Source organism: Micromonospora sp. AB353, from assembly GCF_049538395.1.
Classification (GTDB): domain Bacteria; phylum Actinomycetota; class Actinomycetes; order Mycobacteriales; family Micromonosporaceae; genus Micromonospora; species Micromonospora aurantiaca.
Window position 1 is genome coordinate 1 of record NZ_JBMVFV010000014.1, and the last position, 56911, is coordinate 56911.

At 74.2% G+C, this 56911-nt stretch carries 54 protein-coding genes (1 of these 54 cut by a window edge); 33 read left to right on the top strand and 21 right to left on the bottom strand.

What is annotated here, in order from left to right; genetic code table 11:
• Nucleotides 1-102: 102 nt before the first annotated feature.
• Both paaI and paaK read right to left on the bottom strand, forming a co-directional pair.
• Entirely contained in the window at nucleotides 103-543 is a 441-nt protein-coding gene (paaI, locus tag ACPCK6_RS09250) for a hydroxyphenylacetyl-CoA thioesterase PaaI (RefSeq protein ID WP_396882579.1), read from the bottom strand.
• Nucleotide 544: 1 nt separating this feature from the next.
• Nucleotides 545-1852 (bottom strand): phenylacetate--CoA ligase PaaK, encoded by a 1308-nt coding sequence (gene paaK / locus ACPCK6_RS09255; RefSeq protein WP_396882642.1) that lies wholly within the window; start codon nucleotides 1850-1852, stop codon nucleotides 545-547.
• A 209-nt stretch (nucleotides 1853-2061) separates the two neighbouring features.
• Between paaK and ACPCK6_RS09260 the strand changes: the two genes are divergently transcribed.
• Both ACPCK6_RS09260 and ACPCK6_RS09265 read left to right on the top strand, forming a co-directional pair.
• Nucleotides 2062-2544, top strand: coding sequence for a FluC/FEX family fluoride channel (locus ACPCK6_RS09260; RefSeq protein WP_396882578.1), 483 nt, complete (start codon nucleotides 2062-2064; stop codon nucleotides 2542-2544).
• Nucleotides 2541-2903, top strand: coding sequence for a fluoride efflux transporter FluC (locus ACPCK6_RS09265; protein WP_396882577.1), 363 nt, complete (start codon nucleotides 2541-2543; stop codon nucleotides 2901-2903). Before ACPCK6_RS09260 ends, ACPCK6_RS09265 begins: the two co-directional genes overlap by 4 nt.
• 17 nt (nucleotides 2904-2920) lie before the next feature.
• On the opposite strand, the gene ACPCK6_RS09270 is transcribed toward ACPCK6_RS09265, so the two are convergent.
• Entirely contained in the window at nucleotides 2921-3253 is a 333-nt protein-coding gene (locus ACPCK6_RS09270) for a hypothetical protein (RefSeq protein WP_120569611.1), read from the bottom strand.
• 88 nt (nucleotides 3254-3341) lie between these two features.
• Entirely contained in the window at nucleotides 3342-4601 is a 1260-nt protein-coding gene (locus ACPCK6_RS09275; RefSeq protein WP_396882575.1) for an MFS transporter, read from the bottom strand.
• Between the two features lie 118 nt (nucleotides 4602-4719).
• Here ACPCK6_RS09275 and ACPCK6_RS09280 point away from each other — a divergent pair, with 118 nt between their 5' ends.
• The 8 genes from ACPCK6_RS09280 (at nucleotide 4720) to ACPCK6_RS09315 (ending at nucleotide 11107) form a co-directional block, all read left to right on the top strand.
• Entirely contained in the window at nucleotides 4720-5709 is a 990-nt protein-coding gene (locus tag ACPCK6_RS09280; protein WP_396882574.1) for a LacI family DNA-binding transcriptional regulator, read from the top strand.
• A 421-nt stretch (nucleotides 5710-6130) separates the two neighbouring features.
• A complete protein-coding gene (locus tag ACPCK6_RS09285; RefSeq protein ID WP_423480858.1) occupies nucleotides 6131-6595 on the top strand; it encodes a nitroreductase family deazaflavin-dependent oxidoreductase in 465 nt (154 codons plus the stop codon).
• 145 nt (nucleotides 6596-6740) lie between these two features.
• On the top strand, nucleotides 6741-7568 hold the full coding sequence (locus tag ACPCK6_RS09290; RefSeq protein WP_423480859.1) for an LppM family (lipo)protein: 828 nt from the start codon (nucleotides 6741-6743) through the stop codon (nucleotides 7566-7568).
• Nucleotides 7569-7706: 138 nt separating this feature from the next.
• Nucleotides 7707-8051 carry a hypothetical protein gene (locus ACPCK6_RS09295; RefSeq protein ID WP_262011770.1) on the top strand — a complete coding sequence of 115 codons (345 nt, stop codon included), beginning with the start codon at nucleotides 7707-7709 and terminating at the stop codon, nucleotides 8049-8051.
• A 13-nt stretch (nucleotides 8052-8064) separates the two neighbouring features.
• Entirely contained in the window at nucleotides 8065-8673 is a 609-nt protein-coding gene (locus tag ACPCK6_RS09300; RefSeq protein WP_423480860.1) for a glycine zipper family protein, read from the top strand.
• Nucleotides 8670-9350 (top strand): carboxypeptidase-like regulatory domain-containing protein, encoded by a 681-nt coding sequence (locus ACPCK6_RS09305; protein WP_396882567.1) that lies wholly within the window; start codon nucleotides 8670-8672, stop codon nucleotides 9348-9350. Before ACPCK6_RS09300 ends, ACPCK6_RS09305 begins: the two co-directional genes overlap by 4 nt.
• Before the next feature lie 16 nt (nucleotides 9351-9366).
• A complete protein-coding gene (locus ACPCK6_RS09310) occupies nucleotides 9367-10623 on the top strand; it encodes a phage tail sheath family protein (protein ID WP_423480861.1) in 1257 nt (418 codons plus the stop codon).
• 1 nt (nucleotide 10624) lies between these two features.
• Nucleotides 10625-11107, top strand: coding sequence for a phage tail protein (locus ACPCK6_RS09315; protein WP_013286679.1), 483 nt, complete (start codon nucleotides 10625-10627; stop codon nucleotides 11105-11107).
• A 294-nt stretch (nucleotides 11108-11401) separates the two neighbouring features.
• On the opposite strand, the gene ACPCK6_RS09320 is transcribed toward ACPCK6_RS09315, so the two are convergent.
• Nucleotides 11402-11875 carry a hypothetical protein gene (locus ACPCK6_RS09320; protein WP_423480862.1) on the bottom strand — a complete coding sequence of 158 codons (474 nt, stop codon included), beginning with the start codon at nucleotides 11873-11875 and terminating at the stop codon, nucleotides 11402-11404.
• Nucleotides 11876-12562: 687 nt separating this feature from the next.
• On the opposite strand from ACPCK6_RS09320, the gene ACPCK6_RS09325 reads away from it, so the two are divergent.
• Genes ACPCK6_RS09325 through ACPCK6_RS09365 form a run of 9 tightly spaced genes read left to right on the top strand, consistent with a single transcriptional unit; the run spans nucleotide 12563 to nucleotide 21161 of the window.
• Complete coding sequence (locus tag ACPCK6_RS09325) at nucleotides 12563-13321, top strand: CIS tube protein (RefSeq protein ID WP_030499327.1); 759 nt, start codon at nucleotides 12563-12565, stop codon at nucleotides 13319-13321.
• On the top strand, nucleotides 13318-14889 hold the full coding sequence (locus ACPCK6_RS09330; protein ID WP_396882562.1) for a contractile injection system protein, VgrG/Pvc8 family: 1572 nt from the start codon (nucleotides 13318-13320) through the stop codon (nucleotides 14887-14889). The genes ACPCK6_RS09325 and ACPCK6_RS09330 overlap by 4 nt, the downstream gene beginning before the upstream one ends.
• Entirely contained in the window at nucleotides 14889-15227 is a 339-nt protein-coding gene (locus tag ACPCK6_RS09335; protein WP_396882561.1) for a hypothetical protein, read from the top strand. Before ACPCK6_RS09330 ends, ACPCK6_RS09335 begins: the two co-directional genes overlap by 1 nt.
• Nucleotides 15224-15688, top strand: a complete 465-nt coding sequence (locus ACPCK6_RS09340) for a GPW/gp25 family protein (RefSeq protein ID WP_423480863.1) — start codon at nucleotides 15224-15226, stop codon at nucleotides 15686-15688. Before ACPCK6_RS09335 ends, ACPCK6_RS09340 begins: the two co-directional genes overlap by 4 nt.
• On the top strand, nucleotides 15685-18309 hold the full coding sequence (locus ACPCK6_RS09345; RefSeq protein ID WP_423480864.1) for a putative baseplate assembly protein: 2625 nt from the start codon (nucleotides 15685-15687) through the stop codon (nucleotides 18307-18309). The genes ACPCK6_RS09340 and ACPCK6_RS09345 overlap by 4 nt, the downstream gene beginning before the upstream one ends.
• Entirely contained in the window at nucleotides 18302-18988 is a 687-nt protein-coding gene (locus ACPCK6_RS09350) for a phage tail protein (RefSeq protein ID WP_423480865.1), read from the top strand. Before ACPCK6_RS09345 ends, ACPCK6_RS09350 begins: the two co-directional genes overlap by 8 nt.
• Complete coding sequence (locus ACPCK6_RS09355; RefSeq protein ID WP_135240473.1) at nucleotides 18985-19905, top strand: carbohydrate-binding protein; 921 nt, start codon at nucleotides 18985-18987, stop codon at nucleotides 19903-19905. The genes ACPCK6_RS09350 and ACPCK6_RS09355 overlap by 4 nt, the downstream gene beginning before the upstream one ends.
• Complete coding sequence (locus ACPCK6_RS09360; protein ID WP_396882557.1) at nucleotides 19902-20378, top strand: hypothetical protein; 477 nt, start codon at nucleotides 19902-19904, stop codon at nucleotides 20376-20378. Before ACPCK6_RS09355 ends, ACPCK6_RS09360 begins: the two co-directional genes overlap by 4 nt.
• A gap of 18 nt (nucleotides 20379-20396) precedes the next feature.
• Complete coding sequence (locus ACPCK6_RS09365; protein WP_423480866.1) at nucleotides 20397-21161, top strand: hypothetical protein; 765 nt, start codon at nucleotides 20397-20399, stop codon at nucleotides 21159-21161.
• On the opposite strand, the gene ACPCK6_RS09370 is transcribed toward ACPCK6_RS09365, so the two are convergent.
• The 8 genes from ACPCK6_RS09370 to ACPCK6_RS09405 all read right to left on the bottom strand — a co-directional run bounded on the left by ACPCK6_RS09370 (nucleotide 21154) and on the right by ACPCK6_RS09405 (nucleotide 28589).
• Nucleotides 21154-21768, bottom strand: a complete 615-nt coding sequence (locus tag ACPCK6_RS09370; RefSeq protein ID WP_396882555.1) for a bifunctional 4-hydroxy-2-oxoglutarate aldolase/2-dehydro-3-deoxy-phosphogluconate aldolase — start codon at nucleotides 21766-21768, stop codon at nucleotides 21154-21156. The genes ACPCK6_RS09365 and ACPCK6_RS09370 overlap by 8 nt on opposite strands.
• Complete coding sequence (locus ACPCK6_RS09375; RefSeq protein WP_423480867.1) at nucleotides 21765-22727, bottom strand: sugar kinase; 963 nt, start codon at nucleotides 22725-22727, stop codon at nucleotides 21765-21767. Before ACPCK6_RS09375 ends, ACPCK6_RS09370 begins: the two co-directional genes overlap by 4 nt.
• 29 nt (nucleotides 22728-22756) lie before the next feature.
• Nucleotides 22757-23599, bottom strand: coding sequence for a DUF6807 domain-containing protein (locus ACPCK6_RS09380; protein WP_423480868.1), 843 nt, complete (start codon nucleotides 23597-23599; stop codon nucleotides 22757-22759).
• Nucleotides 23596-24228, bottom strand: a complete 633-nt coding sequence (locus ACPCK6_RS09385) for a hypothetical protein (RefSeq protein WP_423480869.1) — start codon at nucleotides 24226-24228, stop codon at nucleotides 23596-23598. Before ACPCK6_RS09385 ends, ACPCK6_RS09380 begins: the two co-directional genes overlap by 4 nt.
• A gap of 5 nt (nucleotides 24229-24233) precedes the next feature.
• Complete coding sequence (locus ACPCK6_RS09390; protein WP_423480870.1) at nucleotides 24234-25103, bottom strand: carbohydrate ABC transporter permease; 870 nt, start codon at nucleotides 25101-25103, stop codon at nucleotides 24234-24236.
• Nucleotides 25100-26080: a carbohydrate ABC transporter permease gene (locus ACPCK6_RS09395; RefSeq protein ID WP_423480871.1), complete on the bottom strand. Its 981-nt coding sequence runs from the start codon at nucleotides 26078-26080 to the stop codon at nucleotides 25100-25102. The genes ACPCK6_RS09390 and ACPCK6_RS09395 overlap by 4 nt, the downstream gene beginning before the upstream one ends.
• A gap of 21 nt (nucleotides 26081-26101) precedes the next feature.
• Nucleotides 26102-27445, bottom strand: coding sequence for an ABC transporter substrate-binding protein (locus tag ACPCK6_RS09400; RefSeq protein WP_396882547.1), 1344 nt, complete (start codon nucleotides 27443-27445; stop codon nucleotides 26102-26104).
• 97 nt (nucleotides 27446-27542) lie between these two features.
• Complete coding sequence (locus ACPCK6_RS09405; RefSeq protein ID WP_396882546.1) at nucleotides 27543-28589, bottom strand: LacI family DNA-binding transcriptional regulator; 1047 nt, start codon at nucleotides 28587-28589, stop codon at nucleotides 27543-27545.
• 241 nt (nucleotides 28590-28830) lie between these two features.
• On the opposite strand from ACPCK6_RS09405, the gene ACPCK6_RS09410 reads away from it, so the two are divergent.
• The 9 genes from ACPCK6_RS09410 to ACPCK6_RS09450 all read left to right on the top strand — a co-directional run bounded on the left by ACPCK6_RS09410 (nucleotide 28831) and on the right by ACPCK6_RS09450 (nucleotide 41834).
• Nucleotides 28831-30159, top strand: coding sequence for a Gfo/Idh/MocA family protein (locus ACPCK6_RS09410; RefSeq protein ID WP_396882545.1), 1329 nt, complete (start codon nucleotides 28831-28833; stop codon nucleotides 30157-30159).
• Between the two features lie 16 nt (nucleotides 30160-30175).
• On the top strand, nucleotides 30176-31609 hold the full coding sequence (gene uxaC, locus ACPCK6_RS09415) for a glucuronate isomerase (protein ID WP_423480872.1): 1434 nt from the start codon (nucleotides 30176-30178) through the stop codon (nucleotides 31607-31609).
• Complete coding sequence (locus ACPCK6_RS09420) at nucleotides 31606-32907, top strand: enolase C-terminal domain-like protein (protein ID WP_423480873.1); 1302 nt, start codon at nucleotides 31606-31608, stop codon at nucleotides 32905-32907. Before uxaC ends, ACPCK6_RS09420 begins: the two co-directional genes overlap by 4 nt.
• Nucleotides 32898-34382: a mannitol dehydrogenase family protein gene (locus ACPCK6_RS09425; protein WP_423480874.1), complete on the top strand. Its 1485-nt coding sequence runs from the start codon at nucleotides 32898-32900 to the stop codon at nucleotides 34380-34382. Before ACPCK6_RS09420 ends, ACPCK6_RS09425 begins: the two co-directional genes overlap by 10 nt.
• Before the next feature lie 52 nt (nucleotides 34383-34434).
• Entirely contained in the window at nucleotides 34435-35601 is a 1167-nt protein-coding gene (locus tag ACPCK6_RS09430) for a Gfo/Idh/MocA family protein (RefSeq protein ID WP_423480875.1), read from the top strand.
• A gap of 28 nt (nucleotides 35602-35629) precedes the next feature.
• Nucleotides 35630-36973: a pectate lyase family protein gene (locus ACPCK6_RS09435; protein ID WP_423480876.1), complete on the top strand. Its 1344-nt coding sequence runs from the start codon at nucleotides 35630-35632 to the stop codon at nucleotides 36971-36973.
• Between the two features lie 281 nt (nucleotides 36974-37254).
• Complete coding sequence (locus ACPCK6_RS09440) at nucleotides 37255-37674, top strand: ATP-binding protein (protein WP_396882538.1); 420 nt, start codon at nucleotides 37255-37257, stop codon at nucleotides 37672-37674.
• Between the two features lie 110 nt (nucleotides 37675-37784).
• Nucleotides 37785-41048 (top strand): NACHT domain-containing protein, encoded by a 3264-nt coding sequence (locus ACPCK6_RS09445; RefSeq protein WP_423480877.1) that lies wholly within the window; start codon nucleotides 37785-37787, stop codon nucleotides 41046-41048.
• A gap of 57 nt (nucleotides 41049-41105) precedes the next feature.
• Nucleotides 41106-41834, top strand: a complete 729-nt coding sequence (locus tag ACPCK6_RS09450; RefSeq protein ID WP_396882536.1) for an HD domain-containing protein — start codon at nucleotides 41106-41108, stop codon at nucleotides 41832-41834.
• A gap of 366 nt (nucleotides 41835-42200) precedes the next feature.
• Here ACPCK6_RS09450 and ACPCK6_RS09455 read toward each other — a convergent pair whose 3' ends face one another.
• From ACPCK6_RS09455 to ACPCK6_RS09475, 5 genes are all read right to left on the bottom strand, one after another.
• A complete protein-coding gene (locus tag ACPCK6_RS09455) occupies nucleotides 42201-42692 on the bottom strand; it encodes a barstar family protein (RefSeq protein WP_423480878.1) in 492 nt (163 codons plus the stop codon).
• A gap of 61 nt (nucleotides 42693-42753) precedes the next feature.
• On the bottom strand, nucleotides 42754-43194 hold the full coding sequence (locus tag ACPCK6_RS09460) for a ribonuclease domain-containing protein (protein WP_423480879.1): 441 nt from the start codon (nucleotides 43192-43194) through the stop codon (nucleotides 42754-42756).
• Nucleotides 43195-43380: 186 nt separating this feature from the next.
• Nucleotides 43381-46290, bottom strand: coding sequence for a M36 family metallopeptidase (locus tag ACPCK6_RS09465; RefSeq protein ID WP_423480880.1), 2910 nt, complete (start codon nucleotides 46288-46290; stop codon nucleotides 43381-43383).
• A 277-nt stretch (nucleotides 46291-46567) separates the two neighbouring features.
• Nucleotides 46568-47413 carry an alpha/beta fold hydrolase gene (locus ACPCK6_RS09470; RefSeq protein ID WP_423480881.1) on the bottom strand — a complete coding sequence of 282 codons (846 nt, stop codon included), beginning with the start codon at nucleotides 47411-47413 and terminating at the stop codon, nucleotides 46568-46570.
• A 121-nt stretch (nucleotides 47414-47534) separates the two neighbouring features.
• Nucleotides 47535-48080 (bottom strand): hypothetical protein, encoded by a 546-nt coding sequence (locus tag ACPCK6_RS09475; protein ID WP_423480882.1) that lies wholly within the window; start codon nucleotides 48078-48080, stop codon nucleotides 47535-47537.
• Between the two features lie 342 nt (nucleotides 48081-48422).
• On the opposite strand from ACPCK6_RS09475, the gene ACPCK6_RS09480 reads away from it, so the two are divergent.
• Nucleotides 48423-49325, top strand: a complete 903-nt coding sequence (locus ACPCK6_RS09480) for a hypothetical protein (protein WP_396882529.1) — start codon at nucleotides 48423-48425, stop codon at nucleotides 49323-49325.
• A 135-nt stretch (nucleotides 49326-49460) separates the two neighbouring features.
• Here ACPCK6_RS09480 and ACPCK6_RS09485 read toward each other — a convergent pair whose 3' ends face one another.
• Nucleotides 49461-51242, bottom strand: coding sequence for an ABC transporter ATP-binding protein (locus ACPCK6_RS09485; RefSeq protein ID WP_423480905.1), 1782 nt, complete (start codon nucleotides 51240-51242; stop codon nucleotides 49461-49463).
• Nucleotides 51243-51331: 89 nt separating this feature from the next.
• On the opposite strand from ACPCK6_RS09485, the gene ACPCK6_RS09490 reads away from it, so the two are divergent.
• The 4 genes from ACPCK6_RS09490 to ACPCK6_RS09505 all read left to right on the top strand — a co-directional run bounded on the left by ACPCK6_RS09490 (nucleotide 51332) and on the right by ACPCK6_RS09505 (nucleotide 54867).
• Nucleotides 51332-51748 carry a MarR family winged helix-turn-helix transcriptional regulator gene (locus ACPCK6_RS09490; protein WP_423480883.1) on the top strand — a complete coding sequence of 139 codons (417 nt, stop codon included), beginning with the start codon at nucleotides 51332-51334 and terminating at the stop codon, nucleotides 51746-51748.
• A gap of 72 nt (nucleotides 51749-51820) precedes the next feature.
• The gene (locus ACPCK6_RS09495) at nucleotides 51821-52189 is read left to right on the top strand and encodes an SCP2 sterol-binding domain-containing protein (protein WP_423480884.1); all 369 of its coding nucleotides are present in this window, start codon (nucleotides 51821-51823) and stop codon (nucleotides 52187-52189) included.
• On the top strand, nucleotides 52182-54269 hold the full coding sequence (locus ACPCK6_RS09500) for an amylo-alpha-1,6-glucosidase (RefSeq protein WP_423480885.1): 2088 nt from the start codon (nucleotides 52182-52184) through the stop codon (nucleotides 54267-54269). Before ACPCK6_RS09495 ends, ACPCK6_RS09500 begins: the two co-directional genes overlap by 8 nt.
• 10 nt (nucleotides 54270-54279) lie before the next feature.
• Complete coding sequence (locus tag ACPCK6_RS09505) at nucleotides 54280-54867, top strand: cysteine hydrolase family protein (protein ID WP_423480886.1); 588 nt, start codon at nucleotides 54280-54282, stop codon at nucleotides 54865-54867.
• 63 nt (nucleotides 54868-54930) lie between these two features.
• Here ACPCK6_RS09505 and ACPCK6_RS09510 read toward each other — a convergent pair whose 3' ends face one another.
• Entirely contained in the window at nucleotides 54931-55557 is a 627-nt protein-coding gene (locus tag ACPCK6_RS09510) for a TetR/AcrR family transcriptional regulator (protein WP_396882525.1), read from the bottom strand.
• A gap of 95 nt (nucleotides 55558-55652) precedes the next feature.
• Nucleotides 55653-56911: the 3' portion of an ABC transporter substrate-binding protein gene (locus ACPCK6_RS09515; protein ID WP_423480887.1), read on the bottom strand. The gene runs 13 nt beyond the window's last position; the window shows 1259 of its 1272 coding nt (coding positions 14-1272); the start codon falls outside the window, past its right edge; its stop codon occupies nucleotides 55653-55655.

Consider the following 56911-nt stretch of genomic DNA (forward strand, 5'->3'; position numbering starts at 1 on the left):
GGGCTGGCGGCATGACGTCCGGGTCGGAGCGGGCACGGGGCCACTCCGGCCCGGACGTCACCGCACGCGCGTGTCAGCGGCCCGGCCGGCTGGTCGCGCTCGTCAGCGGCCCGGCTCGCCGGCCTGCGTGCCCGGCTGGTCGCGGGCGATGGTGCGGCTGCGGCCCCGGAACTCGGCCACCACCTCGTCGCCGCGCCGCACCGTCACGTCGTAGATGCCGCTGCGGCCCTGCCGGACCCGTTCGGTGGCGTACGCCTCCAGCAGGTCGCCCTCGCGTACCGGGCGCAGGAAGCTGATCTCGCCGCCGGCCGCCACCGTCGCCGGGCCGTGGCTGTTGCACGCCAACGCGAACGCGGTGTCGGCGAGCAGGAACACGAAGCCGCCGTGCCCGATCGCGTGCCCGTTGAGCATCGACGGGGTGACCCGCATCCGGGCCACCGCCGCGCCGTCACCGGCCGACACCAGCTCGATGCCCAGCCCCTTGGACGCCACGTCGGCGTCGAACATGTCGTGCGCCGCGGTACGGCCGCCGTCACCGCTCATCTCAGGACTCCCGCCGCTGGTCGACGATGCGGCGCATCTTGCCCATCGAGCGTTCCACCCCGTCCGGCTCGATCACCCGTACCGCCACCGAGACGCCGATGGTGTTCTTGACCTGCTCGACCAGCGTGGCGCCGGCCCGCTCGGCCTCGTCGGCGGCGGCGCCCGCGCGCCGCTCCACGTGCACGGTGAGCGTGTCGAGCCGGCCCCGCCGGTCGAGCACGCACTGGAAGTGCGGCGACAGGGCCGGGGTACGCAGGATCAGCTCCTCGATCTGCGTCGGGAAGACGTTCACCCCCCGGACGATCATCATGTCGTCGGTCCGCCCGGTGATCTTCTCGATCCGCCGCATCGGGCGGGCGGTGCCGGGGAGCAGCCGGGTCAGGTCGCGGGTGCGGTAGCGGACCACCGGCATGGCCTCCTTGGTCAGCGAGGTCAGCACCAGCTCACCCCGCTCCCCGTCGGGCAGCACCTCCCCGGTGACCGGGTCGATGATCTCCGGGTAGAAGTGGTCCTCCCACAGGTGCAGGCCGTCCTTGGTCTCCACGCACTCGACCGCCACCCCCGGACCCATCACCTCGGACAGGCCGTAGATGTCCAGCGCGTGCATGTCGAGGCGCTGCTCCAGCTCGCGGCGCATGTCCTCGGTCCACGGCTCGGCGCCGAAGACGCCCACCCGCAGCGAGGTGGCACGCGGGTCGACGCCCTGGCGTTCCATCTCGTCCACGATGGCGAGCATGTAGCTCGGGGTCACCATGATGACCTCCGGTTCGAGGTCGCGGATCAGCATGACCTGGCGCTCGGTCATCCCGCCGGAGACCGGGACGACGGTGCAGCCCAGCTCCTCGGCGCCGTAGTGCGCGCCGAGCCCGCCGGTGAACAGCCCGTAGCCGTACGCGACGTGCACCCGGTCGCCGCGGCGGCCCCCGGCGGCGCGGATCGAGCGGGCCATGAGCGTCGCCCAGGTGTCCAGGTCGGCGCGGGTGTAGCCGACCACTGTGGGACGGCCGGTGGTGCCGGAGGAGGCGTGCAGCCGGGCGACCCGCTCGCGGGGCACCGCGAACATGCCGAACGGGTAGTTCTCCCGCAGCTCCGCCTTCGTGGTGAACGGGAAGCGGGCCAGGTCGGCCAGCTCACGCAGGTCGCCGGGGTGGGCGCCGAGCGCGTCGAACGCGCGCCGGTAGTGGGGCACGTCGTCGTACGCGTGCCGCAGCGAGTGCCGCAGCCGGTCCAGTTGCAGCGCGCGCAGCTCGTCGACGCCGATCCGCTCGACGGGATCCAGCTCGTCCGGACGGGGCGTGCGCTCCTCCACGGTGACCTCCTGGCACGACGGGCCCGGACGCCGCGCGCCGGGCGCTGCGCCCACCGTACGCCCGCCACCCCTTCTCCCTCCCCCACCCCCTTCCCCGCGATCTTGCACGTGCTGCCCCTCGGGTGTCCGCTTCGCGCGCTGCGCCGGGGCCGAACCGCAAGATCGCCGAGAGCGGGGGGGCGGGGGCGGGGTTATGCTCTCGGGTGCTGGTGGGAGGTGTCGTGTCGGATCCCCGGGTCGATCCGGATGTCGACCTGCGCGTACCCGTGGACCGGTCGGAACTGTCCGCGCACCCGGCGGCCGTGCTCGGCGTGATCGCCGCCGGTGGCGTGCTCGGCGCGCTGGCCCGGGCCGGCACCCAGGCTGCGGTGCCGCAGCAGCCCGGCGCGTTCCCGTGGGCCACGTTCGCCGTCAACGTCGTCGGATGCCTGCTCATCGGCGTGCTGATGGCGGTGCTCGCCGCCCGCCCGGCGCACCCGCTGACCCGCCCGTTCCTCGGGGTCGGCGTGCTCGGCGGGTTCACCACGTTCTCCGCGTACGCGGTCGACGCGCAGCGGCTGCTGGCCGACGGCGCGGCCGGTACGGCGGGCGTCTACCTGGCCGCGACGGTGCTCGGCGCGCTGGCGGCGGTCGCCACCGGGGACACGGTGACCGCCCGGCTGCTGCCCGCCCGGGACGGGAGCCGACGGTGACCGTGCTGCTGATCGCGCTCGGCGCCGCGATCGGCGCGCCGCTGCGCTACCTGACCGACCGGGCGGTGCAGGCCCGGCACGGCGCACCGTTCCCGTGGGGCACGCTGACCGTCAACGTGGCCGGGTCGCTGCTGCTCGGCGGCCTGCTCGCGGCACCCGTCGACCCGGGCGTGACGGCGCTGGCCGGCACCGGCTTCTGCGGCGCGCTGACCACCTGGTCCACGCTGAGCTACGAGACGCTGCGCCTGGCCCGCACCGGGAAGCGCCGCCTCGCGTACGCGAATGTGGCACTCAGTGTCGTGGCGGGCCTGGGCGCGGCGTTCCTCGGCTACGCCCTCGTCACCGCGCTGACCGCCTGACCGCGCCGGTCGGACGGTCAGCGGGCCCGGCGTTCCGGGTGGGCCCGGTTCCACGCGCGCATCCGCTCCGGGTAGCCGGTGCGGGCCGCCTCGTACAGCGGCACCGCGTGCTTCTGGGCGATCCGGCCGGCGACGCGGGGCGAGCCGGTACGGCGGCGGATCCACTCGCCGTCGTGCGCGATGGCGACGACTGTGGTGTCGGTGGCTGTGGTCTCCGGTTCCAGGTAGAACTCGACCCCGCGCCGGCTGGTGACGAACGCCTCCAGCTGCGCCAGGTCCTCCTTGGTCGCCTCGCGGTCGAGCTTCGTGGGCGTCGTCGGGTCGGCGGCCCGGCGGCTGAACCAGCCCATGCCCGCCTCCTCTCCTCGGCGTTCGCTCCAGTGCAGCACGCTCGCCTGGCAGGCGGCTGGGAGCGCGGTGGGAGTCGGCTGGACCGGCTCAGCCGACCTTCGCCGCCGGGGCGCCGGCCTGCGCGTCCGGCGCGGCGGGACGCTCCCGCAGCACCGGCACCAGCGCGAGCGTGGGCAGCAGGAGCAGCGGCACCACGCCGAGCGCGGACAGCACGCCGAAGTGGTCGCCGAGGAAGCCGAGCAGCGGCGGCCCGGCCAGGAAGGCGGTGTAGCCGATCACGGCGACCACGCTCACCCGGGCCGGGGCCTTGTCCTCGTCGTCGGCGGCGGCGCTCATCCCCACCGGGAAGCCGAGTGAGGCGCCGAGTCCCCACAGCGCGACGCCGGCCACGGCGAGCGGGCCGGACCCGGCCAGCACGGCGAGTGCGGCGCCGGCGGACGCCGTCGCGATGGTCGCGTACAGCACCGGCACCCGCCCCCACCTGTCGATGGCGACGGTGCCGACGGTGCGGCCGAGCGTCATGCCCACCACGAACACGCCGAACACGGCGGCGCCGACGGCCTCGTCGACCCCGTACCCGTCCACGAACGCCACCGCGAGCCAGTCGTTGGCGCTGCCCTCGGTGAACGCCATGACCAGCACGAGCAGCCCGACCAGCAGCGTGCGGGGCTCACGCCAGGCGGCCAGCAGCGCCCGCCGCCGGGCCGCCGGCTCCCCGTCGCCGGCCGCCTCGGCCGGCGCGGCGAGGAACGCCCGGGCGCCGAGCAGCGTGCCGGCCAGGACCAGCACGGACAGGACCGGCAGGTGCACCCCGACGGGTACGCCGAGCCGGGCGGCGCCGGCGCCCAGCCCGGCCCCGGCCACCGAGCCGAGGCTCCAGGCGGCGTGGAACCGGGGCAGGATGGTGTAGCCGAGGCGCTTCTCCACCGCGGCGCCCTCGACGTTCATCGCCACGTCGCACATGCCGGAGCCGAAGCCGAACGCGGCGAGCCCGAACCCGACGCCGACGACCGATCCGGCCAGGCCGGCGGCGAGACCGGCCCCGGTCAGGCCGAGCGTGACGAGCACCACCGACACGGCGACCGTGCGCGCGGGCCCGAGACGCTGGGTGACCAGGCCGGCGGTCGGCATGGCCAGCAGCGAGCCGGCCGACACGCAGAGCAGCAGCAGTCCGAGCCGGCTCGGACTGAGGTCGAGCGCCTCGCGGGCGGCCGGAACCCGGGAGAACCAGCTCGCCACCGCGAGCCCGTTGAGGGCGAAGACGACGGCGACGCCGTTGCGGGCGGTCAGCACCGCCCGGGGCGCCGGTGGCCGCTTCCCGGCCGGTGCGTCGATGGTCCTGCTCACGGTGCGGTGGTCCCTTCCCCCGTCTGGTTCCCGACGACAATCGCACACCTGAGAGCGCTACCACCACAAGCGCCGCCACCCCTTACCCCATCCCGGGCCGGAGGGGCATGATGCGGACATGGGAACGCCGACCGCACGCCCCGCCACACTCGACGACGTGGCCCGCGACGCCGGGGTGTCCCGGGCCACCGCCTCCCGGGTGCTCGGCGGCTACGGGTTCACCTCGGCGGACGCCCGCGCCCGGGTACACGCCGCCGCCGAGCGCCTCGGCTACGTACCGGACCTGGCGGCCCGGTCGCTGGTGCGCGGAGCAGGCGTACGCCTGGTGGTGGCGGTGGTGGGCCGCGACGACACGGTGCTGGACGACCCGTACGTGCACCGGGTGGTGGGCGCGGCGTCGCGGGTGGGCGCGCCGCACGGCATCGGGGTGGCGCTGGAGTGGCTGCCGCTGGCCGACCCGTCGGGGCTGACCCGGCTCGGCGCGGACCGGGGCGTGTGCGGCGTGATCCTGGTCAACACGACCCAGGCCGCGCTGGACGCGGTGCCACCGAGGCTGCGCGGCCGCGTCGTCTCGATCGGTCAGGGCTCGCCGGCGGTGCCCTCGTTCGACGTCGACAACGCCGGCGGCGCCGGCGAGGTGCTGCGCCACCTGTACGCCACCGGCCGCCGCCGCATCGTCATGGTCACCGGGCCGCGCTGGCTGAGCTGCGCCGAGCGCTCGGTGACCACGTACCGGGAGCTGATGCGGGAGTCGGGGTCGCCGGAGCGCCTCGTCACCGGCGACTTCACCGCCGCGCGGGGCGGCCGGGCGGCGCTGGAGGCGCTGCACCGGTGGCCGGACGCCGACGCGGTCTACGCGGCCAGCGACGCCACCGCGTTCGGCGTGATCGCCGCGCTGCGCGGGCGCGGCGTGCGGGTGCCGCACGACGTGGCGGTGGCCGGGTTCGACGACCTGCCGTACGCGGCGATCAGCAGCCCGCCGCTGACCACCGCCACCCACCCGGTGGACCGGATCGCGGCCGCCGCGGCCACTGCCGTGCTGACGCGCGCGCCGGTCGCCCCGAGCACCGCGTTCCCGTCGACGCTTGTCGCCCGGGAGAGTGCCTGAGCGCCGGTCAGTGCCCGGCGGCTGCGGCGTCCACGCGGTCCGGGATCGTCTCGTCGTCGCCGGCGTCCACGGCGCGCAGCAGGTCGACGGCGGTGTCGCGGACCTGACCGGTGACCATCGCCAGGGGCAGCGTGGCGTCGCCGGTGAACAGCCGTACGGCGCTGCGGACGGCGTCCAGCGCGTCACCCAGCTCGGCCGGGACGGGCGTACCGCCCGGGTGAGCGTGACCGCGACGCGCACGAGCGCGCGCCGACGGTCACGCCGGCTCGCGGTCGCTGTCATCGCTTCCCTTCCGGTCCGCCTACATCAGGGGCGTCCGGTGGCCGGGCGGTTCACGCTGCGGTGACGCGTTACGGGCCGGTCGGCCCTGGCCGCCGCCGGGCGGACGTCCGTCAATGGGTACGGGAGAAGGAGGGGTCCGATGGGCGGGGTCATGACGTGGATGTACCGGGGCGGCCGGCCGAACCGGCTGGCCCGGATGATGAACGCGCTGTCGGCGTGGCAGTACGGTGCCGGCCTGGCGCCGCGGCACTGGGTGACGATGGAGGTGCCGGGCCGTCGTACCGGCCGGACCGTCTCGGTGCCGATAGTGGTCGCCGACCTCGACGGTGAGCGGTACGTGGTGTCGATGCTGGGCGCGGGTGCCAACTGGGTGGCGAACGTGCGCGCCGCGGACGGCCGGGTGGTGCTGCGGCGCCGCGGCCGCGAGCGGGTGCGGCTGGTCGAGGTGCCGGTGGCGCAGCGGCCGGCGATCCTGCGGCGGCACCTGGCGCTCGCCCCCGGCGCCCGGGCGCACGTGCCGGTGGACCGGCACGCCCCGATCGCCGAGTTCGCCCGGGTCGCCGCGGGCATCCCGGTGTTCCGGGTCGTGGCGGGCATCGGATGAGAACACTCGGACACAAAATTCCAGAATATCGAGCGCGACGGTTTCCCGGGGTCGGCCGAATGGGAGAGACGGCCGGTAAGATCGGCGACACGAAGGCGGCTGATCGCTGACTGTCGCGCCCGCGGCGGGCGCTCACACTTGCCGCATGAATACGAGACTCCGCCGCAGCCGGGCATTCGGACTCGCGGTGTGTCTCGCCCTCGTGGCGATATTGAGCGGCTGCATGCAGCTCAACCTCGGGCTGACCGTGAACGACGACGACACGGTCTCCGGTCAGCTCCTGCTCACCGCGCCGAAGTCCGTGCTCAAGCAGCGGAACCCGGACCCGGCGGTGGCGTTCGCCGAACTGCGGCCGAACATTCCCTCACTTCCGCCCGGGGCGGAGACCCGGTACGAGGACGCCACCTCGTACGGCATTCAGATCACGTACCGGAAAACGCCGCTGGCGCAATTCACGAGCGAAAGCGTGAATCTTGTCCGGGACGAGGATCTCATTCGCTTCTCGCTCCCGCTGGACCCGAAGAAATACGGCGGCAAGTTCGGGCAGCAGGATCCGCGCCAGCAACAGGCGTTCATGACCTTGATGGAGTTCGAGATCTCGGTGACGTTCCCCGGCCGGGTGCTCGACACCAACGGCACGATCACCGGACGCTCGGTGAGCTGGAAGGTGGTCGCCAACCAGCCCAAGCCGGCCGAGTTGCGCGCCGTCGCCCAGGCGCCCCCGCCGCCCGCCACCAGCCCGGCGGCAGTGGTGACCGGTAACGGTTCCTTCCCCTGGCTGCCGGTCGTCGCCGGCGCGGCCGTCCTGCTGCTCGTCGTCGCCGTGGTGGTGGTGCTCCTGCTGCGGCGCCGGCACTCCCACGGCGGCCCGGACGCGACGGCCACCACCGGCCCGGGTGCCACCGCCGGACCTGCACCTGCCACCACCACAGGCCCGGCCGCACCGGCACCACCCGCCGGTCCGCCGGCCTGAGACCCACCGACCACCGACGGCGCCCGCGCCGGCGGCCCACCAGCACACCGGGCGGAACCCGGGTCCAGTGAACCCGGAGGCCGCCGCACCACTCCACCCCGACCGCACCACCGCACCATCGAAAAGAGGGGGATCGCCGTGAACGATCTCTTCACCTGGGCCGCCCTGGGCAGCCTCACCGGTGCCAGCGCCGCCACCCTGCTCGCCACCAACGTCATCGGCGGGCTGATCGGACCGAGCGGCGACAAGGCCCGCAAGTGGATCGCGCTGGGCGTCGCGCTCCTGCTGTCCTACCTGACCGCCGCGTTCGCCGACGACGCCGGCCCGGAGAAGTGGATCATCGCGTTCTTCAACGGCCTGGTGATCTTCTCGGCCGCGCTCGGCGTCAACCAGCTCCCCCCTGGCAACCGGCAGGCGACGCAGGCGTCGCCGACCCAGCTCGCACAGGGGCGCGAGCCCCGCTTCGTCCGCTCCTGGGTCTGAGAGAGGTGACCCCATGATCTTCGGCATCCTCAGCGCGGCCGTCCAGGTCGTCTTCGGCGCCCTGCTCGGGCAGCTCGCCGCCGGCACCGTCGGCCTGCTCGTCGGCGCGGTCGTCGGCCTGCTCGCCGGCGCGCCGTTCGGCTGGGCGTCCGCGTCCGCCGGCACGTACGGCGCCGACCCGAAGGGGATCTTCCTCTTCGTGGTCGACCACACCTGGAGCCTGCTCAACACGTTCGCCGGGGCGCTCTACCTGGCGCTGCACCTGGTCTTCGGCCACCAGCTCGACCGGGTCGTCTCGGCCGGCAGCGGCCGGGTCAACGTCGTCGAGGGCGTCTCCCCCCGGTACGCCACCACGATCGGCACGGTCTGCGCCGGGTCCAGCCCGGGCATCCAGCGGCACGAGGACGTGCACGTGTTCCAGGCCCGGCTGCTCGGCCCGTTCTACCTGCCGCTGGTGGCGCTCAACTACGTGCTGTTCACCGTCGCGCCGGTGTGGCTGCTCTGGCACGACCACACCAACGCGCCGATCAACCGGTTCACCCGCTACTTCGAGATCGGCGTCTACCCGCACGTGTGGAACGAGGCCATCGCGTACCGCATCCAGGGGACGCCACCGCGATGACCGGCGCGATCGAGGCGGCCGTCGCGGACGTCGCGAGCTGGCTGGCCGGGGCCGCGGGGGAACCCGTACCGGTCGGTCCGCCGCGCGACGACCCCGGCGGCGGTCTCACGGTCTGGCCGCTGGAGCTGCGGCCGGCCCGGCAGACCGCGACCGGCGGCGCGACGCGCGAGCCGTACCGGTTCGTGGTCCGCCTGCTGGTCTCCGGCGGCGGGCCGGCGGCGCTGCCCGCGCTGGACCGGGTGCTCGCCGCCGCCACCACGGCGGGCCGGCCGGAGCTGGTGCTGGACGCCGGCGACCCGGCGCTGTGGCGGGCGCTCGGCGTCGCGCCCCGGCCCGCGCTGCTGCTGGACGCGCCGGCCCGGGTGGAGCGGCCGGTCCCGGTCGCGCCGCCGGTACGGCAGCCGCTGCGACTGCGGCAGCTCGGCATGCGCACGTTGCACGGGCGGGTGGTCGGGCCGCAGGACCAGCCGCTCGCCGCCGTCCGGGTGGAGCTGGTGGGCGCCGCCCAGGCCACCGAGACCGACGCCGCCGGCCGGTTCCGGCTGGCCGGCGTGCCGCACGACCCCGACGCGCCGGACGCCCCGGTGCGGATCCGGCTCACCGGCGCGGGCCGCGTCCACACCGCCGAGCTCGACCCGGCCGGCGACGGCCTGATCGTCGTCCGCGCCCCCGACTGACGTCCGAGGAGGACCGATGCCCACCTACTTCTCCCCCGGCATCTACGTCGAGGAGGTGCCCAGCGGGGCCCGCCCGATCGGGCCGGTCGGCATGAGCACCGCCGCGTTCGTCGGGGTCGCGCCCGACCGCGGCGCCCACGTCGGCGAGGCGCTGGCGGTGAACAGCTGGACCGAGTTCCTGCGGCTGTACGCCGACGGCGAGCAGCTGGAGAGCACCCCGCTGGCCCGCGCCGTGTTCGGCTTCCTGGACAACGGCGGCACCCGCTGCTGGGTCGTCAACGTCGGCGAGGGCGGCCGGCTCACCGGCACCGGCGGGCGGCGCGGCGGCCTGGAACTGCTGGAGGCGATCGACGAGATCTCCATAGTGGCCGCGCCCGGCTACCACGACCCGGTGTCGCACGAGGCCCTGATCAGCATGGCCGAGCGGCTGCGCACCATGGTCGCGATCTGCGACCCGCCACCGGACGTCACCGACATCTCGCGGCTCACCCGCGTCGCCACGCCGGGCAAGCCGCCCAAGCCCGCGTCGGCCGGCGCGGCCGCGTCGGCAGACAGACCCGCCGAGGGTACGCCGGGCGACGCCGACGACGAACCGCCCGGCACCGGCGGCGACCGGCCCCGGCAGTCGGACTACGCCACCTTCTACTTCCCGTGGATCCGGGTCCGTGACCCGCTCAGCGGCGACCTCGTGCTCACCCCGCCGAGCGGGCACGTCGCCGGCATCTGGGCCCGCACCGACGCGCTGCGCGGCGTGCACAAGGCGCCCGCCAACGAGCCGGTACGCGGGGCCGTCGACCTCGCGTACCGGGTGACCCGGCCGGAGCACGACGTGCTCAACCCCAAGGGCGTCAACGTGATCCGCTTCTTCGCCGGGGAGGGCATCCGGCTGTGGGGCGCCCGTACGCTCGCCGCCGAGGCCAGCGAGTGGCGCTACCTGAACGTACGGCGGCTGTCCATCTCCATCGAGCAGGCCATCGCGGGCGGCACCCGGTGGATGGTGTTCGAGCCGAACGACTTCACGCTGTGGCGTTCGATCCGCCGCGACATCGGGGCGTTCCTCACCCGGGTGTGGCGTGACGGCGCGCTGCTCGGCCGTACGCCCGAGGAGGCGTTCTTCGTCAAGTGCGACGAGGAGACCAACCCGGCCGACGTCCGCGACGCCGGGATGGTGGTGGCCCACATCGGCATCGCCGTGGTCAAGCCCGCGGAGTTCGTGGTGTTCAAGCTGAGCCAGTGGGCCGGCGGCACCGAGACCGAGACGATCGGAGGCTGACATGCCCACCACCGCGACGCCCCAGCCGGGCGCACCCGTCGACCCGTACCGGGCGTACCACTTCAAGCTGCTGATCAACGGCATCACCAACGGGCACTTCACCGAGGTCAGCGGCTTCGAGGTGGCGATTCCGGCGCTGTCGTACCGGGAGGCGGGCAACGAACGCATCCGGGCTGTGCCGGGCCAGGTCGAGTACGCCCCGGTCACCCTCCACTTCGGCCTGACCAGCTCGCGGGAGCTGTGGGACTGGGTGAACGCGGCGGCGAAGGGCACCGTCAACCGGCGCAACGTGTCGGTGGTGCTGCTGGACCCGGCCGGCACCGCCGAGGTGCTGCGCTGGAACATGATCAACGCGTGGCCGACGCGGTGGCGGGGCGCGCACCTGAACACGCTGTCGCAGGAGATCGCCATCGAGGCGCTGACCCTGGCGTACGAGGGCCTGGAGCTGGAGGCCGGCGGTGCCGCCGCCCCGGCGACCGCGTGACCGGCTGGCCCGCGCCCTGCGGGCCACCGCCGACCGCCTCTCCGGACCGGCCCCGGCCGAGGACGCGCCACCCTCCCCCGGACAGCCGCCCGAGCACTGGCGGCTGCTGGTGGCGGCGCACGCCCCCGGCCTGCTGCGCGACCTTCCCCCCTCCGCTCCTCCCCCGCGCTCCGTCGAAGGGCGCCGGAGGGGGCGGTGGCGGAACTGGATGGCACGTGTAATCGACGGAATTGCCGGATCCCGCAACGGCCCGTCGAGATCTTGGTACGAAAGGGCCCCCATAGGGGCCGTTTCCTACCAAGATCTTCCGCAGGTCTTGGAGAGTGGGACGGGGATCTCGGTTGGTGGGGAGGACACGGCGGGGGCGGAGACGTTCCCGCCAACGGTGGACGCTCGGTGCCGCTCGCACGACGTGGTACGCCCGGGCGGCGCCGGGTCACGTGAGGACCCTCCGGCATGCGAATGCGTAACGTCACCCGGCCCAGCCGGATCGGGGTGCGTCGCCGATCGATCCGGGTCGCGGGACGCCCTCGGCAGTTCAGGCACCCACGGCACCCCGGCCACCGGCACCAGCACCAGCACCAGCACCAGCACCAGCACCAGCACCAGCACCAGCACCAGCACCAGCACCAGCACCAGCACCAGCTTCACAGCGACCGCCGACACCGGACGAGCAACAGGGGCAGGCACCGGCAGCAGCGATCGCAACGGCACCGACAGGTTCAACGACACCGACAGTTCCGCCGGCATCGGTACCAGCGCGCCCACCAGCGCTGACCGGCGCACCGGCCCGGACGGTAGCCGTGACGCGATCGGATCGCGAGGCCGCGTCGCGTCCGGCGACCCGGCCCCACCGTCAGCACCGAAGCGATGGCCCGGTCGCAGCCCGGGTCGGGCGGACGCGCTCCGGAACCTCGCACAGGTCCGCCGAGGCCGGGCACGGCACCGGGATGACGCCGCCGGGGCGGACCTCTCGCCCGATCGAGGGGATGTGCTCCCGCTCGTCTTCGCGGCTGCGCCACCGTCGTCGCCGCAGGGACCGGCCGCACGCACTAGGGAGGACCGGACCGGGCCGGCGAACGGTCACGACGGACACGGGCCCGTGAGTGGCCGCGGCCGAACCGGGCCGGCTGACGGTCGCGGCGGAGCCGTCGACCACTACCCGGCTGTCCATTCGCCGTACCCGGACGGACACGACCCGGCCCCCGGCGGCGAGTTCCGGACGCGACAGTGGCAGCGACCCGCGCGGCCCGCGACCGACGGCCCGTGGCCGGCCCTGCCGGACGACGCCGGCCCGGCCCGGACGACGAGCCCGGCCGGCGCGGCCCGGGCGACCGGCGGCGGAGCACACGCGGACCCGTGGCCGGTGCTCCCGGCCGAACCGGCGTGGCTTCCGGCACGGACCACGCCGTGGGGTGACACGGCCCGGCTGGACCGGGAACAGGCGGGTGACTGATGGAACGCGTCGCCTTCCTCGTGGACGAGTCCGGCACCCGTGTCGACTGCCTGCTGAACCCGGAGACCGTGCAGGTGACCCGGCTGGCCGGGGTACGCCCGCGCGGCGGACCGGACGGGCCGCTCACCGGCGCCGGGCTGGCCGACGACCCGCTCGTCTTCACCGGCGGCGGGCGTACCGAACTGGTCCTCGATCTGCTCTTCGACGTCGACTTCGTGGAGTCGCCGGCCCGGCCCGAGGACGTCCGCGCGCTGACCCGGCCGCTGTGGATGCTGGCCGAGAACTCGGCTGTCGAGCACGGCTGGCTGCGTCCGCCGCTGGTCCGCCTGGTCTGGGGCAAGACCTGGAACGTCCCGGGCGTCATCACGGCGATCGCCGAACGGTTCGACGCGTTCACCCTCACCGGTACGCCCCGGCGGTCCTGGCTGCGGTTGAAGCTGGTCCGCGTCGCGGAGGGCGCGGAGGCGGCGCGCGCCGGGTTCGAGGAGGAACTGGCCGCCGCGAGCACACCCGCCGTCGCGCCCGGTTCGGCGGTGGTCGCCGCCGCGGACGGCGCGGCCGAGCCGGGCTGGTCCGGGGTGCGCTTCGACCTGCTCGCCCACGACGCGCTGGGTTCGCCGCTGCGCTGGCGGCTGCTCGCCGAGCACAACCGGATCACCGACCCGCTCACCGTGCCGGCCGGCACCGCGCTCGCCGTCCCGCCGGTCGGCGCCGCCACCGTCCCGCCGGATGCCGTCACCACGGGAGGCACGCCGTGAGCCGGGCCGCCCTGGTGAGCGTCGACGGCCGGCCGCTGGCCGACCCGGCCCGGCTGCGTGGCATCCGCGTCGCCGCCCGCCTCGACCGGCCCGCGCAGTGCGAGCTGACGCTCACCGCCGCCCCCGGGGCGGGCCCGCTCGACCCGCCGGTACGCCCCGGCGCCACAGTCGACGTCCGCCTCGACGGGCAGGCGGAGGCGCTGTTCACCGGCGAGGTGACGGCAGTCGAGCGGGAGTACGCGGGTGACGGCGCCGCGCTGGCCCGGATCCGGGCGTACGACCCGCTGCACCGGCTGCGCAAACGGCAGGAGCTGCGGGTGTTCGAGTCGGTGACCGCCGCCGAGCTGGCCGGTGAGCTGTGCGCCGGGCTGGGGTTGAGCGTGACGGCCGACGACGACGGGCCGCGCCTGGACCGGCTGCTCCAGCACCGGCACACCGACCTGGACCTGCTCTGCGAGGTGGCCGGCCGGGCCGGGCTGCACCTGGGCGTCGACGGTGACCGGTTGCGGCTGTTCACGCTGGACGGCTACGGGGAGCCGCTGCCGCTGACGCTCGGCGAGACGGTGCACGCGTTGCGGGTCACCGAGAACCTGGACCGGGCCGGTGCGGAGTGCGCCGTCCTCGGCTGGCATCCGCAGCGCGCCGAGGCGCTGAGCCAGCGGGCGGACGAGGCGCGCAGCGGACGGCGCATCCCGCTGCGCCCGGACCCGGGCGACGTCGGCGCGGACGGTGTCCGCACCGCCGTCGACCAGCCCGGCCGCAGCGACGACGAGCTGGCCGCGCTGGCCCAGGCCGGGCTGGACACCCGGGTGGCGGCGCTGGTCACCGCCGAGGGCACCGCGGAGGGCGACCCGGCGCTGCGGCCCGGCCGGCGGATCACCCTCGCCGGCGTCCCGGAGCCACTGGCCGGCGTGTACGTGCTCACCGAGGTGGTGCACACGGTGGACGCGGACGGGCACCTGAGCCGGTTCTCCACGGCGCCGCCCGGCCCGCCGCCGTCGGCCGCGCCCCCGGCGGCCACAGTCACGCTCGGCACCGTCACCGACATCGACGACCCGGACGGGCTGGGCCGGGCCCGGGTGCTGCTCCCGGCGTACGGCGATCTGGACGCCGGCTGGCTCGCGGTGCTCTGCCCGGGCGCGGGCCGGGGCAAGGGGATCGTCGCGCTGCCCGACCCGGACGACACCGTGCTGGTGGCGCTGCCCGGCGGCGAACCCGCCTCGGGCGTGGTGCTCGGTTCGCTGTTCGGCGCGGTCGAGCCGTACGACGCGGGGATCGTCTCCGGGCGCTCGCGCCGCTGGTCGATGCGGACCGGCACCGGCCAGTCGATAGTGATCGACGACGACGGGCGGGCGCTGCGGCTGGCCACCGACGCGGGCAGCTTCGTCGAGCTGCGGCCCGAGCTGACCACCGTGCACGCCGCCGGTGACCTGGTGCTCTCCGCGCCCGGCCGGGCCGTCGTGGTGCGCGGCCGCACCGTCGACTTCCTGCACGCCCCGGCGGCCGAGGACGCCGAGACCGCCGCCGCGCAGGCCCGTACGCTCGCCCGTTCCGCCGGAGGTGGCTGATGCGCTGGATCCACCGCGACTCGCTGATCACCTGCGGGCACGACGGGCGGGTGACGAACCGCCCGTCCCAGGACTGGGTCACGGTCCAGGCCGTGCCGGTGCTGGTGCGGCCCGACCCGGAGGGACGCGACATCACCGCCTGCCCCAACTACGGCCCGACGATCAAACCGTGCCTGCACACGCTGACCGTGACTGTGGGTTACAGCACGTGGGTGCGGGTGGACCGGCAGCCGGTGGTGCTGTCGCACCTCGACGGGCTCACCGACGGCACCCCGCCGGGCACCGTGCACCACCAGGTCCGCGACGTGCGCCAGCGTTTCCTGGGGGCGGACGCATGAGGGCCTTCCGCTTCGTCGGCGCCGGCTTCGACGCCGGCCGCGCCGGTGGTCTCGCGCTCACCGCCGCAGGCTCGCTCGCCATGACCGACGGCGACGAGACGGTACGCCAGGCGCTGTACCTGCTGCTGTCCACCACGCCCGGGGAGCGGCTGATGCGTCCCGGGTACGGGTCGCGGCTGCACCGGCTGGTCTTCGCACCGAACGACGACACCACCGCCGGGCTGGCGATCCACTACGTGCGGCAGGCGATCCGGCGCTGGGAGCCCCGGGTCGAGGTGCTGGACGTGGACGCCGGTCCCGACCCGGAAGACCCGTGGCGCCTGGTGATCCGGCTGGACTACCGGGTCCGGGCCAGCCTCTCCCCCGGCCACCTGGTGTTCTCCGTCGACCTGCTCCCCGCCGACGACGAACCCGCCGGCACCGAACCCGGCGACACCCCCGACGAGGAGGGCACGTCATGACGCTGCCGGTGCCGCACCTGGACGACCGCGCCTTCCTCGACCTGGTCACCGAGGCGCGGGAACGCATCGCCCGGTCCTGCCCGGACTGGACGGACCTGTCCGCGCACGACCCCGGGATGGCGTTGCTGGAGGCGTTCGCCTACCTGACCGAGGTGATGATCTACCGACTGAACCAGTTGCCGGAGAAGGCGTACGTCGCGTTCCTGAACCTGCTCGGCGTCACCCGGCACCCACCGGCGGCGGCCTGGGCCGACGTGCGCCTGACCCGCACCGGCCCGGACCGCGGCCCGGTGCGGGTGCCGGCCGGCACCCGCGTCGCCGCGGCCCGCGGCGCGGACCCCCGGCCGGTCGTCTTCGTGACCACCGAACCGGCGGTGCTGCCCGCCGGGGAGACCACGGCGACGGTACGTGTGCACCACTGCGAACCGGTCGAGGCGGAACTCCTGGGCACCGGCACCGGGCAGCCCGGTCAGGTGTTCCGGGCCGCCCGCGCACCGCTGACCCGCACCACCGAGGCGCTCGATCTGCTGCTCGGAGTGGAGGTGCCGGCGGGCTCGGTGGAGCTGGGCGCCGCCGCCCGCGAGCACGAGGGACGCACGTACGAGATCTGGCGGCCGGTGGACAGCTTCGCCGGCGTCGGGCCGCAGGCGAAGGTCTACCTGGTGGACCGGGCCTCCGGGGTGGTCACGTTCGCCCCGGCGCTGGACCTGCGCCCGGACACCGGAGCCGCCCCGGCCGTCGAGGGGGCGGCCGGGGCGACCACGGTGGCGGCGGTGCCGCCGGCCGGGCGGCAGGTGCGGCTCTGGTACCGCTGCGGTGGCGGGCCCGCCGGCAACGTGGCGGCGGGCGTGCTGACCAGCCTGCGCGACCCGCTGCCCGGCGTGACCGTGGACAACCCGGAGCCGGCCACCGGCGGCCGGGATCTGGAGTCGCTGGAGTCGGTGCTGGCGCGCGGCCCGTACGAGTTCTTCGCCCAGCAGCGCGCGGTCACCGCCCGGGACTTCGAGATCCTCGCGACCGGCTCGGGTGCGGTGGCGCGGGCGCGGGCGTTCACCAGGGCCGCCGTCTACAGCTTCGCCCGGCCCGGCGAGGTCGAGGTGGTGCTGGTGCCGTCCGTGCCGGAGGCGGCCCGCCCCGGCGGACGGCTGCCGGTGGCGGTGCTGCGGGAGCACGAGGTGGAGGAGGCCCGCCGCCGCGTCGAGGCCGACCTGGAGCGGCGCCGCGCCCTCGGTACGGCGGTGCGGGCGGGCTGGGCCCGGTACAAGGCGGTGTCCATCCAGGCGCGGGTGGTGGTGCGCCGCGAGGAGGACGTGGACGCGGTGCGCCGCCGCATCCACGACCGGCTGCACCAGACGCTCAGCCCGCTGCCGACGCCGCTGAACCCGGCCGGCTGGGCGTTCGGCGAGCCGCTACGCGCCTCCAACGTGTACCGGATGCTGGAGCACGCCGAGCCGGGCGTGCGCTACGTCGAGTCGGTGCGGTTCGTGGTCGACGAGGCGCCCGACGCGCGGGTGCGGACCGTGGCGGTGGACCAGTACCAGGCCGACACCTGGTACGCCGGCGGCGGCCCGGTGCTGTTCCGCTCCACCAACGCCGGTGCCGGCTGGGAACCGGCGGGCCGGTTCGACGACGAGACGGTGGTGCGGGTGGTGCCCGCGCCCGCCCCGGTCCGCCCCGGCGTCGTCCCCCGCGCCGGTTCGGTGGCGGTGGTGACCACCCGCGACGCCGGTGGTTCCCGGGTCCGGCTGAGCACCGACCTGGGCGAGACGTGGACGCTGCTGACCGACCTCGACTCCGGCGTCCGCGACCTGGCCTGGATCGACCGGGACGGCACCGGCGCGTTGCTGCTGGCCACCGACACCGGCCTGTACGAGGTGCCGCTGCTACCCGGCGCGGTGCCGTTGCAGATCCTGGTCGACCCGGCCGACGCCGACCGGGGCTTCTACGCGGTGCGCGCGTTCGTCTCCGAGCGCGGCGCACCAGGCGTGGCGGTGGCCGCGCAGGCCGGATTCGGGGTCTACCTGTCCACCGCTGCGGGACGGCCCGGCACGTTCGCCCACGTCGGTCTCGCCAACGTGGACAACCGGGTCCTCGCCGTGCAGTACGACGGCCCGGCCACGCTGCTGTGGTGCGGCGCGGGCGAGCCGGACCCGAAGAAGCCCGGCCAGGGCTGCCACCGCACCCGGCTGTTCGAGTCGGACGTGAAGTGGCAGTCGATGGCGTCCGGCTGGATCGGTGGCACCTGCCGGGATCTGGCGTTCAGCGGCCCGCTCGCCCTCGCCGCGACGCAGAGCGGCGGCGTGGTCCGGCTCGACACGCTCGCCGGGCAGCCGCAGTGGTCGCCGGTGATGGTCAACTGCGGCCTGCCGCTACGGGACCGGACCCGGTTCGTCCCGGTCGACGCCATCGCCGCCACCGCGCCCACCGGCACGTCCGGCGCCGGGCGGCTGGTGCTGGCCGGTGGCGAGCGCGGCGTGTTCCGCAGCGACGACGGCGGGGACTGGACGGCCAGCGCCAACCAGGCCACCGCCGACGTGGTCACCGTCCCCGGCACCTGGCTGCTCTGCTCCGGCGAGCACGACATCGAGGTGGTGCGGCAGGATGCGCCGAGCGGTGATTGAGCGGCTGCTGCCGGCCGCGTACCAGCGGGCCGCCGGCCCGGGCAGTGTGCTGGGCGCGCTGCTGGACGTGATGGAGGCGTTGCACGCCCCGGACGAGGCGGTGCTCGCCGACGTCGACGCGCTGTTCGGGCCGTACCGGACGCCGGACGGGTTCGTGGCGTACCTGACCCGCTGGGTGGCGATGGACCACGTGGTCGCCGCGCCCCGCGCCGACGCGCCGCTGCCGTTGCCGGTGGGCCGGCTGCGGGACCTGGTCGCGCACGGCGCGTTGCTGGCCCGGTGGCGCGGTACCCCGTACGGGATGCGGACCGCGCTGGAACTGGCCACCGGCGTGACCGGGTTCGTGCTGCACGAGCCGCCCGACCGGCCGTTCCACCTGGTGGTGCGGGTGCCGCCGGCCGCCGCCGACCGGCTCGCGCTGGTCACCCGCATCGTCGAGGCCGAGAAACCGGCCGCGGTCACCGTCGAGGTCGTCGCCGGGGACCCGGCCGACCCGCCCTCCGGCCCGACGCCGCCGGACCCGGGCCCGCCCGCGGCAGGACCGCCCGACCCGGGGCCGCCGCCCACGCCCGAGCCGGACGACGCCGAGCCAGCCGCCGGGGTGGCGGCGGTGCGCGCGGTCGGCCGGGCGCACGTACCCGCACCCCTGCCCCACGACCCGCCCGAGGAGCCGTCATGACCACCGAATGGACAGTCGTCGCCGCCGCCGAACAGTTCACGCTTGATGCCCGCAACGCCGGTGAGCTGACGTTCACCGTGTCGAACCCGGGCACCGCGCCGGACACCGTCGTCTTCGACGTGGCGCCCGGCGAGGGCAGCCAGCGGGCCTGGTTCACGGTGGCCGAGCCGCAGCGGGTGGTACCCGGGCAGGGCTCGGTGTCGTTCCTGGTCCGGCTCGCCGTGCCGCCCGGAACGCCGCCCCGGCGCTACGACATGACCGGGTTCGCGTACTCGGCGAACACCGCGCCGGAGGAGAGCTCCCGCTCGAGTGGCCGGGTCACGTACGACGTGCGCGCCGTCGTACCCCCGAAGCGCGCGCCGTGGCCGTGGATCGCCGCCGCCGCGGCGCTGGTGCTGGTCGTGGCCGGGGTGGTGGCCTGGCTGGTGACCCGCGGCCCGGACACCCCGGCCCCGCCGCGCGCCGACGCGGTGACGGTGGAGGCGGAGACGCTCGTCTCCGGCGCCGCGGTGCAGTCCACCACCGGCGCGAAGGCGGAGGTGGTGGCGCAGGAGAACTGCTGCGACGTGGTGTGGTCCGGCGACGCGCAACTGTTCTTCCTGGGCCGGGGCGTCGGCGACCGGGTGACGGTGCAGGTGGACGTGCCGGCCGACGGCACGTGGCGGTTCTCCACCGTCCGCACCACCTCGTTCGACTACGCCAACACGATCTGGCTGGTCGACGGCCGGCAGGTCGGCGACACGTTCTTCGGGTTCAGCCCGACGGTGGTCCGCACCGACGAGGTGGACGTGGGCACGGTGGAGCTGACCCGCGGGCCGCACAAGCTGACGCTCGTGGCGGTGAGCAAGACCCAGGGCACCGACAGGTACTTCGCGGGCGTGGACGAGATCCGCTTCACGCCCGTCGTCCGGCCATGAGTACCAAGCAGAAGGTGCTGCTGGTGGCGGTGGCAGTGCTGCTGGTGGCGCTGTACGTGGTGGCGGTGGCCGGGCGCCGCGACGACAGGGGCGACCCGGCGGCCGGGCCGGGCGCGCTGGCCCGGCTGGGACGCGGATCCGGGACGGTGGACCCGGCGACGGTGGCCGTGACGTGCCTGCCGCCGGCCGCCGAACCGGCCACCACCGCCGACGGGGTGACGCTCGCGTTCGGGGCGGTGTGCCGGCTACGGGTGGCCGACCCGGGCGCGCTGCGCACGCTGGTGCTGCGCGGGACGACGCCGTTCGAGGTGACAGCCCGCGCACCCGGCGACGCGGACGTCACAGTCACCGACGAGGTCACGCCCGGCGCGGACGGCCCGGCGGTGGCGAAGGTGGCGGTGGACCGGGAGACCGAGGTGCTCCTGCGCTGTCCGGGAGGTGGCGGATGTTCGGTCACGCTGGCCCGGTCCTGACCGGGACGGAGACGCGGCATGGGTGAGTTGCGCAAGCCGTTCCTGCTGCTGGCCCTGCTCGCGGTGGCGCTGGTGGTCGGCGTGGAGCTGGGCGCGGCGGCACTGACCGGCGGCGGCGACGCGAGCGGCGCGCTGCGGGACAGCGCCGGCCGGCTCGGGGTCGAGCTGGGCGACGTCGGCGCGGTGTCCGAGCCGTCCGGCCGGGGCATCGGCTACCTGGCGCTGATCGACGTGGTGGCGCTCTGGACGACCGGGCTGTTCTGCCTGAGCCTGGTGCTGCCGGACCGGATGCAGGGCCGGGTGCAGGGCGTGGCGACGCTCGTCTTCTCGGTCGTGCTGCTGCTGGTGTCGCTGGTCCTGCTGATCGTCGCGTTCGTCGAGCTGACGGTGATGGTCTCGCTGTTCCTGGCCCCGCCGTTCGGCACGCTGGCGTACCTCGCGGTGTGGGGGTTCTTCCCGGTCGGCGACGCGGCGGTGCTGCTCGGGCTGGCGCTGCTGCTCAAACTGGTCTGGGTCGCGCTGCTGCTCGCCGCCCAGCCCCGGTTCCTGCGCAACAAGGGTCTCGTCGCGCTGGCGCTGACCACGCTGCTGTGCACAGTGGTGCTGCAGTTCCTGCACGGCCTGATGCCGGTGATCCTGGTCAGCATCCTCGACGACCTGGGCGCCGTGGTGTTCGCGGTGGTGGCGCTGATCTGGGCGCTGGTGCTGCTGATCGGGTCGATCCCGGCGATCGTGAAGGCGGTCCGGACCACCGCCACCACGTCCGGCCGTACCGTCACCTGACCGCGCCGCCGGCGGCGAGCGTGGCCAGGCGTGGCAGCTGCTCGGGGTCGGTGAGTGCCGACCCGACGGCCACCACGCGCGCCCCGGCGGCGAGGAAGTCACCCGCGTTGCCGGCGTCGACGCCGCCGGTGGCCACGAAGCGGGCCTCCGGCAGCGGCCCGGCCACCGCCCGGAACCAGGCCGGGCCGAGGCTGACCGCCGGGAACGCCTTGAGCCACACCAGGCCGTGGTCGAGCGCCCGCTGCGCCTCGGTCGGCGTGGCCACACCGGGCAGGTGCGGCACGCCGAGACCGGCCGCCGTGTCGGCCACCGCCAGGTCCAGGCCGGGCGCCACGGTGAACGCCGCCCCGGCGGCCACCGCGTCGTGGACCTGCGCCGGGGTACGCACCGTACCCGCGCCCACGATCCGGTCCCGCCGCCGCCCGGCCGTCACGGCGGCGCGCAGCGCCGGCACCGCCTCCGGGGTACGGATGGGCACCTCCACCACGTCGATGCCGAGATCCCAGGCCAGTTCCGCCAGCCGGACCGTCTCGTCGGCCGGCAGATCGCGCAGGATCACCATCACCCGCGCGTCGCCGAACAGTGCCTCGAAGTCGTGCCCGCTCATCTCCCGCTCCCTCCCCTGACCCGCGCTCGCGCATCCTCGGGCCACGCCTCGTCCGGCAACGCCAGCGCCCGCGCGATCGTCTCCGCGTCCGGTGGCGGCGCGGTGTCGCCCGGCACGGCCAGCACCGGCGCGGCGGTCAGGTGCCCCAGCCGCAGGCAGGCACGCAGATCGAGTCCGCGCAGCAGCCCGGAGAGGAACCCGGCGGCGAACGCGTCCCCGGCACCGACCGGCTCCACCACGTCCACCGGCAACGCCGGCACGACCACCGCCGGCCCGGTACGCGGCAGCGCCGTCGCGCCGACCGGCCCGTCCTTGACCACCACCAGCTCCGGGCCCGGCAACAGCGCACGGACCCCGGCCGGATCGCCCGCCGACCAGAGCACTGCCGCCTCGTCCAGCCCGACCAGCACCACGTCGGCGCGGTCGGCCAGGTCGCGCAGGACCGGTCCGGCCCGGTCGGCGGGCCAGAGCGCCGGGCGGTGGTTCACGTCGAAGCTGACCTGCGCGCCCGGCAGCGCGCGCCCGTCCAGCGCTGACACGAGCAGGTCACGGCAGGTGCCGGAGAGCGCGGCGGTGATCCCGGACAGGTGCAGCAGCCGCGCCCCGGCCAGGCCCGGCCGCCCGAGGTCCGGCGCGCCGAGGCGGCTCGCCGCCGACCCGGCCCGGTGGTAGTGCACGCGGGTGCCGTCCGGCCCCGGATCCTTCAGGTAGAGGCCGGTCGGCGCGTCCCTGTCGACGGCGACCAGCGAGACGTCCACGCCCGCGGCGGCGACCTCGGCCACCACCCGCCGCCCGAACGGGTCGTCACCGACCCGGCTGACCCACGCCGCGCGGTGCCCGAGCCGGGCCAGCCCGGCCGCCACGTTGGACTCGGCGCCGCCCACGCCGACGGTCAGCCGCGCGGCATGTTCGAGCCGGCCCCCGTCGTCCGGGGCGAGCACCACCATGGTCTCGCCCACGCACACCACCTCCGGCCCGCCCGTCGGGCTCACGGCCTCACCCCCAGGCGGGCCGCGATGCCGGCCGGGTCGAGGTGGCCGTCGGCGACGAGCACGCGGTGCCGGTTGTGCCGCTGCCGCCCGGCCGCGACCACCGCCGGGCTGTCGAACGCGTACGCGACGCAGACGCCCGGGTACATGGCGGTGCGCACGAACCACCTGTCACCGGGCCCCAGACCGGTGAACACCAGCGTGTACGCGCCACCTCCGGGCGCGGTGGCGGACAGCGCCAGCCAGGGGGCGGCCGAGCCGTTCACGTCGTCCTCGCCGACGGCGTCGGCGGTGCGGACGCGCGGTTCGCCGTCGGCCACGGCACGCCAGAAGAAGCCGCCGTACCCGGCGCCGCCCGGGCGGCCGTTCGTGGCCGGACTGCCCAGGTGCACGTCGGCGCCGGTGGCGGAGGTGAGCGTGGCGGACAGGTCCAGCCACCAGGCGTCCTCACCGGCCGGGGCGGCGGTGATCCGCCGGTGCTCGCGCAGCAGCACCCGGCCGTGCCGGTCCCGCCACTCCAGGTCGTGGTCGAGCCGGTCGGCGGCCCGCTCCCGCCAGCGGGTGTGCGCGATGACGCCGTGGTCGTCGCGCCAGGTGTAGCCGGTGCCGCGCACGTACGTCCGGCCGCCCCACAGGTTGACGCCGTCCACGTCCTGCACGGCAAGCGACGCGCCGAGGTGCCAGACGTGGTCGGCCGGCAGCGCGTCGGTCACCGGGGTGCCGGCCCGGGTCCGCACCGGATGCAGGTACGGCCGAGGGCCGTGGCGCGGATCCAGGTCCGGCCGGACCACGTACCGGGCCACCTCGGCACCGCCCACGACCAGCCGGGGTTCGGCGGTCACGACGGTTCCGGGGCGGGGACCGGGTGGCGGGCGTCCAGCGCGTGCAGCGCCGCGAGGGCGTACCCGCCGAGGATCGGCACCGCGACCGGCGTGACCAGCACGCCCAGCACCACGGCGAGCGCGCAGACGCCGGAGGCGGCGGCCCACACACCGGGACGCTCCGGGCAGGAACGCGCCACCCGGACGGCGGCGGCCCGCCAGCCCCGGCCGGCGGTGCGCCCGACCGCCACGGCGACGAGGCCCGCGTACCCGAGCAGGACCGCCACCACGACGGCGGTGAGCGCGAGCGCGGGCCCGCCGCCTGGTACCCGGCCGGTGGTGAGCGCGAGCAGGTCGGCGGCGAGCAGCGCGACGGCGGCCAGCGCGACGGCGCTCACCGCCGACCCGGCGGGCAACGCGCGGCCGAACCGGGTCAGGCTGGTCCGCGCGTCGGGCCAGGCGCCGGTGACCGACCTGTCGTGCAGCGCGGCGCTGGCGGTGGCGACCGCCGGAGCGAGCGTGAGCACCGGCAGCGCGGCGACCGCCACGGCGAAGCCGAGCAGCGCCAGGTCGGTCGCCTCGCGCAGCGTGTCCCGCCAGTCGGCACGGGCCGGCGCGGGGTGGGCGGGTACGTCGGTGGGGGCGGACACGGCGGTCATCCCTTCAGCCCGCTGGTGTTGATGCCCTCGACGAGCATCCGCTGGAACGCCAGGAAGAACAGGAACACCGGCAGCAGCGACAGCACCGACATGGCGAACATCGGGCCGACCGAGCTCTGGCTCGTCGAGTCGATGAACAGGGTCAGCGCCACCGGGACCGTGTAGTCCTCCAGGCTGGACAGGAACACCAGCTGGCGGAAGAAGTCGTTCCAGGTCCAGATGAACGAGAAGATCGCGGTGGTGACCAGCGCCGGGCGGCTCAGCGGCAGGATGACGTGCCGGAACACGCCGTACGGGGACGCGCCGTCGATGGTGGCCGCCTCGTCCAGCTCGCGCGGGATACCGCGCATGAACTGCACCATGAGGAAGACGAAGAACGCCTCGGTGGCCAGGAACTGCGGCACCAGCAGCGGCAGGTACGGCCAGTCGCCGCCGACCAGGCCGAGGCTGCGGAACAGGATGTACTGCGGCACGATCAGCACGTGGCCGGGCAGCAGCAGCGTCCCGATCATCACGGTGAACCACAGCTTGCGCAGCCGGAACCGCAGCCGGCCCAGGGCGTACGCGGCGAGCAGGCAGGACAGCGCGTTGCCGACCACGGTGAGCCCGCTGACCAGCACGCTGTTGAGGAAGAACCGGCCGAAGCTGATGTCGAAGTTGGTCCAGCCGTCGAGGTAGTTGCCGGGGGTGAGCTCCTCCGGCAGCAGGCCGACGTTGTTGACGATCTCGGCCTGCGACTTGACCGAGGTGCCGAGCATCCAGAACAGCGGGTAGAGCACCACCGCGACGATCGCCACGAGCACGACGAGCCGCAGCACGTTCCGGCCGCTGCCGGGCCGGCGGCGAGCGACAGTGAGCGCGGTCATGAGTCGTCTCCGTCCGAGTAGTGCACCCAGAACCGGCCGGTGCTGAAGAAGACGGCGGTGACCACGCCGATCGCCACCAGGAACACCCACGCCATCGCCGACGCGTAGCCCATCTCCAGGTCGGTGAAGCCGGAGATGTAGAGCTTCAGCGTGTACATGAGGGTGGAGTCGACAGGGCCGCCGGTGCCGTTGCTGAGCACGAACGCGGCGGTGAAGCCCTGGAAGCCGTTGATGGTCTCCAGCACCAGGTTGAAGAAGATCACCGGGGAGAGCATGGGCAGGGTGACCGCGCGGAACCGCCGCCACGCCCCGGCGCCGTCCACCGCCGCCGCCTCGTACAGCTCGGCGGGCACCTGCTTGAGCCCGGCCAGGAAGATCACCATCGGCGCGCCGAACTGCCAGATCGCCAGCACCATCAGCGTCTCCAGCGCCCAGTCCGGGTCGCTGACCCAGGGCAGCCCCTCGACGCCGAACAGGGCGAGGAACGAGTTGAACGCGCCGTCCCGGTTGAACATGTTGACCCAGACGATGGCCAGCGCGACGCTGCCACCGAGCAGCGACGGCAGGTAGAACAGGCTGCGGAACAGCCCGACGCCGCGCCAGGCCCGGTTGAGCAGCAGCGCGACGCCGAGCGCGGCGGCCAGCTTCAGCGGCACCGCGATCAGCGCGAACGTCAGCGTGACGCGGACCGCGTGCCAGTACGACGGGTCGGCGGTGAACATCCGCTCGTAGTTGGCCAGCCCCACCCACCGCACCTCGGACAGCGGGGTGAGGATGTCGTAGTCGGTGAAGCTCAGCCAGAGCGACAGCAGCATCGGGATCGCCGTGACGCCCATCAGTCCGATGAGCCAGGGCGAGAGGAAGACGTACCCCGCCAGGCCCTCGCCGAGCCGGGCCCGGCCGGCCCGACGCCGCGTGGGGCGAGGGCCGGCCGGTCCGGTGCGCGGGGTCCGGCCGGGCGCCGTGGTGAGAGCCACGGGACCGGTCCTTTCGTTTGGTCAGGCGATCGCGGACTTGCAGGCGGCGACGAACTGCTCCGCCGCCTGCGCCGGGGTGGCGCGGCCGTACTGGGCGTTCTCGGCGGCCTTCACGAGCTCGGACTTGACCTTGCTGTGCCCCTTGATCGGAACCTGGGGCGAGGCGCCGAACTTCTGCGCCAGGTCGGACTCGACCTGGATGGACTGCTTCATGGCCGGGTCGGTGGCGGTCTCGCTGACCTTGGCGCGCAGATCCATGTTCGACGGCAGACCGCGGTCGGTGCCGAGCAGCGCCACCGCCTCCGGGTCGTTGTTCAGGAAGTTGATCACGTCGACGGCGACGTCCTTGTGCTTGCTGCCCTTGAACACCGACCAGTACATCGAGGCGCGCGCCCACTGGGCGCTCGGGTCACCCGGGTAGGCGACCACGCCCAGCTCGTCCTTGGTGTTCTTCTTCAGGTCCGGCATCTGGTTGACCCAGACCCAGGAGGTGGCCGACTTGCCGGTGACCACGAGCTGCTTGGTGATGTCGCTGGAGTTGCCCTCGTGGATGACGTCCGGCGTCGGGGTGGCGCCCCGGTCCCGCGCGCCCTTCCACAGCTCGAACCACTTCGTCACGTCCTCGGCCGTGAAGCCGAGCTCCTTGCCCTTGTACAGGTCCTTGCCCTGCTGGCGCAGCCACACCCAGAGCGCCTTGTAGTCGGCGCTCGGGTCCTGGGTGCCGGGCACCTTCGTCTTCTTCGCCACCTGCTCGGCCCAGGCGATGTGCTCCTCCCAGCTCATCCCGGTGGTCGGCTCGGGCAGCCCGTTCTTGGTGAGCAGCGTCTTGTTGTAGACCAGGCCCTGGGTGTTCTCCCCAGCGGCCACCCCGGCGAGCTTGCCGTCGACCACGCCGTACTCCAGCAGGCTCTTGGGGAACTTCGACACGTCGAGCTTGCCGGAGTCGCGGTAGCTGCTCAGGTCGAGCGTGGTGCTGCGGCCGGCGTACTCGGCCAGGTAGTTGTCGTCGATCTGGAACAGGTCCGGCGGGTTGCCGCCGGCGGTCAGCGTGGCGAGCTTGTCGAAGTAGCCCTGGTTGGCCTGCCAGGTCTTCTCGAACGTCACCTCGGGGTGCTTCTTGGTGTAGAGGGCCAGGGCGTCCTCGGTGAGCTTCGCCCGGGCCTCACCGCCCCACCAGAAGACGGAGAGTTTGACCGGGCCGCCGTCGCCGCCGGCGGAGTCGTCGCCGCAGCCGGCCGCGCCCAGGGCGAGGGGCACGGCGAGCGCGGCGGCGGCCAGGCCGCGCACGAGTCGGCGTCGGGTCAGGGGGGTACGGTGATCCCGCCCGGCGGGTGCGCCGGCGGTGGGGGACGTTGCGGGGTGCATCTGCGCTCACTCCTCGGCTGTGGGAGGCGACGACGTCACCGGCGGCCGTCCACGGGCCGCCCGGGTCCGCAGTGCTGTGCGGGCCCGGGCCACCTGCTCAGGCTCCGGTGCCGTCCCGGCCGGGCGCGGGGACGGGCCCGGTCGAGTCGCGGACGACCAGTTCGGTCTGGAGCATTACCTGTGCGGTGGTGCGACGGTCGCCGGCCACCACGCCCCGGCCCCGGGCGCCACGCGGCGCGTCGGAGTCGAGTTGCAGCAGCATGTCGACGGCCGTCCGGCCGGCGGCCGCGGTCGGCGTGGCCACCGTCGTCAACTTGGGGCGGGTGAGCCGGCTCAGCGCGATGTCGTCGACACCGACGACGCTCACGTCGTGCGGCACCCGCGCCCCGATCGCGTCCAGCCCCTCGATCAGGCCGATCGCCATCAGGTCGTTGTAGGCGAGCACGGCGGTGACGCCGCTGCGGCGTACCTGTTCGGCGAGCGCGCCGCCGCCGGTCTCGGTGGGCTGGTTGGGTCCGAGGACCGTCAGTTCCGCTCCCCCGCCCCGGGCGGCGGCGGTCGCGGCGCGGCGCATCTCCCGGGCGGTCCAGGAGCCGCGCGGGCCGCCGAGCAGCGCGATCCGGCGGTGGCCGAGCCCGAGCAGGTGCTCGATCGCGGCCCGGGCGCCCTGCCCGACGTCCATCATCACGCAGGGCAGGCCGGCGACCTGGCGGTTTATCACCACCACCGGGACCTCGCGGCTGACCTGCTCGATCAGGCTGTTGCTCATCCGGGGGCTGCACAGCAGCACGCCGTCGACCTGCTTGGCCAGGGCGTGGACCAGGTCCTCCTCGGCGACCGGGTCCTCGTTGGTGTCGGCCACGAACACGTGGTAGTCGCGGTGCCGGGCCTGCCCCTCCGCCGCCTTGATCAGCGGCGGGAAGAACGGGTTGGCGATGTCGGCCACGATCAGGCCGATGTTGTGGGTACGGCCGGTGATGAGGGCCCGGGCGGCCCGGTTGGGCCGGTAGCCGAGGTCCTCCGCGCAGGCCAGCACCCGGACCCGGGTCTCCGGGTTGACCAGGTGCGGGGCCGAGAACGTCCGGGACACGGTGGAGATGTGCACACCGGAGGCGCGGGCGACGTCCCGGATGGTGGCTGGCACGGCGGGCTCCCTCGTCCGATGTGGTGGGCGTCACGGGTGCCGCCCATTAATGCAAACGGTTGCGCCCGTGTCAACGGTCCATTGTTGCGGCTCGATTGCGCCGGCGTTCCCGGCACGTGCATGAATGACCATCAGTGCGGATGAATAGGGCGGCTTGGGCGGCAACCGTTGACGACGCATCCACAGTCATGGTTTCTTCGGCTGCAAACCTTTGCAGCCGACTGGCGGGGAGGCCGACGTCATGTCACCACCGGCCCGGGAACGGGTCCGCCACGCCCTGGTGGGTGCCGGGGCACGCGCCGAGATGTTCGTCCGTGCCCTCGCGCTCGACCACGCCGACACCGCCGAGCTGGTAGCGCTCGCCGACGTCAACCACACCCGGATGGACGCCCACAACCGCTGGCTGGCCGAGCTGGGCCACCCGCCGGTGCCCACGTACGCCGCCGCCGACGTCACCGCCATGCTCGCGAAGGAGCGGGTCGACGTGGTGCTGGTGACCAGCGTCGACGCCACCCACGACGAGTACGTGACGGCGGCGCTGCGGGCCGGCTGCGACGTGGTCGTGGAGAAACCCATGACCGTCGACGCGCAACGGTGCCGCCGCATCCTGGACGCGGTCGCCGAGACCGGCCGGCGCGTCACCGTCGCGTTCAACTACCGCTACAACCCGCTGCACGAGCAGTTCCGGCGGCTGCTCGCCGACGGCGCGGTCGGCGAGATCGGGTCGGTGCACTTCGAGTGGCTGCTCGACGTACGCCACGGCGCCGACTACTTCCGCCGCTGGCACCGGGACAAGTCCGTCTCCGGCGGCCTGCTCGTGCACAAGTCCGGCCACCACTTCGACCTGGTCAACTGGTGGCTGGACGCCCGACCGGTCGAGGTGCACGCGTACGGCCGGCTGTTCTTCTACGGCGAGGACGGCCGCCGGCACGGCTACGCCCGCGACTACGACCGGGCACACGGCTCCCCCGCCGCCGACGGCGACCCGTTCGCGCTGCGCCTGGCCGACCACCCGAGGCTGCGCGAGCTGTACCTCGACGCCGAGGCCGAGGACGGCTACCACCGCGACCGCAACGTCTTCGCCCCCGGCGTGACCATCGAGGACGACCTCGCGGTGCTGGCCCGCTACGACACCGGCGCCACGATGACCTACCACCTGACCGCGTACGCCCCCTGGGAGGGCTACCGGGTCATGGTCAACGGCAGCCGGGGCCGCCTCGAACTCGAGGTGACCGAGAGCGACCACGTCAGCCCGTCCGTCGCCGGAGCGCTGAAGGGCGCGGCGCTGCACGGCGACGAGGCCGCCGTCGAGCAGGGCGCGGCCCGGCTCACGCTGCGCCCGTTCTGGGCGCCGCCGCAGGAGATCCCGGTCGAAGGCTGGACCCGGCGCGGGCACGGCGGCGCTGATGCCCGGATGACCCGGGTGCTGCTCGGCGGCGAACCCGACCCGCTCGGCCGGGCCGCCACCGCCCGCGACGGCGCGCTCGCCCTGCTCACCGGCCTGGCCGCCAACCGCTCGCTGGAGACCGGCGCACCCGTCCGGGTCGCCGACCTGCTCACCCTGCCCTGACCGAGGAGCCCTCGCTGTGCCGATCATCCCCCGCGGCGACCTGCTGCTGCCCGCCGAGCCCGGGCTGCGCGCCCTGGCCCGCGAGCTGTACGCGCTCGCCGCCGAGCAGCCGCTCATCTCCCCGCACGGGCACGTGGACCCCGGGCTGCTGGCCGATGACCAGCCGTTCCCCGACCCGGCCCGGCTGCTCATCGTGCCCGACCACTACCTGACCCGGATGCTGCTCAGCCAGGGCGTACCCCCGGCCGACCTGGGCGTGCCGAGCGTCGACGGCAGCCCGGTGGAGACCGACGGGCGGACCATCTGGCGGCGCTTCGCCGCGCACTGGCACCTGTTCCGCGGCACCCCGTCACGGCTCTGGCTGGAGCAGACGTTCCGGCACGTCTTCGGCGTCGACACGCCGCTGAGCCCGGCCACCGCCGACACCGTCTACGACGCGCTCGCCGCGCGCCTGGCCGAACCGGGGTTCCGGCCCCGGGCGCTGTTCGAACGCTTCGGCATCGAGGTGCTCGCCACCACCGAGTCGCCGCTGGACGACCTGGGCCGGCACGCCAAGCTCGCCGCCGACGGCTGGGGCGGGCCGGGCGGCCGGGTGGTCACCACGTTCCGCCCCGACGACGTGGTGGACATGGAGTTCGGCAACTGGTCGGCGAACGTGGACCGGCTCGCCGAGGTCTCCGGCGAGGACACCGGCACGTACGCCGGATACCTCGCCGCCCTGCGGGCACGGCGGGAGGCGTTCGCCGCCGCCGGAGCCACCTCGTCCGACCACGGGCACCCGACCGCCCGTACCCTCGATCTCGGACCGGCGCAGGCCGCGGCGCTGTACGACAAGGGCCGGCGCGGCCTGGCCGACGCCGCCGACGCCGAGGCGTTCCGGGCGCACATGCTGCTGGAGTTCGCCCGGATGTCGCTCGACGACGGCCTGGTCATGCAGTTGCACCCGGGCGCGGTCCGCAACCACAACCGCTGGCTGCACGCCCGGCACGGCCGCGACGTGGGCGGCGACGTGCCGCAGGCCACCGAGTACGTGCACGCCCTCGCGCCGCTGCTCGACGCGCACGGCAACGACCCCCGGCTCACGGTGGTGCTCTACACGCTCGACGAGGACACGTTCACCAGGGAACTCGCCCCCCTGGCCGGCGGCTACGCGGCGCTGCGCCTCGGCGCGCCGTGGTGGTTCCTGGACTCCCCGGAGGTGCTGCGCCGGTTCCGGGAGGCGGTCACCGAGACCGCCGGTTTCTACAACACCGCCGGGTTCGTCGACGACACCCGCGCGTTCTGTTCCATCCCGGTACGCCACGACGTGGCCCGCCGGGTCGACGCCGGCTTCCTCGCCCGCCTCGTCGCCGAGCACCGGCTGACCGGGGACGAGGCCGCCGAGACCATCGTCGACCTGGCGTACCGGCTGCCGAAGCAGGTCTTCAAGTTCAGAGGCGGGCCCGCATGACCACGATCGTCGACGTCGAGGTGCACGACGTGCGCTTCCCCACCGCCGCCAGCGGCGACGGCTCGGACGCGATAAACAGGGGCGACTACTCGGCCACCTACGTGGAGCTGACCACCGACGGCGGCCCGACCGGCAGCGGGTTCACGTTCACCAACGGCCGGGGCAACGAGATCACCTGCGCGGCGGTCCGCGCGCTCGCCCACCACGTACGCGGACGCACCGTCGCCGAGATCGCCGCCGAACCCGTGGCGTTCTGGCGCTCCCTGGCCGCCGACGTGCAACTGCGCTGGCTCGGCCCGGAGAAGGGCGTGATCCACATGGCCACCGGCGCGCTCGTCAACGCGGTGTGGGACCTGCGCGCCAAGCTGGCCGGCAAGCCGATGTGGCGCTTCCTCGCCGAGGCGCCCACCGACGAACTGGTCGCGACGATCGACTTCCGCCACATCACCGACGCGCTCACCCCCGACGAGGCGGCGGCCATCCTGGACAAGGGACGCGACGGCCTGGCCGACCGGCTGGCCGGGCTGGAACGTGACGGGTTCCCCTCGTACACCACGTCGGTGGGCTGGCTCGGCTACCCGGACGAGCAGGTGCGCGCGCTGACCCGCGACGCGTACGCGCAGGGGTGGCGCGCGATGAAGATGAAGGTCGGCGGGCGGATCGAGGACGACCTGCGGCGGGCCCGGATCATCCGGGCCGAGATCGGCCCGGACGCGCTGCTCATGATGGACGCCAACCAGGTGTGGGACGTGGACGAGGCGATCGCCGCGATGGGCGTGCTCGCCGAGGTCGACCCGTACTGGATCGAAGAGCCCACGCACGCCGACGACGTGCTCGGGCACGCCCGGATCGCCCGCGCGGTCACCGAGCTGACCGGCGGACGCTGCCGGGTCGCCACCGGCGAGGTCGCCGCCAACAAGGTCATCTTCAAGCAGTTGCTCCAGGCCGAGGCGATCGGTGTGATGCAGATCGACGCCTGCCGGGTCGGCGGCGTGGACGAGGTGCTCGCCGAACTGCTGCTGGCCGCGAAGTTCGGCGTGCCGGTGTGCCCGCACGCCGGCGGCGTCGGCCTGTGCGAGTACGTGCAGCACCTCGCGATCTTCGACCACCTGCGGGTCGGCACGAGCCTGGACGGCCGCATGGTCGAGTACGTCGACCACCTGCACGAGCACTTCACCGACCCGGTCCGCACCCGGGGCGGGCGCTACCTGCTGCCCACCGTGCCCGGCTACAGCGCCACCATGCGCCAGGAGTCGATCGCGCGGTTCCGCTTCCCGGACGGCCCGGCATGGCGCTGACCCCCGACCGGCTCGGCCTGGCCACGCTGCGCCACCTGCCGCCGGAGTCCCGGCCGCTGCTGCGCCCCGGCACCGTACCGGCCGGCATCGTCCACCTCGGCCTCGGCGCGTTCCACCGCGCCCACCAGGCCGTGCACACCGAGGCGGCGGTCGGCGCGGCCGGCGGCGACTGGGGCGTCATCGGCGTCGCGCCGCGCAGCACCGACGTGGTCGACGCCCTGGCCGCGCAGGACTGCCTGTTCAGCGTCACCACGCTCGCCGCCGGCGGCGCGGCCACCCGGGTGGTCGGCGCGCTCGCCGGGGTACGGCACGCCGCGAGCGACCCGGACGCGGTGGCCGCCCTGCTCGCCGACCCGGCGATCCGGGTGGTCACGCTGACCGTGACCGAGAAGGCGTACCGGCTCGATCCGGTGACCGCCGCGCTGACCGTGGACGCGGACCTGACCGCCGACCTGACCACCGGCCGTCCCCCGCGTACCGTGCCGGGTCTGCTGGTCCGCGGGCTGCTCGCCCGCGCCGCCGCCGACGCCGGGCCGATCGCGCTGGTGAGCTGCGACAACCTGCCCGCCAACGGGCGGCGGCTGCGCGGGCTGGTCGAGCAGTGCCTCGCGCTGGCCCGGGTACCGGACGCGACAGCCGAACGGGTGCTCACGGCGGTGACCTGCCCCGGCACCATGGTGGACCGGATCGTGCCGGCCAGCACCGACGAGACCCGGGACACCGCCCGGCGGGCGCTGGGCGTGACCGACCTCGCGGCGGTCGCCGCCGAACCGTGGTCGCAGTGGGTGATCGAGGACGACTTCCCCGGCGGCCGCCCGGCCTGGGAACGCTCCGGCGCGATCCTCACCGGCGACGCCGGCCCGTGGGAGCGGCTGAAACTGCGGGCACTCAACGGCGTGCACTCCGCCACCGCGTACCTGGGGGCGCTGGCCGGCGCGGAGACGGTGGCCGAGGCGCTGACGCTGCCGCACCTGGACGCGGTGCTGCGGCGGCTGCTCGCCGAGGAGATCGCGCCGAGCTTCACCCCGCCGCCCGGCGCCGACGTGGCCGACTACGGCGAACAGGTGCTCGCCCGGTTCGGCAACCCGGCGATCCGGTACCGGACGACGCAGGTCGCCATGGACGGCTCGCAGAAGCTGCCGCAGCGGGTGCTGCAGACCGTCGCCGACCTGCGGGCCGCCGGCCGGTCGGCGCGGTGGAGCGCGCTCGTGGTGGCCGCGTGGCTGCGGTTCCTGCTCGGGTACGCCGACGACGGCCGCCCGCTGCCGCTGGACGACCCGCTCGCCGACCGGCTGCGCGCCGCCCTCGCGGCCGGAGCGCACACCCCGGCCGGGGTGGTGGACGCGGTCTTCGCGCTGCGCGAGGTGTTCCCCGCCGACCTGGCCGCGGACGAGGAGTTCCGCGCCGACGTGACCGGCTGGCTCACCGCGCTGGAACGCCACGGCGTCCGGGCCACGCTGGCGGACGCCCGGTGACCGGCGGCGTGCCGGGGACGCCCGGCGGGCGGCGACCGGGCGGGGGTCGCCGGTGAGCGCCGGCGGGCCGCCCCGGGTGGCGCTGATCGGGGCGAACGGGCACGGCCGCTGGCACCGCCGGACCATCGCCGGGCTGCACGCGGCCGGGCGGGCGCGCCTCGTCGCCCTGGTCGACGTGCGGCCGCTGGAGGCCGAACCGGAGGCGCCGGTCCCACCGGAGGCGGCCGTCCTCACCGACCACCGGGACATGCTCGCCGCGTGCCGCCCGGACGTGGTGGTCGTCTGCACGCCGCCGCACACCCACCTGCCGATCGCGCTCGACGTGCTGGCCGCCGGGGCGGACCTGCTGCTGGAGAAGCCGCCGGTGCTCGACCTCGCCGAGCACCTGACGCTCACCGGGGCCGCGGACGCCGCCGGCCGGGCCGTACAGGTCAACTTCCAGGCGCTCGGCTCGGCCGCGCTGACCGAACTGACCGGCGCGCTCGGGCGGCTCGGCCCGGTCACTGGCATCGCCACGCTCGCCGCCTGGCAACGTCCGGACGCCTACTACGCCCGCTCCCCCTGGGCCGGACGGCGAACCGTCGACGGCCGCCCGGCGCTGGACGGCGCGCTCGCCAACCCGCTCGCGCACGCGCTCATGCAGTGCCTCGCCGTCGCCGAATCGGTCACCGGCGCACCGGTGCGGCCGGCCCGGATCGAGGTCGAGCGCTACCGGGTCCGCCCGATCGAGGTGGACGACACCACTGTGCTGCGGCTGACCCCGCACGCCGGGCCGCCGGTGCTGGCCGCGCTCACCCTCGCCGCCGAGGAACACGTCCCCGGGGAGGTGCTCGTCACCGGCGAGCGTGGACGGGCGCTGCTGGAGTACCCGACCGACCGGCTGCGACTACCAGGCGACGACGCGCCGCGCCCGGTGCCCGGCCGCCGGGGGCTGCTGGCGAACCTGCTCGACCACCGCGCGGACGGCACGCCGCTGATCGCGCCGCTGGCGCGTACCGAGCCGTTCACCGCGGTGCTGGACGCGCTGCGGGACGCACCCGTTCCGACGCTGCTCGACGGGGACCTGGTGCGCGAGGCGGGCGACGGCCCGCAGCGGGTGCGGATGGTGCGGGGCGTCGGCGCGGTGCTGCGGGCCGCCGCGCAGACCGGTGCGCTGCCGTCCGAGGCGGCCGTGCCGTGGGCGGTGAAGCCCCATGTGGTGGACCTGCCCGTGCAGTGAATGTCCCTCCAGGAGAACGGAACGAGTCATGCGTACCCGAACCGCAGTCGTCGCGGCGCTGACCGCCGCACTCGTCCTCACCACCGCCGCGCCCGCGCCGGCCGCACCCGGTAAGCCGTCCCGGGCCGCCGAGCTGATCGGTCGCCAGGCCCTCGCCGCGAACGACGGCTGGGCCGCCGCGGGCACCGGCACCACCGGCGGGTCAGCCGCCGCGCCGGACCGGGTGCACGTCGTGCGTACCCGCGCCGAGCTGGTCGCCGCGCTCGGCGGCGACAACGCCACGAACGCCGCCGACGCCACCCCCAAGATCGTGTACGTGGCCGGAACCGTGGACGGTTTCGAGGGCCCGGACGGCACGATGCTGGACTGCGCCGACCTGGCCGACCCGGAGTACTCGCTGCCCGCCTACCTGGCCGCGTACGACCCGGCGACCTGGGGCCGGACGAACCCGAGCGGGCCGCTGGAGGCCGCCCGGGTGCGGTCGGTGGCCGAGCAGACCCGGCAGACGCAGATCAACGTCGGCTCCAACACCACGATCGTCGGGCTGCGGGGCGCCCGGCTCACCGGCCTGACGCTGATGATCGACCGGGTGGACAACGTGATCGTGCGCAACATCGAGTTCGCCGACGCCCGGGACTGCTTCCCCGCCTGGTCCCCGACCGACGGCGACACCGGGAACTGGAACTCCCAGTACGACCAGATCTCGGTGCGGCGCAGCGAGCACGTCTGGATCGACCACAACACGTTCACCGACGGCGACAACCCGGACAACGCGCAGCCCGTCCACTTCGGCCGGCCCTACCAGGTGCACGACGGCTCGGTGGACGTCACGCACACGGCCAGCCTGGTCACCGTGTCCTGGAACCGGTTCACCGGCCGGGACAAGGTGATGCTGATCGGCTCGTCGAACACCGTCGGCCCGGACGTGGGCCGGCTCAACGTCACCGTGCGGCACAACCTGTTCGACGGCACGCTGCAACGGCTGCCCCGGATGCGGTTCGGCCAGGTCGACGTGCACGAGAACCACTACCGCATCGGCGGGCCCGGCTTCGCGTACGCCCTCGGCGTCGGCGTGCAGTCCGCGCTGTACGCGGAGAACAACTTCTTCACGCTCACCGGCGACACCGCCCCCGCCGACCTGCTCTACGACTGGGGCGGCACCGCGCTCACCGAGCGGGGCAGCTGGGTCCGGCAGGGTGACCGCCTGCCCCGGCCGGTGGACCTGCGCGCCGCGTACAACGCCGCCCACGACCCCGACCTCGGCGGCGACGCCGGGTGGACGCCCACGCTGCGCGCCGCCCGGCCGCTGCCGGCCCCGCTGGTCCCGGTCGTCGTGGACGCCTTCGCCGGCGCCGGACGGCTTCCGCTCTGACCTGCGCCCGAGCCCGCACGCGCACCACCTCGACGCCGTCGCGGTGACCGCGACCGCCCGTCCCGGGCCGGCGCCCCTCGGGGTCGCCGGCCCGCCCCGTTGCCGTCTCTGCCGGGCCGCCGGCTGACACGCCGCCGCCGATGCGCGATGATCACGTTGACGGACATCGCCCGCCGAGGGAATGAATCGGCGGCCACCGGGGACAACAGGGTGAGAATCAGGCGGTGAGAGCGCGAGTGGGCGCCCAGGCCCGGGGACGGGCACGGGACGGAGGGCCGGACGTGACGGGTGGGACATCCGGCGACGTCGGCCCGGTCCTCACCATCGACCTACCGGCCGACCCGGCGCGGCTCGCCGCCACCCGGGAACGGCTGCGCGGCTGGCTGCACGCCCAGGGCGTCAGCGACTGGGACGTCGACACCGTGCTCATCGCCACCGGCGAGGCGTGCGCCAACGCCATCGAGCACGGCTACCGCTTCGCCCCGGAGGGCATCACCACGCTGCGGGCCGAGCTGCGCGGCGACCGGCTGGAGATCGAGGTACGCGACCGCGGCGGCTGGCGCGCGGCCGACGGCGACGACAGCGGCGACCGGGGGCGCGGACGGCTGATCATGGCGCGGGTGATGGACGAGGCCACCATCGTCGGCACGCCGGAGGGCACCTGCGTACGCCTGGTCAAGCGCCTCGCCCCGGGAGTCTGACCCGAAGACCCTCCGCCCAGCTCCGGCAGGGGTTAGCCTCGGCCCGGGGAGTACGTGAGCGTCGCTCGCCTCCGCCGGGATGGCGGCATGCGAGCCCGGGGGGTGCCGGCATGCGGGGTCCACTGTGGCGCGGCTGGCTCTGGACGCCGCGTGTCTGGGTCGCGATGACCTTCCGCCGGGCCGGCACCTGGTACGGCAGCCGGTCGCAGCGGCAGCGCCGGAGGGCCGCGACGCGTCCCGCGGCTCCGGCCCGTTTGTGGCACCGCCCCTGGTGGTGGTTGGTGCTGGCGGTCGGCGCCGCGGTGCTGGTGGGTGTCTGGGTGCTCACCCAATTCGTGCTGCCGCTGTGGAACGTGACCGTCGGGCACTGGCGGGTCGAGCGGCTCCCGCCCCTGGCCTGGGTGCAGGACCAGTTCTGCGCCGGGACCGCGAACCAGGGGCAGTGCAAGAAGATCAGCGGCTTCCTCGGCAAGGTTCTCGCCGTCGCGATCGCCTTCGTCGGCTTCTACCTGCTCACCTTCGTCCGCGTGTATCGGCGGTACCAGCGGATCGCCGGGCGGCACCCCGAGGATCTGGTGGGCACCTCGAACGACACGCTCACCGACATCGTCGGCCGCGACGAGCTGTGTGAGGTGCTGATCGAACGGATCCGTGATCCCGACGTCCGGTGCCCGATGATCCTCGTCGGCGGCGTCGGCGCGGGCAAGACCGCGGTGATGCTCCGGTTGACCCATGAGCTGGCGCGGCGCGGCGTCGTACCTGTCGCCCTCTCGCTGCGCGACGTGAAGGACGTGGACTCCCTCGACTTCGAGAAGGCGGCGCGCGAGCAGTTCACGCAGTTCGTCGACCCGTACCTGTGGAACGGCGGGCAGGCCGACCGGTTGTGGCGCCAGCTGCGGTGGAGCAACAAGATCGCGGTGCTGGCAGACGGCTTGGAGGAACTCGGCGGGCAGTACGGGAAGGGCCAGGAGGGTCAGGAGGGCCAGCACGACAGTGTGCTCCGCCAGGCGTTCACCCGGGCCGCGCAGAACCGGCTTCCGCTGGTCACCGCCACCCGCCCCTACGACCCGCTGCGCAGCATGCCGGCGGTGGTGATCGGGCTCGAGCCGCTCAGCGAGACCCACGCGCTCACCTTCGGCCTGGACAGCGACGACCAGGTGCCAAGGTTGGCCCGGATGACCGTCGCGCATCTGATCAACGACGCCGACGTGACCGAGTCACCCGTCTATCTGAAGGTCATCCGGGACCTCAACCGGCTCGGGCGGCTGCCGGAGGGGCTCGGTAGCCACCGGGAGACCGGCGGATCGGTCCGTCCGGTGGACCGGGCGGACATCCGCCGCCGCCTGCTCGACGCATGGCTGCAGGCGCTCCAGGACGGGTACATCTGCGAGGACTTCGCGCATGATTCGGATGAGCGCCGGCACGCCCTGGCCGTGGTGTCCGCCTACGCGTGCGCGGGCCTGCTGCGCAAGTCGCTGAACGTGACCTACGACCAGTTGACGGACGCCGGCGACGACGGGGAGGCGTTCAGAGAAGCGCTCGAAGCCGTCACGTCCCACCTGGAAGATCAGGTCGAGGGCGGGCTCGACGTGCGAAGCCGCGCCGACCTCGTCACGGCCGTCACCACCGCCGGTGAGTTCTCCCTCGTCACCCTGCATCCCGACGGCATGCGCTTCCAGCACGGTGTCGTCCAGGCCTATCTCGGGGCACGGTTCCTGGCCGACCCAGAAGTGCGGGGCGCCCTGCTGCCGCTCCTCGTCGCCGACGAACCCAGCCGGGAGGCGCTCATCGCGCTGGTGCTCCTGTCCCGGGAGCCGGGCCACGGCGCATCCGACGCCGATCTGGTGCAACGGCTGCTGCGCCACGCCGAGAAGGGGCGTAACCCTTGCTGGCGGCTGGAGATGTACGCGACCGCGTTCGAGATCGACGCCGGCATCGGCTGTCCGCAGCAGGAACGGATCGCCGCGACGATCGAGGCGAGCTGGTCCCAGTTCCAGGAGGGCGACGTCGGCGACCGCCCCCTGGACGAGGCGAAACTCGGGCTCGTCCGCCGGTGGGGCGACGCCGCCCGGTACCTCGCCGAACGCCGTCGCCGGCGCCAGGCACCGCAGGCACCGCCCGGACTGCCGTCGAGTTACGCCAGTCTCTTCCGTCTCGCCGCCGGGGAGGCCTCCTACCGGGTCCAGTTGGCTGCCGCCCGCGAGATCGGACTCGGTGGCGCGGACGCCGCCGACGCGCTGCGACCCGAGGGCGGCGTGCTCCCGCACCTGCCCGACCGGAATGCCTCCGCTTCGGCGCTCTGGCCCCGGCGGCTGCGGGCGTGGAGTGCGCCGTTACTGCTCCTCTCGGTCGCCCGCGACACCGAGTGCAGCCCGGAGACCCGGCTGCGGACCGAGCGTCAACTCGATGCCTGGCTCGACGCGCTGGCGGCGAAGCGCGGCCCCGGCCACGACCGTGCGCTCGGCGTCTCCTTGGAGATCGCGCTGGCGCAGGGTTTCCGCATCGCGGCGAACATCCGTCACCTGCCGATCGGCCGGCAGGAGGCCGACCGCAGCTTCCTGGTCGAGAAGGCCGAGTTCGCGCTGGCCCATTCCCGCTTCTGGTACAGCCACCTGGTGCTGATCCAGGCGCTGACCCTGCTGTCGCTGCCGATGAACCCGAGCGAGCCGCTGCCGAAACGGGGGGCCGGCGCCAACCCGATCGGCCTGGTCCAGCACTGGTTGCGCACGGCGGGAAGCGCGGTCACCGACCGCGAACCGTGCCCGGCCCATCCGTTCCTGCTGGCCGCGGCGCGGCTCTGCATGTCGGCACTGGTCACCCGGCAGCCGGAACGGTTCTGCTGGATCGAGGAGGGCGAGACGGCCGGCCGGGTCGGGTCGTGCAGCCCGTCACCCGAGGTACGGCGCAGCCAACGGCTGTGGATTCCCGACTCCACCGGTTGGAGCGTGCTCGAACCCACCGCCGAACGGCTGCTCGCCGACGTCATGCTGCTGCTGAACCTCGCCGACCGGGGCGGATCGGTGAAGCAGCGTGAGGAACGCCTGCACCGGGCCGACCGCTGTGATCTCCCGCCTTGCCTCACCGCGGACCGGGAACCGCTGGAGCCCGAAGGCAGCACCCGCCGGGGCGATGCCTGCGTACCCGGCGCCACCTGCCTGGACGACTGCGCCTTCCGGCTGTGCCCGCTGCCGCCGAAGGGTGAGCCGCTGCCGCACCGGATGGACCAGAACTTCTGCGCCCGGCAGGCCGACCTGACCTCCCTGTGGTACGCGATCTCCGCCCGCGCCTCCTGGCAGAACGTGCGGCGTGCGCGGATGCGCCGGTTCTGGCGACAGATGTCCCGCCGCGACCTGCCGAGGTGGCGCCGCTGGTGAACCGCTCGGCCGCGGTGTCGGACCCCGGATCTAGCGAAGATCGGCTATAAGGGACGCATGGAGTTCCCCGCGTACCTCGCCACCATGCCGATGCACGCGATCACCGAGATCCACGGCGAGCCCGGCCTGCTGGCCCGGTTCCGGCTGGAGATCGAGGCGTTCGACGAGACCGCCCGCGACCGGCTGACCGAGGCGCTCGACCTGGCCGCCGACCTGCACCGCGACGACCGGCGGGTACGCGAGCCGTACCTCAACCACCTGCTGCGGGTGGCGATCCGGCTGATGCACCACTACCAGGTGCGGGACGTGGACGTGATCGTCGCCGGGCTGCTGCACGACGCGGTCGAGGACCATCCCGCCGAGCTGGCCGGGCTCGGCCCTTCGGCCACCGGGCCCGACGTGACCTCGGCGGCGCTCGCCGCGCTGTCCGGCCGGTTCGGGTCGCGGGTCGCCCGGCTGGTCGCGGCGGTCACCAACCCGGCGTACGACCCGGGGCGGGACCGCGACGAGCAGTACCGGGAACATGTGGCGGCCAGCCTGGAACGGGAGCCCTGGGCGCGGGTGATCAAGGTGTCCGACTTCACCGACAACGGTGTGGGCGTGATCCACACGGTCGGGCCGAAGGTGGCCCGCGCCGCCGCCAAGTACCGCCCGCTGGTGCCGGTCTTCCGCGACCTGGTCGCCCGGCCCGACACACCGCTGTCGGCACCGGTGAAGCAACACATCCTCGCCCAGCTCGACCTGGCCGAGGAACGCTTCAGCGCCATCCTCGACCAGCCGGCCTGACCCCGCGCGGTCCGGCGTGTCCCGCCCAGGCCGCCGACGCGACCCGCGCCCTCACCACCCGGCTCGCACTCACCCTCACCTTCGCCACTTCGCCGAACCGGCGCCCGGCCCACCACCCGAGGTGGCCGCATCCCCACCCACCAGACCCGCCACTCCCCCGAACCGGCGCCCGGCCCACCACCTCGCCGAGGTGGCCGCATCCCTCCCCACCGAACCCCACCACCTCCCCGAACTGGCGATCGGCCCACCACCTCCCCGAAGTGGCCGCATCCCCACCCACCAGACCCCACCACCTCGCCGAGCTGGCGGCCATGCTCACCGCACGAGGCCGCCGCATCGGGGAGGTGGCGGCGAAACGGCACCCGGTCAGCCGGTTGCGGGAGGCGGGGCGCCCACCCGCCCGCCGAGCACGGCGGCCACGCGGTCACGCAGGGCGCGCAGTCGGTCCGGGTCGTCGCGCAGCACCACCCGCAGCGTCTCGTGCCCACCGGCGGCGACCGCGCCGAGCACGTCCAGCAGCGTGCCGAGCTGGGCGGGCGGCTCGTCGGCGAGCAGGTCCGCCGCGTCGGTCACGACCAGCGTCAGCGGACCGGAGTCGAGGCGGTCGGCGAGCGCGTCGGCGAGGGCGTCCCAGTTGCGGCCGTACCAGCCGGGCAGCTCCAGCGCCCCGGCCAGCGTCTCGTGCAGCGTGGCCCGGGTCCGGGCCTGCGCGCCGGAAATCAGCACGCCGCCCGGCATTGCCCCGCCGCCCGGCTGCGGGTCACCGCCCGAGCCCGGTACGGCCGCGCCGCCGTCCGGCTCGGGCGGCGTGCCGTCGTACACGAGCCAGGCCGGCGGCTGCGCGGACGCTGCGCCCATGGTCCGTCCCTTCCCGACGGCACCGGCCGGGCACAGCGGGCCCGGCCGGCGCCGAGGCTGCTCAGAGCCGGTAGAAGTTGGCGTAGTGGTCGGGCGAGAACCAGGTCGCCCCGGTGCTCTTGTTGACCACGATCCGGTACGCGTCCCGGGAGGCGTTGCAGGCGCGCGGGTACACGTCGTACTCGTAGTAGGTGGCGCCGGTGGGCAGCTGCCCCTCGTAGTTGTAGAACCGGCCGCCGGCGAAGTTGCACTGGCCGCCGCTCCACGAGTACCAGCCGCGGCTGGTCGGGAAGCTCTTCGCGGACCAGCCGGATCGCGCGGTGCGCGCGTCGGCGCAGCGGGACTGCGTGCAGGAGCCGTAGACGGCTGCCGCGGCGGATTCGGCGAGGCGGGTGGAGACCGTGGACGGTGCGACGAGCGCGGCGGCGGCAACGGCGGTGACCAGGGCGGACGCGGCGAGGGCGCGGCGTACGCGGGTGACGGCGGCGCGGAACGGGGTCAAGGGATCCTCCTTGAACGGGACGACAGCGCATCGATCGGCATTGATGGCCGATCGATGCTCAGTCTGTCGAGGATCCTGCCCGCCGTACAGTCCCGATCCGGCGACGGCGACCCGAACCGCGCGTGAACGCACGGTGGCGGGTGCGGACGGACGACCTCGGTCGCCCGTCCGCACCCGCCGTGTGTGTCAGCGCGTGAACGCCTGGAACTCGGCGATCCGCACGTTCTGCGCCTGCGGGCTGGCGGTGGCGCAGTCGGTCGCCGCCCGCGGGTCGTCGTCCTGCTCACCGGCGTAGTCCGGCGCACCCGTGCACTGGTTGGTCAGCACCTCGACGCGCAGGTGCGTGGCCTTGGTACGCGGGATGTCGAACGACCGCATGATCAGCTCGGGCGCCCGGGGCCGCGGCGCGACGGCCGGGAACGCGTCCGGCCGGCTGGTGTACACCGGCCGGAAGTCCGCCGCGTCGGCGCAGGTCACCGGCCCGGTCGCGGTGCACGCCAGGACCCGGAACTGCCGTACCGCGGAGTACCGGCTCTGGGTGCCGGCGTCGGCGTCACCTGCCACCGGCGGGCGCAGCATGGCGCTCACCTGCACCCGGCGTACCTGCTGGACGTCACCGGCCAGGTCGACGGTGACCTGCCGGCCGGCGACCGGCGCACCGAGCGCGGCCCAGTTGGTGGCCTCGTCGTCGTCGGCGATCTGCGGCAGGTTGATCCCGTCACCGGTGACCGCCGCGCCCGCGGTGGCCGAGGCCAGGTTGGGTCGCAACGTCACCGGCAGCGTCCGGTTCTGACCCGCCTTGACGGTCACCGGGCCGATCCGGGTGTGGCCGTAGCCGGGCGCCCGCACCACGAACTCGTACGTGCCGGGCACCAGGTCGACCCGGTCGGTGAGCGGGGTGGCGGCGTCGGTGTCCGCCACCGGGACGGCCCGCGCCTGGTAGCGCCCGACGAACAGCTGCGCGCCGGCCACCGGCCCGCGCTCGCCGACCGGCAGGAACCGCAGCGCGGCCTCCCGCGCGTACGGCGAGGTGAAGCCCGGCGTGGGGTCGGCGTCGGTGTGGCCGACGCTGGCCGCGGTCTCACCGAGGCCGCGCCCGGCGAACGCGTTCCACAGCAGATCCTGGTTGGCCCCGCCGAAGCGGATCCGGTCGGCGGCGAGCATCGCGTCCCGGGCGTCGACCATGCTGACCTGGCTGACCGACATCAGCAGGAACGAGTCGAAGACCAGCTGGATCCAGCGCCGGTTACCCGGGCAGGCGGTGACGTCGCGGGCGCCGGTCGCGCACGCCTTCTGCACGGCCGGGGTGCCGCTGCCCCACCGGCGCATCATGGCCGCCCGGATGTCGGCGTTCGTGGCGCTCCACACCTCACCGGAGGCGTGCACCTGGAGGCCGACGAGGTCGTAGTCGACCGAGCTGTAGTTGAGCGGGCTGGCGCTCATGTTGTAGTTGCGGATACCCGCGTTCGGGTCCCCGGTGGTGTACTCACCGATGGTGAAGCCGCGCCGGCCGGGTGCGGCGTACCCGTGCTCGAACAGGTACTCCATGGCGAGCTGGTCCGACCAGCTCTCGCTCATGCCCTGCGGCGAGCTGACTCCGGCGCTCGGGCCGGCGATCATGCGGTTGGTGACCGCGTGGCCGTACTCGTGGGCGATCACCGACATGTCGAAGTCGCCGTCGACGCAGGGCGCGTAGAACGAGCCCGCCATCGGCTGCCACAGGTACATGTTGGTGGTCGGCGCGACGCCGTCCGGCGGGGTGATCTGGTTGGCGTTGTTACGCGCCGCGAACGCGGGCGGACCGCCGCTGATGCCGCCGGCCTGCGCGTTGCCCTGCTCGGGGTCGTTACCGAGCCCGCCACGGCCGAGGTTGTCCTGCTGCATGTTCCAGGTCTCCTCGGTGAACCCGAGGTGATAGGTCCAGTCGTGCATCCGGTTGTGCATGGCGAACAGGTTCGCCCGCGCCGCGTCGATGTCGTTCGCCTGCGGCGACGTGAACACCTCCGGGTTGCAGCGCTGCTCCTGCCACTGGTTCGTCCACGGGTAGTCGTACCGGCGGTCCGGGCGCGGCGTCGCGGTCTCGGTGCCGACGCTGAACGGATCGTTGCTGTTCCAGTTCTGCACCGCGATCGCGTTGTTGCCCTTGGTCGTGGTGGTGGACTGGCCGGTGGCCGGGTCCACGTCCCACGCCGGGTGCCCGGGCACGCGCACCACCTCGGCGCAGCCGCGCGCCGGCACGGCGCACCACCGCTTGCGGGTGTCGGCCGACGACTTGTCGACACGCGGCGAGTTCGGGAAGACCTCCCACGAGGCGTGGTCGGCGTCGTGGTCGATCAGGTCCTCGCGGACCAGCACCGCGCCGTCGCGGGCGTCCACGTAGGTGGAGAAGGCGGCCGGGTCCGCGCCGGTGGTGTCCGCGCCGAGGACCACCTCCCACGCCGCGCGCGGCCCACGGTCCGCGGTGGGCACCGCGACCAATGAGGTACGCACGACCTGCGCGTCGGCACGGCCGGCGTCGGCGATGGCGGCGGTACGGGCCTGCTCGGCGCTGATCGTGGCGGGGGCCGGCGTACCGGCGTCACGGGCGAGCGAGGAGCTGACGTGCCACACCGCTCCGTCGCGTACGCCGATCGACAGCATGCCGTCGACGGCGGCCGGCAGATCGCCGAAGCGCTGCCGGAACAGTACCGTCGCGCCCTGCCCCATCGGCGCCACCGTCAGCAGCTCCAGCGCGGCGGCACCCTCGGCGGTCAGGCCCAGCACGTCCCGGTTGGCTGCGACGTACGCGCGCGCGGCGGCGGCCGGGTCGGCGGGCAGCCCGGTGGCGAGGGGCTTGCCGGTGGAGGTGAGCGTGGCGGGCGTACCGAAGTCGGTCCAGCGCACGCGGGCGCCGAGCGCGGCGGCGCGGTCGCGCTGCCGGTCGCTGGCGAGAACGCGGCCCTTGCGGTTGTCGGTGGCCTTGGTGTCGTGCCGGTCGCCCGGCAGGTGGTCGGGTGGCGCCTGGGTACGGGTCTGTTCCCGGGGTGCCGCCTGGCCGCCGCCAGCGGCGGTCAGGACCAGCCCGGCTGCCATCAGCAGCGCGGTGGTCCCCGTCAACGCACGGGATGGTGTGCGCACGGTCCCTCCTGTCATCGTCGAACGGCGATGTCCGTTCCGCCATCCGACCAGCACGATCGACGCGCCGACACCATCCGAACATCCATAAATGTTGCTGCGTCGATTTCTTGGCGACACCGGGCGAGCCTTTTCGAGACTCCCGTCTCACCAGACAGGACACGAACAGATCTTGGTACGAAACGGCCCCCATGAGGGCCCTTTCGTACCAAGATCTTCACAGCGTGAGAAGCATGCCTGACGGGAGGGGAAAGCCGGGTTACATCGTCGTCTCGAAAAAGGTGGTCACCGCCCGGCGGAAGTCGTGCGGGTTCTCGACCCACGGCAGATGACCGGATCCGGGGAGGCTGACCCGCTCGCAGTTCGGCAGCGCCTCCTCCAGCGAGTCGACGCCCCAGCGGGGACGGATGTCCTCGGGGCCGTCGATGATCAGTACGGGCAGGTCGAGTGTGCGGCACCGCGCGGCGATGTCGGATTCCCTGAGCTCCTGCTTCACCTCGGCGTTGAGGGCCCGGTTGCAGTCGTGGTTGATGCCCAGCCACGGTGTGGCCATGCCCTCGGCGTGCGTCATGGCCGCGTCGGGGTCGGCGAAGTCGGCCGACCACTGCAGGATCGCCCGTTCGCGTTCCTCGGCAGGCGTCAGGGTGCGTGCACCCAGCACCTCCCACCGGTTCAGATGAGGCCCGAGCCGCCGCCTGAGATTCCGCTCGTAGTGCGGATGCCAGCCGCGTTCGGGGTCGATGCCGGTGCCGGACACGTAGATCAGGTGACTGACCCGTTCCGGGTGTTCGATCGCGTACCGCAGCGCCAGGTGCGCGCCCCACGAGTGGCCCAGCACCGCCGTCCGCGGTCCGGCCAGGTGTTCGCGTACCGCGTCGAGGTCGGCGACGGAACGGCCGATCGTGTACGGACCACGCCGCTGGGAGCGCCCACAGCCGCGCTGGTCCCACCGGATGACACGGGCGTGCCGGTCCAGCAGCCGGGCGACCGGGCCGAGGTGGTCCCACAGGCCCGGACCGCCGTGGCAAAGCACCAGCGGCGCTCCGGCGCCGACCTGGTCGGCCCACAGGCGACAACCGTCTTCGGTACGCACGTCCTCAGTCATCGCCGACAGTATGGCGAGTCACACGACGACCTGCGGGCCTGCTGGACCGACGCCGGTTACGGCTCTCGCATCCAGGTCTTCGGGTCGGTCACGAAGACGCCCTTGCCCTGCTGACGCCAGATCAGTCCTGCGTGCCGGCGAACAAAGTCCAGGAGTCGATCTCGGTCGGCGCCAGGGGCCGCGCCGGCAGGTAGGACGCCAGGTCGCGGAAGTCCGCCACGGCGTTGTGCACGCACACCGCGAGCGAGAAGTGCAGCAGTTCCCGCGCCGCCCGCGCCTCGGGCGCCATGACGTCGTGGAGCAGCGGGCTGCGCACGTCGAGCGCGAACACCACGTGGCAGGCGCTCTGGTCGGCCTTCACCACGCAGTAGTAGCGCCCCGCCTCGGCCAGCCGGTTGCGGATGTTCGCCCAGGCCATCGCCCCGGAGATGTCCGGCACGTCGGCACCGGCCGCGCAGGCCATCCGGAACACCCAGCGGGCCGGGTCGTCCGGCGACACCGCGCCGTAGACCAGCACCAGGCCGCCGCGGTGGAACACGGCGAAGCCCTGCACGTCGGGGGTGAGGTGCAGGAAGTCCGGGGTCCAGACCCGGTCGTACTGCCGCTCGGCCAGGGACCGCAGGTATGTCACGGCCTGGCCGGCGGCCTGACGAGCGTCTACGCCCATGCGTTCTGGTCCTCCCCCGAAGGATCGCGGAGCCTCACGCTACGAAGCGCTTCGATCACGGATCAAGGTGCGCCGATCGACTCTGGATGGTCGGTCCCGTGAACGGGACCGAACCCGCTCCGAGTCCCACGGATAGGACTACGGGACGGCTCGTCCGATCGGTCAGCGCCCGCCCCTGGCCGGGCGGAACCGCCGTGCGCGCGGCTGCGCGCGTACACGGCTCGGGGTTGTTAGCGTGGATCGCGGACCGCCACGGCGGTCCGGCCACCCCTCGCCCGACGGCCCGCGCGTCCCGGTGACGCCGCGGGACGTGGTGCGGCGATCCGGCATGGAGGGGGTGCGATGACCGCGGTGCCGGAGGGGCCCGAGCCGGGCGGCGGCCGGCCGAAGCCCGGCGCGCCTGTGGACACCCGGCGGCGGCGGTGGGCCGGGCGGGCGCGGGCACTGGGCGAGGCGGCGCGCGTGCGGACCCGGCGCTTCTGGGACGGCGCGCAGCCCACGCTGCGGCAGCTCTGGTGGACCGAGGAGCCGGTGACGCCGGTGACCACAGTCGACCGGCGCGTCCCGGAGCCGCTCGTGGTGCCGGCGCAGGGCCAGGTGTACGTGTTCCTGGTACGCGCCACCTACACCTGGTCGTCGGAGACAGCCCGGCCGGAGCTGTTCGGCTGGTACGTGGACTACTTCCAGCAGCAGGCCACGCAGCGCCTGAACCGGCTGGCCGTGCGGTGCGCGGCGGAGGTGCCGCCGCACCGTCCGCGCGACCTGCACGCCGCGTTGACCGCCGCGCTCGCCGACGAGGATCCGCCACCCTGGACGTACGCGCGCGGCGAGGTGACGTTCGCCTGCGAGCCGGACGTCACGGTCCACCTGGACGAGCGGGTGCGCAAGCTGCTCCAGCCGTACTGGGAGCAGCGCATCGCGCTGGAGTGCGAGCGTGACCTGGCCCGGCGCCGTGCCGAGTACGCCGAGGAACGCGACCGGCGCGAGCGGCCGGCGGCGGCGCGGGCCGGGAAGGACGGCGAGCCGGCCGCCACGGCACCGCCTGCCGACGGGACCGGGCCGGCGGGCGCGGCACGGGACGCGCGAGGGATGCCCGGCGAGGCGGGCCGGGCGCGGCGTGGATCGCGGCCGGGCGGGCCGGTGGACTCCTTCACCCCGTTGGAGCCGCTGCTCCCCCCGCCTGCGCCGCGTCCGGCTCCGGGACAGCGGCCCCGCCCGGGCGAGCCGGAGCCGCCCCAGGTCTGAGCCCGGGGCGGTCAGCCGGGACGGCGGTGGTGTCGGGGCGGGCCTGGCGGGCGCAGGGCTGGCCGCGCGGCCCGCCGATCTGGCAGTGCCCGGGAGCGCCACGGGTCTCCGTCCGGGCGGCCGCCTCCCCTACGTTCAGCCGACCAGGGCGGCGTACCGGCCGCGACGGTCCAGCAGCGCGTCGTGGGTGCCGGATTCGACGATCCGGCCGTGGTCGAGCACCGCGATGCGGTCGGCGTCGCGGACGGTGGAGAGCCGGTGCGCGATGGTCACCACCGTGCGGCCCCGGGCCAGCTCGTCCAGCGCCCGCTGGACCGCGCGTTCGGTCTCGGTGTCCAGCGCGCTCGTCGCCTCGTCCAGCACCAGGATCCGCGGGTCGCGCAGCAGGGTCCGGGCGATCGCCAGGCGCTGCTGCTCGCCGCCGGAGAACCGGTGGCCGCGCGAGCCGACCATGGTGTCGTACCCGTCGGGCAGCGCGGTGACGAGGTCGTGGATGCGGGCGGCGCGGGCGGCGGCCTCGATGTCGGCGTCGGTGGCGTCCGGGCGGGCGTACCGGAGGTTGTCCCGCACGGTGCCGTGCAGCAGGTACGTCTCCTGGCTGACCACGCCCACGACGGCGGCCAGGTCGGCCGGGCGCAGGTCGCGCAGGTCGATCCCGTCGATGGTGATGCGGCCGGCGTCCGGGTCGTGCAGCCGGCTGATCAGCGCGGCGAGCGTGCTCTTGCCGGAGCCGGTCTCCCCCACCAGCGCCAGGCTGGTGCCGGCCGGGACGTCCAGGCTGACGCCCGCGAGGGCGGCGGTGTCGCTGCCCGGGTAGCTGAAGGTGACGTCCTCGACCCGCAGGTGGCCGCGGGCGGTGGCCGGGTCCAGCGGGACCGGGCGGGCCGGCTCGGCGACCTCGACGGGCAGGTCGAGGTATTCGAAGATGCGGGCGAACAGCGCGAGGGACGCGGTGAGCGTGACGCCGACGTTGAGCAGGCCCATCAGCGGCCGGAACAGGTTGCCCTGGAGCGCGGTGAACGCGACGAGCGTGCCGATGGTGAGCGTGCCGGCGGTGCCGGGCAGGCCGGCGCTCAGGTAGATCACCGCGGGGATGGCGGCGAAGACGATGCTCATGGCGGCCATCCGCCAGCGCCCGGCCAGCTCCGAGCGCAGTTCCAGGTCGACCAGGCGGGCCGAGGAGGCGGTGAACCGGTCGACCAGGGCCGGTCCGGTGCCGAGCGTCTTGGCCAGCCGTACGCCGCTGACCGACAGCCCTTCCTCGATGGTCACGGTGAGGTCGGCCAGTTCACGCTGGCGCTGGGCGGTGATCTCCCGGCGCAGCCGGGCGACCCGGCGGGTGAGCCAGAGCGCGGGCGGCAGCACGACCGCCGAGACGAGGGTGAGGCGCCAGCTCAGCGCCAGCATGGCGACGGTCGTGGCGACCACAGTGGTGAGGTTGGCGGCGATCGAGGTGGCGGTGGAGGTGACCACCGCCTGCATGCCGCCGATGTCGTTGGTGATGCGGGACTGGACCTCCCCGGTGCGGGTGCGCACGAAGAAGCCGATCGACTGCCGCTGGAGGTGGGCGAAGACGTCGGCGCGCAGCCGGTGCATGACCTCCTGACCGACGCGGGTGGAGATCCAGGTCTGCGCGACGCCGAGCACGGCGGTCACGGCGGCGACCGCGACCATGCCCGCGACCAGCCAGGCCAGCAGCGTCAGGTCACGCTCGGGCAGGGCCCTGTCGATCACGGTACGCAGCAGGAACGGCGTGGCCATCGCGATGATCGAGGACGCCACGATGATCGCCACGACGGCGGCGAGCGGGCCTCGGTGGGCGGTGAACAGGCCGCCGATGCGGCGCAGGGACACGTCGCGGGCCTGGGCCTTCTCGGCCGGGGAGACGGTGCGGCCGTCACGGCGGCCGTCGGGGATGCGATCCAACTGTGCTCCTCGTGTGGGGGACGATGCTGAGGTTACCTCAACATGAGGGAACAACACGAAAGGCTGTTACCGTATTCCCCGTGAACGGCAGCGACGAGAGCCTGGCCGAGACGTTCTGGGCGGTGACCCGCCGGCTGCGGCACCAGACCAAGCGCGCGCTGGAGCCGTGGGAGATCAGCCCCGGGCAGGCGCGGGCGCTCGGCGTGCTGATCCGCCACGGCGCGCTGCGGCCCGGCGCGCTCGCCGAACACCTCCGCATCGCGCCGCGCTCGGCGACCGAGGTGGTCGACGGGTTGCAGGAGCGGGGTCTGGTCGAGCGACGGCCCGACCCGGGCGACAGGCGGGCCACGCTGGTCGCGCCCACCGCCGAGGGCGAGCGGGTGGGCACGGCGATCCGGCAGGCCCGGGCCACCGAGGCGGAACGGTTCTTCGGCGCGCTCTCACCGGACGACCGGGCCGAACTGGCCCGGATCCTGCGCCGCCTGCGCGAGGACTAGCCCCGATTTCACCCGCTCCGGGTGAGGCGACAGCCCCCGTGGCGGGGAATAGCGCCACCGGGAGGAGGGCCGATGGCCGACGCCACCGAAGAGTTCTTCCGGGGCCTGGGGCAGCGCAGGCAGCGCGGGCTGACGGCGCTCCACGAGGGCACCGTCCGGTTCGACATCGCCGGCGACGGGTCGGTCGACCACTGGCTGGTCTCCATCGCCCGGGGCGAGGTCACCGCGGCACGGCAGACCACCGGCGGGGACGCGGTCGTCCGGGCGGACCGGGCCGTCTTCGACCGGATCGCGCGGGGTGAGGCGTACTTCCTGACCACGGTCCTGCGCGGCGAGGCCGAGGTGGAGGGCAGCCCGCGGCTGTTCGCGACCGTACGCCGGCTGTTCCCCTCCCCGCCCGGCTCGCGCCCGGAACGACACCGGGGAGACGACAATGGGTGACGACCACGTCGGCATCTTCGACGGGACGATCTTCCTGGTCTGCGACCGGTCGGGCGACATCGTCCCGTCGGCCGACGCCACCCACGGCCTGTTCGCCCATGACACCCGCCTGCTGTCCCGGTGGCAGCTCACCATCGACGGCGAGCGGCTCAGCACGCTGTCCATCGACGACATCCAGTACTTCGAGAACCGGTTCTACCTGGTTCCGGGTAGTCAGGACGTCTACGTCAACAGCACGCTCGAGGTGCGCCGCACCCACACGCTGAACAGCGGACTCCAGGAGGATCTGCTCCTGGTCAACAACGACCGGCGGCCCGTCGACCTGACCGTACGGATCGAGGCGGACGCGGACTTCGCGGACCTCTTCGCGGTCAAGGAGGGCACGACGGACCGCCAGGGGCGGCACTACCGGCGGATCGACGGCCCGCGACTCGTCCTGGGTTACCAGCGCGAACGGTTCCGCCGCGAGACGATCGTGTCGGCGACGGCACCGGCGCAGGTGGACGAGAACGGCCTGACGATGCGCGTGCACATCGAACCGCACGGCCGGTGGCAGACCCGGCTGACCGCCGAGCCGGACCTCCCCCTGCCCCGCGGGCTGGAGCGGCTCAGCCTGCCCGGGCGGGCCGAGGGCCGCGCCCGGAACAAGCCCGCCGAGCTACGGGAGTGGCTGGACCGGGCACCGCGCCTGGAGACCAGCTGGGGACCGTTGCAGAACACCTACCGGCAGAGCCTGATCGACCTGGCCGCGCTGCGGTTCAGCCCGTTCCTCGCCGGGGCCGGGTGCGTCCTGGCCGCCGGGCTGCCGTGGTTCATGTGCCTGTTCGGTCGCGACAGCATCCTCACCAGCCTCCAGGCGCTGCCGTTCGCACCCGAGCTCGCCGCCACCACGCTGACAGTGCTCGCCTTCCGGCAGGGCAGCCGGATCGACGACTTCCGGGAGGAGGAGCCGGGCCGGATCCTGCACGAGATGCGCTACGGCGAGCTGACCGTCTTCGACGAGGCACCGCACAGCCCCTACTTCGGCAGCGCGGACGCCACTCCCCTGTTCCTCGTGCTGCTCGACGAGTACGAGCGGTGGACCGGCGACGCCGCCCTCGTACGGGCGGTGGAGCAGGAGGCGCGGGCGGCGGTCGACTGGATCGACCACTACGCCGACCGGGCCGGCAACGGCTACGTCTCCTACGAGCGGCGCAACCCGGTGAACGGTCTGGAGAACCAGTGCTGGAAGGACTCCTGGGACGGCATCTCCTACCGCGACGGCCGGCTGCCGAGCTTCCCGCGCGCCACCTGCGAACTCCAGGGGTACGCGTACGACGCGAAGGTGCGCACCGCCCGGCTGGCCCGCGAGATCTGGCACGACCCGGCGTACGCGGACCGGCTGGAGCGGGACGCCGCCGACCTCAAGCGCCGCTTCAACCACGACTTCTGGATCGACGACGGCGAGTACATGGCGCTGGCGCTGGACGGCGACGGCAGCAAGGTGGACGCCCTGTCGTCGAACATCGGCCACCTGCTGTGGAGCGGCATCGTCGAGGAGCCGAAGTCCGAGGCGCTGGTGCGGCACCTGATGTCACCGGCGATGTTCAGCGGCTGGGGTGTCCGCACGCTGGCCGAGGGCGAGGCCCGCTACAACCCGGTCGGCTACCACGTCGGGACCATCTGGCCGTTCGACAACTCGTTGATCGCCTGGGGCCTGCGGCGCTACGGGTACGCCGACGAGGCGGCCCGCATCGCGGCCGGCATCCTGGACGCGGCGGCCTTCTACGACGGCCGGCTGCCGGAGGCGTTCGCCGGGCACGCCCGGTCCGAGACCCGCTACCCGATCCGGTATCCGACCGCGTGCAGCCCGCAGGCCTGGTCGGCCGGAGCTCCACTGCTGCTCCTGCGGACGATGCTCGGCCTGCGGCCGGTCGGCGACGATCTCGTGGCCCGGCCCGCCCTGCCTGCTAGCCTCGACTACGTGGCGCTGCTCGACGTCCCCGGCCGCTGGGGGCGCCGGGACGCCTTCGGCAGGAGCACCGCCGCCGGCGGCCTGAGCCGCTACGAGCTGGCGCCGCAGCAGCTCTCCGCACCCTGACGGGACCGACATGCAGCGCATCGACTGGGCATACACCGCGGTCGTGGGCGTCCACTGGCAACCCGAGGTGGTCAGCCCCGACGGCGTCTTCGGCGCGTACTTCGCCGATCAGGTGGCCCGGCACGGCGTGGCGGCGAACGCGGCGCGGGTCGCTGCCGCCGCGCGGGCCGCGGGCGGCCTCGTGGTCTTCACCCGGGTCGCCTACCGGCCCGGCTATCCGGACCTGATCGCCAACACCCCGAGCTTCGCGATGATCGCCGAACGCGGGGCGTTCCTGGAGGGCGACCCGAAGACCCGGATCGTCGACGAGGTCGCGCGGCAGCCCGGCGACGTGGTCGTCACCTCCACCCGGCTCGGCGGATTCTCCGGCACCGACCTGGACCTGATCCTGCGCGGCCGGGGCGTGCGGACCGTGGTGTTCACCGGCGTCGCGACGAACCTGGCCGTCGCCGCCACCGCCTACCAGGCGGTCGACAACGGATATCGCATCGTCACCGTCTCCGACGCGTGCACGGCGGCCACCGACGAGCTGCACGACGCCTACCTGAGCACGCTGGGCCAGCTCGGCGAGATCGCCGCCACCGGCGAGTTCGCCTGACCGGCCGCGGGGAGCGCTCAACGCAGAGCGCCGGAAGCGCTCAGCGCGGGCCACCGGCGACGCTCAGCGCAGGCCGGCGGCGATCGCGTCGACCAGCAGCGCGCCGAGCGTACGGGCCATCACGGCGCGGGCGGCGTCGACGTCGAGCCCCATCGAGTCGCGCATCATCGACCAGGACGACCAGGTGCCGGCCACCGTCAGCGCGTCCAGCAACTGCGCGCGGCCCGGCCCGGCCTGCGCCAGTTCCGGGGCGAACACCGCCTCGATCTCCTGGCGTACCCGGGCGATGGCCGCCTCCCGGTTGCGGCGCAACTGCGGGGAGAACGGCTCCCGCAGCGCCGACGCGCGGGCCGAGGGCGCCAGCACCTCCAGCAGCCGGGCGCGCTGGTCGCAGAACGCGGCGATCCGGGCGGTCAGCGGCAGCTCCGGCGACACCGGCCGCCAGAGCGCGGCCTGCCGTTCGCCGACTCGCCGCCCGGTCGCGGCGAACAGCGTCTCCATGTCCTTGAAGTTGGTCCAGAGGGTGCGCAGCGACACCCCGGCCCGCTCGGCGATCCGTTCTCCGGTGGGCCGCAGGTCACCGGAGTCGATCAGGGTCAGGTGCGCCTCCACGATCGCGGCCCGGGTCCGCTCGGCCCGCGCCGCCCGGCCGTCCACGCGCTCCGGCGGGTCGGTCTCCACCTCGATCATGGGTACGGGATCTCCTGTTGCTCGTCTGCCGGCGGCCACTCTACGTGTGTGCCGCCGGGCGGTCGGCACCCGGCCGCCCGGCGGCAGCACGGCGGTCAGGACGTCGGCACGGCCTCCGCCGGCGGGTTCGTCGGCGGCTCGGTGAACTCGGTGACCGCGCCGTCGCCGTCGTCGGTGGTGTACGCGGGACCGAAGTACTCCTGCACGCCGTTTGTCACCTTCGTGAGCCGCACACCGCCGTAGCCGGCGTGAACGCCGTCGGCGTACCGGAAGGGGGTCAGGCCGGGCCCGCGGAAGCCGCCCTTGCGCACGGCCTCGACCAGCTTCTCCCGGGTGGGGTCGGGCCCGGCGGCGAGCATGGCCTGGACGAACGTGTATGCCATCGAGTAGCCGTAGATGGCGTTGCCGTCGACCGGGTTGCCCGCGTTGTACCTCTGGTGGATCTTGGTGAACTCCTGGATCCACGGGTTCGCGGTGTCGGCCACGTTCGGCAGGTAGTTGTCGGCGACCATGCCCTCGAGGATCACCTTCTTGTCGCCGAGCTGGGCCGACAGCGTGGTGTAGTCGGCGCCCACGTTGGAGACCACCCACTGCGCCCTGAAGCCCTGCCCGGCGGCCTGGCCCATGGCCAGCGCGGTGAAGCCGGGGATGGTGGCCGAGATGACCACCTGGCAGCCGGCCGCGCGCAGCGCCCCGATCGCCGGGCCGACCTGCTGGTTGGTGGTGGTGTACGTCTGCTTCGCCGCGACCGGGCCGAGGACCTGCTCGACGCCGGCCAGCGAGTCCCGTCCGAAGTCGTCGTTCTGCCCGAAGTGGCAGACCTTGGCGCCGGGGAACTCCCGCTTGACGTAGCTGGCCAGGATCTTGCCCTCGACTGTGTAGTCGGGCTGCCAGCCGAACGTGGTCGGGTACTTGTCCGGCTGGTTCCAGTTGCGGCTGCCGGAGGCGACGAACAGGTCCGGCACCTTCTGCGTCTTGACGAACTCCAGCACGTTCGTGTGCGTGGGCGTGCCGAGGCCACCGAGCAGCGCGAAGACCTTGTCGTCGAGCACCAGCTTGCGGACCACGTTCTCGGTGTTCGCCGGGTTGTAGCCGTCGTCCATGACCTTGTAGACGATCTTCCGGCCGTGCACCCCGCCCTTGGCGTTGACGTGCTCGAAGTACGCCTTGGTGGCGGCGGAGATCTTCGAGTAGCCGGGGGCGGCCGGTCCGGTGAGCGGTTGGTGGGTGCCGATGACGACCTCGGAGTCGCTGACGCCGGGGACGTTCTCGGCGGCCTGCTTCTCGTCGTCGGCGCAGGCAGGCAGCGCGGCCAGCAGGGCCAGGCCGGCGGCGGCCGCGAGAACGCGGCGGG

Coding starts and splice junctions, on each gene's coding strand:
- paaI (WP_396882579.1), bottom strand. CDS start 543: ATGAGCGGTGACGGCGGCCGTACCGCGGCGCACGACATGTTCGACGCC.
- ACPCK6_RS09270 (WP_120569611.1), bottom strand. CDS start 3,253: ATGGGCTGGTTCAGCCGCCGGGCCGCCGACCCGACGACGCCCACGAAG.
- ACPCK6_RS09280 (WP_396882574.1), top strand. CDS start 4,720: ATGGGAACGCCGACCGCACGCCCCGCCACACTCGACGACGTGGCCCGC.
- ACPCK6_RS09285 (WP_423480858.1), top strand. CDS start 6,131: ATGGGCGGGGTCATGACGTGGATGTACCGGGGCGGCCGGCCGAACCGG.
- ACPCK6_RS09290 (WP_423480859.1), top strand. CDS start 6,741: ATGAATACGAGACTCCGCCGCAGCCGGGCATTCGGACTCGCGGTGTGT.
- ACPCK6_RS09300 (WP_423480860.1), top strand. CDS start 8,065: ATGATCTTCGGCATCCTCAGCGCGGCCGTCCAGGTCGTCTTCGGCGCC.
- ACPCK6_RS09305 (WP_396882567.1), top strand. CDS start 8,670: ATGACCGGCGCGATCGAGGCGGCCGTCGCGGACGTCGCGAGCTGGCTG.
- ACPCK6_RS09310 (WP_423480861.1), top strand. CDS start 9,367: ATGCCCACCTACTTCTCCCCCGGCATCTACGTCGAGGAGGTGCCCAGC.
- ACPCK6_RS09315 (WP_013286679.1), top strand. CDS start 10,625: ATGCCCACCACCGCGACGCCCCAGCCGGGCGCACCCGTCGACCCGTAC.
- ACPCK6_RS09325 (WP_030499327.1), top strand. CDS start 12,563: ATGGAACGCGTCGCCTTCCTCGTGGACGAGTCCGGCACCCGTGTCGAC.
- ACPCK6_RS09335 (WP_396882561.1), top strand. CDS start 14,889: ATGCGCTGGATCCACCGCGACTCGCTGATCACCTGCGGGCACGACGGG.
- ACPCK6_RS09340 (WP_423480863.1), top strand. CDS start 15,224: ATGAGGGCCTTCCGCTTCGTCGGCGCCGGCTTCGACGCCGGCCGCGCC.
- ACPCK6_RS09345 (WP_423480864.1), top strand. CDS start 15,685: ATGACGCTGCCGGTGCCGCACCTGGACGACCGCGCCTTCCTCGACCTG.
- ACPCK6_RS09355 (WP_135240473.1), top strand. CDS start 18,985: ATGACCACCGAATGGACAGTCGTCGCCGCCGCCGAACAGTTCACGCTT.
- ACPCK6_RS09360 (WP_396882557.1), top strand. CDS start 19,902: ATGAGTACCAAGCAGAAGGTGCTGCTGGTGGCGGTGGCAGTGCTGCTG.
- ACPCK6_RS09365 (WP_423480866.1), top strand. CDS start 20,397: ATGGGTGAGTTGCGCAAGCCGTTCCTGCTGCTGGCCCTGCTCGCGGTG.
- ACPCK6_RS09370 (WP_396882555.1), bottom strand. CDS start 21,768: ATGAGCGGGCACGACTTCGAGGCACTGTTCGGCGACGCGCGGGTGATG.
- ACPCK6_RS09390 (WP_423480870.1), bottom strand. CDS start 25,103: ATGACCGCGCTCACTGTCGCTCGCCGCCGGCCCGGCAGCGGCCGGAAC.
- ACPCK6_RS09400 (WP_396882547.1), bottom strand. CDS start 27,445: ATGCACCCCGCAACGTCCCCCACCGCCGGCGCACCCGCCGGGCGGGAT.
- ACPCK6_RS09410 (WP_396882545.1), top strand. CDS start 28,831: ATGTCACCACCGGCCCGGGAACGGGTCCGCCACGCCCTGGTGGGTGCC.
- ACPCK6_RS09420 (WP_423480873.1), top strand. CDS start 31,606: ATGACCACGATCGTCGACGTCGAGGTGCACGACGTGCGCTTCCCCACC.
- ACPCK6_RS09425 (WP_423480874.1), top strand. CDS start 32,898: ATGGCGCTGACCCCCGACCGGCTCGGCCTGGCCACGCTGCGCCACCTG.
- ACPCK6_RS09435 (WP_423480876.1), top strand. CDS start 35,630: ATGCGTACCCGAACCGCAGTCGTCGCGGCGCTGACCGCCGCACTCGTC.
- ACPCK6_RS09445 (WP_423480877.1), top strand. CDS start 37,785: ATGCGGGGTCCACTGTGGCGCGGCTGGCTCTGGACGCCGCGTGTCTGG.
- ACPCK6_RS09450 (WP_396882536.1), top strand. CDS start 41,106: ATGGAGTTCCCCGCGTACCTCGCCACCATGCCGATGCACGCGATCACC.
- ACPCK6_RS09455 (WP_423480878.1), bottom strand. CDS start 42,692: ATGGGCGCAGCGTCCGCGCAGCCGCCGGCCTGGCTCGTGTACGACGGC.
- ACPCK6_RS09470 (WP_423480881.1), bottom strand. CDS start 47,413: ATGACTGAGGACGTGCGTACCGAAGACGGTTGTCGCCTGTGGGCCGAC.
- ACPCK6_RS09475 (WP_423480882.1), bottom strand. CDS start 48,080: ATGGGCGTAGACGCTCGTCAGGCCGCCGGCCAGGCCGTGACATACCTG.
- ACPCK6_RS09480 (WP_396882529.1), top strand. CDS start 48,423: ATGACCGCGGTGCCGGAGGGGCCCGAGCCGGGCGGCGGCCGGCCGAAG.
- ACPCK6_RS09495 (WP_423480884.1), top strand. CDS start 51,821: ATGGCCGACGCCACCGAAGAGTTCTTCCGGGGCCTGGGGCAGCGCAGG.
- ACPCK6_RS09500 (WP_423480885.1), top strand. CDS start 52,182: ATGGGTGACGACCACGTCGGCATCTTCGACGGGACGATCTTCCTGGTC.
- ACPCK6_RS09505 (WP_423480886.1), top strand. CDS start 54,280: ATGCAGCGCATCGACTGGGCATACACCGCGGTCGTGGGCGTCCACTGG.
- ACPCK6_RS09510 (WP_396882525.1), bottom strand. CDS start 55,557: ATGATCGAGGTGGAGACCGACCCGCCGGAGCGCGTGGACGGCCGGGCG.